Below are 55659 nucleotides of genomic sequence, written 5' to 3' on the forward strand. Positions count from 1 at the left end.
CATCCACCCGGGCACCCCGGTGCTGGAACGGTTCCGGTCGAGCAGGCTCACCTCCATGCGGTCGTTCACGATCGAGGCGTGGCTGGAGCGGCGGCCGGGCGACGAGGGCGTGATCGTGGCCCACGGCGACCAGGGCGGCGGCTACGTCCTGTACGTCGAGGACGGCGAGCTGCGGCTGACGTACAACGCCTACGGCGTGCCGGTGCGGGCGGCCGGCCCGATCCCGGCGGCGGGGCCGGTGACCGTCACGGCCCGCTTCACGGCGCTGCCGGAGGTGCGCTGGGACGTCGAGGTGCTGGTGGACGACAAGCCGGTGCTGGCCGTCGAGCGGGTCCCGCAGCTGGTCGGCATGGCGCCCTTCACCGGCATCAGCGTCGGCTTCGACTACGGCGGCCCGGTGGACTGGGAGCTGCACGAGCGCCGGGGCGTGTTCCGCTACCGGCGCGGCCTGGACCGGGTGCGGTACGTCCCGGGGGAGAAGGCGCCCTACAACCCGGAGATCATCGCGCTGGCCGAGGACCTGGCGCAGCGCGCGATCGAATGACGGGTCACAGGTGGTAGGCGTACTCGCCGAACTCCCAGTCGGTGACGTGCCGCTGGAAGCGGGCGACCTCGTCGCGCTTGTAGGCCAGGAAGGCGGCGGTGAAGTCCTTGCCGAGCAGCTCGGTGAGCTCGCCGTCGGCCTCCAGGGCGTCCAGGGCCTCGGGCAGGGTCATCGGCAGCACCGGGGCCTTGGAGGCGTCGTAGCCGTACCCGACGAGCGGCGCGGGCGGCTCCTGGGCCGCCCGCACCCCCAGCAGCGCGGCCGCCGCCGTCCCGGCGACCAGCAGGTACGGGTTGGCGCTGGCGTCGCCGAGCCGCAGCTCGAAGCGGGCGCCCGCGCCGCGCTCCGGCGGGACGCGGAGCATCGCGCTGCGGTTGTCGAGCCCCCAGTCGACGAGCCAGGGGGCCAGCGTGTCGGGGCCGAACCGCTTGTAGGAGTTGACCGTCGGGTTGGCCAGCGCCGCCAGCGCGGGGGCGTGGGCCAGCACGCCCGCGATCGCGTGCCGCGCGGTCGCCGACAGCCCGTACGGCGCGGCCGGGTCGTCGAAGGCGTTGCCGCCGTCCTCGCCCAGGCACGACAGGTGCAGGTGGAACCCCGACCCGCCCTCGTCGTTGAACGGCTTGGCCATGAACGTCGCCAGCCTGCCCTCCACCCGCGCCAGCTCCTTGACCGCGGCCTTGAACCAGAAGGCCCGGTCGGCCGCGTCGAGCGCCTCGGAGTGCCGCAGGTTGATCTCGAACTGGCCGCTGCTGAACTCGTGGTTGCCCGCCGTCACGCCGAGGCCGAGGTCGCGCAGGTGCCGCAGCGTGCGGGTGAGGTGGCCGTCGGGGTCGCCGCGGCGGCCGGCGGTGTAGACGTTGCCGGTGGCCTCGGCGTAGCGCTGCCAGCCGCCCGTGGGGGCCGGGTCGCACAGGAAGTACTCCAGCTCGGGCCCGACGACCGGGCGCAGGCCCTGCTCGGCGCACCGGGCCAGCACGGCGCGCAGCAGGTCGCGGGGCGACTCGGGGGCCGCGGCGCCGGTGGCCGGGTCGACGACGTCGCCGTGGCACCAGGCCACGCCGGGCTCCCACGGCAGCGGGGCGAGCGTGGCCAGGTCGGGAACGACGGCGATGTCGGGCAGCCCCGCGTCCAGGCCGCCGCTGATGTCGGCGGTGCCGCCGCGCGGGGTGGAGTGGTAGACGGCGCGGCAGAAGGCGAGGCCGTGACCGAGGGCGTCGGGCAGCGCCTCCAGCAGGACGTCGCGGGCGCGGTCGGTCCCGGTCAGGTCGGGGTAGGTCACGCGGACCACGTCGACGCCCCGCTCGGTCAGGCGGTCGATGTGCTGCTGCACCGGTCTCTCCTAGGGTCGTTTGACGCCAAACGTAACGGCCCCGTATTGGCTGCCGCAAGAGCTGTTGACCGATCGGCCTGGATGTTCATATTTTATTTGGAACCAAACGAGTTCCAGGAGGACCATCTTGGCCGGCGTCCGCGGCTACTTCCATCCCAAGACGGCCACGGGCCGCTCGTCCCTCGTGCCGGAGCCGCCCTGGCACTACTCCGGCGACCTGCTCACGATCGAGTACCGCACCGACCCCGACCGGGTGCGTGAGCTGCTGCCCGAGCCGCTGGAACTCGCCGCCGAGGACCCGGGCGCGGTCGCGCTCATCTGGGCCGACTGGCAGTCCTGCGCCGCCTCCCGCGAGGAGCTGCTGGACCCGGTGCGCTCGCAGTACAAGGAGGCGTTCGCCGTCGTCCGGTGCTCCTACCGGGGGCGGACCTACTCCAGGTGCGTCTACATCTGGGTGGACAAGGACTTCGCCCTCGCCAGGGGGCTGCACCAGGGCTATCCGAAGAAGCTGGGGTCGATCCACCAGACCAGGCCGCACCCGTACGGCCCCGCGCCGCGCATCGAGGCGGGCGCCCGGTTCGGCGCGACGCTGGCCGCCGCCGACCGCCGCCTGGCCCAGGCCGTGGTGACCCTGCGCGAGCCGTCGCCGCACAACGGGTTCGTCAACGGCCACCCCATGGCCCACCACCGCTGGCTGCCCGCCATCGGCAAGGGCGGCGGCCTGGCGCTCGACGAGCTGGTCGAGTCCGGCGCCGCCGCCTTCGAGGCCGGCCAGGCGTGGGCGGGCGACGCCGAGCTGGAGCTGTTCGACGCCCCCACCGAGGAGCTGTCCCGGCTGGCCGTCCGCGAGCCCATCGGCGCCTACTTCCGCCAGGTCGGCGTGGTGTGGGACGGCGGCACGCTGCTGGAATCCGGCACCTCCGGCGCGCACTAGCCCCTTGAGATTGGAAGCACCCGACATGTCCGAACAGATCACCGTCGCCGGGGTCACCGTCGACACCCGCCACTGGATCGGCGGCCGGCGCGTCGCCTCCGCGCGCACGTTCACCGACCTCTCGCCCATCGACGGCGCCGCGCTCGGCGAGATCGCCCGCGGCGGCCCCGACGAGGTGCACGCCGCCGTCACCGCCGCCCAGGACGCCTTCCCCGGTTGGGCCGCCACCCCGCGCGCCGGCCGGGCCGCCGTGCTGCGGGCCATCGCCGACGGCGTCGAGAAGCGGCTGGAGGAGCTGGCCGCCGTCGAGACCCGCGACAACGGCGCCCTGCTGCGCTCGCACCGCCGCGGCGTCATGCCGCGCGTGGCGCACAACTTCCGCTTCTTCGCCGACTGGCTGGAGGGCCTCGGCCACGACGACTTCGACACCCGCGGCCACGCCAACCACGTCTCCTGGGACCCGGCCGGCCCCTGCGCCCTGATCACGCCGTGGAACGCGCCGCTCATGCTGGCCACCTGGAAGATCGCCCCCGCGCTCGCCGCCGGGAACACGGTGGTGCTCAAGCCCGCCGAGTGGTCGCCGCTCACCGCCTCCCTGCTGGCCGACGTCGCCGCCGCGGCCGGGCTGCCGGACGGCGTGCTCAACGTCGTCCAGGGGTTCGGCGAGGAGGCCGGGCAGGCCCTGGTCGAGCACCACGGCGTGCGCCGCGTCAGTTTCACCGGCTCGGTGCCGACCGCGCGGCGCATCGCCCGCTCGGCCGCCGCCAACCTCACCCCGCTCAGCCTGGAGCTGGGCGGCAAGTCGCCGCTGCTGGTCTTCGCCGACGCCGACCTCGACCTCGCCGTTGACCTGGCCGTCGAGCAGTACGACAACGCCGGGCAGGTCTGCCTGGCCGCCACCCGGCTGCTGGTCGAGGCGCCGATCGCCGAGGAGTTCGTCCGCCGTTTCACCGAGCGGGCCACGGCCCTGGTCCAGGGCGACCCGCGCGACAAGGCCACCGACGTCGGCCCCAACATCCACCCGCGCCAGGTGGAGAAGATCGACGGGTTCGTCCGGCGGGCCCTCGCGGCCGGGGCGCGCGCCGTCATCGGCGGCGAGCGCGGCGACGGCCTGTACTACCGGCCCACCCTGCTCACCGACGTGGCCCAGGACAGCGAGATCGTCCAGGAGGAGGTCTTCGGCCCGGTGCTCACGCTGCAGACGTTCGAGACCGAGGAGGAGGCCGTCCGGCTGGCCAACGACACCCGCTTCGGCCTGGCCGCCACCGTCGCGACCGGCGACCGCGAGCGCGCCCGCCGGGTCACCGAACGGCTGGTGGCGGGCACGGTGTGGGTCAACTGCTTCTTCGTGCGCGACCTGCGCGCGCCCTTCGGCGGCTCCCGCGAGTCCGGCGTCGGCCGCGAGGGCGGCACCTGGAGCTTCGACTTCTACTGCGACCTGAAGAACACCGTCACCGCGCCGAAGGGCTGGAACGACCATGGGTGAGATCGTCGGTGCCGGCCTGCTGGCGCACGTCCCCACCATCGTGCTGCCCGAGCCCACCCGGCTGGAGCTGAACGAGGGCAAGGAGATCACCCTCGTCACCGGCCTGCGCGAGCTGCGCCGGGACGTCTTCGAGCGCGACGACTACGACACCGTCGTGGTGCTGGACTCCCACTGGGCCACCACGGTCGAGTTCGTGGTCACCGCCCAGGCGCGCCGGGCCGGGTTGTACACCTCCGAGGAGCTGCCGCGCGGCATGTGCCGGATGCCGTACGACTTCCCCGGCGACCCCGAGCTGGCCCGCAACGTGGCCTCCTTCGCGGACCGGCACGGCACCTGGATCACCCCCATCGACGACGAGTACCTGCCGATCTACTACGCCACCACCAACCTGTGGAAGTACCTCGGCGAGGGCCTGCCCGGCAAACGCTGGGTGAGCATCGGCGTCTGCCAGACCGGCGACATGGAGGACCACCTGCGGCTCGGCCGCGCGCTGGCCGACGGCGTCGCGGCCACCGACCGCCGGGTGCTGGTGATCGCCTCCGGCGCGCTGTCGCACACGTTCTGGCCGCTGCGCGAGCTGCGCGACCACGAGTCCAGCGATCCGCGGCACGTCTTCACCCCCGAGGCCCGCGCCGCCGACCTGCGGCGCATCGAATGGTTCCGGCAGGGCCGGCACGACGAGGTCCTGCGCACGATGCCGGAGTTCCGGACGTACAAGCCCGAGGCCCGCTTCCACCACTACGTCATGCTGGCCGGCGCCCTCGGCGAGGAGCGCTGCACGGCCCCCGCCCGCCAGTACGGCGAGTACGAGAACTCCGTCGGCACCGGCCAGGCCCTGCTCTGGTTCGACCGCCCGTCCGGCGGCTGGACCGCACCCCGACAGGAGAACGCCCATGCCTGAGTACCGCCGCGTCCTGCTGGACGGCGCCGTCACCGAGACCGTCCGCGACGGGGACGAGCTCGTCGCCGCGGACGGCCGCCGGATCGGCGCCGACGAGGCCGCGCACCTGCCGCCGGTCGTCCCCACGAAGATCATCGCGGTGCACCTGAACCACCGCAGCCGGGTCGAGGAGTTCCGGACCCGGCTGCCGGACGCGCCGACCTACTTCCACAAGCCCACCTCCTCGCTCAACTCCCACCGGGGCGCGGTCGTGCGGCCCGAGGGCTGCAAGTGGCTCAACTACGAGGGCGAGATCGCCATCGTCATCGGCCGGACCTGCCGCAACATCGCCCCCTCCGAGGCCGGCGCGCACATCGCGGGCTACACCGTGGCCAACGACTTCGGGCTGCACGACTTCCGCGACACCGACGCCGGCTCGATGCTGCGCGTCAAGGGCTCCGACACGCTCTGCCCGCTCGGCCCCGGCCTGGTGACCGGCTGGGACTTCCGCGGCAAACGCCTGCGCACGTACGTCAACGGCGAGGTCGTCCAGGACGGCAACACCGACGAGATGACCTGGGACATGCACTACCTGGTCGCCGACATCGCCCGGACGATCACCCTCTTCCCCGGCGACGTGCTGCTGTCGGGCACCCCGGCGGGCTCGCGGCCCGTCCGGCCGGGGGACGTCGTCGAGGTCGAGGCCGAAGGGCTCGGCCGGCTGACCAACCACGTCGTCACCGGGCCGGTGCCGATCCGCTCCGACGTCGGCGCGCAGCCGACGGAGTCGGAGGAGGTGCGCTCGACCGCCCTCGGCGGCGACTGGGAGTTCCGCGGCATCCGCCCGCCACACCGCTCGTAGCGTCGGGGGCGGCGGCCCGCCGCTGGTGAGCCGCGGGGCGCCTGTGAGCGTCCGGGGGCGGCGGCCCGTCGTCCCCCGGAACTCACAGGGGGTGGCTGAGGATGCGGCGGCCCTCGTCACGGAAGCCGCGCTTGCCGTAGTAGGCGAACAGGTGGCTCACGTCGGCGCCGTTCGGGGCGATCACGATCTCCAGGGCCGTGCAGCCCTGGGCGGCGGCCCACCGGCGGCTGTCCTCGATCAGCCGCTCCGCCTCGCCCCGCCGCCGTGCCCCCGGCGCGACGAACAGGTCCTCCAGCTCGGCGTACAGCCCCTGCTCCAGCCCGAACGTGGTCGTGGTGATGCCGAACGCGACCAGCCGCCCCTCGCCTTCGCCCTCGCTCTCGCTCACCGCGACCCGGACGCCGGGCGCGGCGATCAGCCTGGCGAGGTTGGCCTTCAGCGTCTGCGCCGGGGTGGTGAAGCCGTCCTCGGCGTAGAAGGCGACGGCGAGGTCGTGGAGTGCGGGCAGGTCCTCAGGGACGGCGGCGCGGATCATGACAGCCATGATGCCCCGACTCGCGGACGAGCGCGTCGAACAGGGCCTGCTGGGCCGGATCGCGATGGGCGGTGTCCTCGGGATGCCACTGCACGGCGGCGAACCAGCCGGGCGCGCCGTCGAGCTCAACGGCCTCCACCGTGCCGTCGGCGGCGTGCGCGGCGGGGGACAGGCCGTCGCCGAGCCGCTCGACCCGCTGGTGGTGGAAGCAGGACGCCTCCACCTTCGCCGTCCCGGCCGCGCGTTCCAGCAGGGTGCCGGGGCGCAGCGACACCGGGTGCACGACGTGCCGGTGGCCGCCCTCGGGGCCGCCCATGTCCTGCTCCAGCGTGCCGCCGAGGGCCACGTTGACGACCTGGAGGCCGCGGCAGATCGCCAGCGTGGGCAGCCCGGCGGCCAGGGCGTGGCGGGCCAGGGCCAGGTCGAAGGCGTCCTGGTCGTCGTCCACGTCGTAGACGTCCTGGTGGGTGTCGGGGGCGCCGTAGCGGTGGGGGGCCACGTCGCCGCCGCCGGGCAGGAGCAGGCCGTCGAACCTGGCCATCCGGGCCGCCGCGCCGTCCACGCCGTCGGTGGCCGCCGGGTGGATCGTGGCCGGTTCGCCGCCCGCTCGCCACACGGCCTCCACCAGGGCGCGGGCGCTCACCTCGGCGGCGTGGCGCAGGGCCGAGGCGGTGGCGGAGAAGCGGGCGGGGATCGCGATCAGCGGTCTCACAGCTGGATCCAGGTGGTCTTGAGCTCGGTGTACTTCTCCAGCGCGTGCGCCGACTTGTCGCGGCCGTTGCCCGACTGCCGCATGCCGCCGAAGGGCACGGTCAGGTCGCCCTCCTCGTAGCAGTTGACCCAGACGGTGCCCGCCCTCAGCGCGCGGGCGACGCGGTGCGCGGTGCCCAGGTCGGAGGTCCACAGGCCGGCCGCGAGGCCGTACTCGGTGTCGTTGGCCAGGCGGACGGCCTCCTCGACGTCGTCGAAGGCCAGCACGGACAGCACCGGGCCGAAGATCTCCTCCCTGGCCAGCCGGGAGCCGGGGTCCACCCGGTCGAAGACGGTGGGTTCGAGGTAGGCGCCGCCGGTGCCGGCCAGGATCCGGCCGCCGCCCGTACGCAGCCGCGCGCCCTCGGCGAGACCGGCCTCGACGTGGCCGCGCACCCGTTCCAGGTGGGCCTCGCCGACCAGGGCGCCCATCTCCGTGGCCGGGTCGAGCGGGTCGCCGACGCGCAGCGCGCGGGCGCGGGCGACCACGGCCTCCGTCACCCGGTCGGCCACCGACCGGTGGACCAGCAGGCGGGACGGCGCGGTGCACATCTCGCCCTGGTTGAAGAAGATGCCCCAGGCGGCGGTGGCCGCGGCGGCCTCCAGGTCGGGGGCGTCGGGAAGGATGATGTTGGGCGACTTGCCGCCCAGCTCCAGCCACACGCGCTTGAGGTTGGAGTCGGCCGAGTAACGCAGGAAGTGCCGCCCGACGGCGGTGGAGCCGGTGAAGGCCAGCACGTCCACGCCGGGGTGCAGGCCGAGCGCCCGCCCGGCGGTGGGGCCGTCGCCGGCGACCACGTTGAGCACGCCCGGCGGCAGCCCCGCCTCGGTGGCCAGCCGTCCCAGCTCCAGGGCCGACAGCGGCGACAGCTCCGACGGCTTGAGCACGACCGTGCACCCCGCGGCCAGGGCGGGGGCCACCTTCCACGAGGCCAGCGTGAGCGGGAAGTTCCACGGCACGACCGCGCCGACGACCCCGGCGGGCTCGCGGGTGACCAGGGCGAGGGCGTCGGCGGGCACGTGCGGGGCCTCGTCGGCCAGCTTGCCGGCCAGCTCGCCGTACCAGCGGAAGGTGGTGATCGCGGCGCGCAGCTCGATGTCGTGCGCGTCGATGATCGGCTTGCCCATCTCCAGGCTGACGAGCAGCGCCAGGTGCTCGCGCCGCTCCTCGATCAGGGACGCCAGCCGAACCAGCGCCCGCCCGCGCTCGGCGGGCGCCATCCGCGGCCACGGCCCGGAGTCGAACGCCCGCCGCGCCGCCGACACCGCGAGCCCGACCTCCGCCTCGCCGCCGTCGGCCACCTCGGCCAGCACCCGGCCGTCGCGCGGCGAGCGCGCCGTGAAGGACGCGCCGCCGGGCTCGTCGGCGCCGTCGATGTGGTGCGCGGACGGCGGCGCGACCGCCGCGGCCCGGCTCAGCCATTCCTCGTGGGTCACGACGCGCCCCGCTCCCCGGCGGCCACCGCTTGTTCGGTGGCGAACGTCTGGTCGAGCGTCGGCATGTCGCCGTTGACCGGCATCGTCGGCCCTTCTGTCGCGGACGGGTGCTTCGAAAATGTACGGTCCCAAACGATTAGTCGTCAATGGCCTGCCGCCGCGTGCGGGGAACCGGGCCCGGTGGCCCGCTCGTTGGCCGGTCGTCACTCCGAGTCCGTGGAGGATCCTTGTTACGACTCGCCTGCCTCGCGCTCGTCGCCGTCCTGGCCGCCGGCTGCACCGTCGCCGACACCGGTCCGCCGGCCGCGCCGGAGGAGACCGAAGAGGTCATCGACGACGAGCCCGACGGCGAGTCCGACGCCGCGGCGCAGGACGAGTCCGTCCGCATCGCCGTCTGCGTGGACACCGGCACGCAGGCCAGGGCCGACTACCGCCCGTGCGAGGACGAGCGCCGGGGCTACGCCTGGTACTTCTACGCCGGCGACGCCACCGTCCCCGCGGTGGGCAAGCGGGCCGACGGCGGCACCTACGAGGACCTCGGCGACGACGAGCTCACCAAGGCGTCGCCGCAGGGCGGCCCCGGCGCCGAGACCGCCATCGAGACGCCCTCGGAGTGGGTCGAGGTGTGCGTCGCGAAGCCGTCCCGGCGGCGCGTGGTCAACAACTTCTGCGAGGACCGGCAGGGCGGCTACGGCTGGTACTACATCGCCATCGACGGCCGCGTGCCGCCCGTCGGCGAGCGGGCCGACAACGGCGCCTTCAGGTTCTACGGCGGCGACAGCTACCGGGCCCGCGAGTCGGGCGGCGACGCGGCGGACGCCGCGATCGGCTACGAGGAGACCGTCGAGGAGTAGGGCCCACAGGCCGGAAGCCCGAGCTGCTCAACCGCCGCATCATCGTGCACCCGGCCGACCCGACGAAGGTCACCTACGACGACCGCGACACGCCGTTCAGCCTGACGAGCTACCAGGAGATGGACCGGGTCACGGCCGAATGGCGGCGGCCGGCCGAGCGGGCCGCCCGCGTCCGGGTGCCGCTCACCGTCACCGGGCCGGGCGGGACGAGCGTGACGGTCAAGGTGGTCGTGGACAACCCGGCGGGCCCGGTCAAGGGGTTCGTCGAGGCTGGCGGGCAGGTCGCCGTCGACGCCGCGCACCACGACCGGGCCGTGGGCGCCTGGCGGACCATCCCCGACCTCGGCCGCAGCTCAGACGGCGTGACCCCGCTCCCGGTGACCGCCCCGCGGGTCACCCCCCGGCGGGGACAGCCCGCGGCTGGAGTACACGATGACGCTGTTCACGGACGGTCAGGTCAAGGTCTCGGCGCTGCCGTCGCCGCGCAACAACGTCCTGCCGTCGGACGGGCTCAGCTACGCCGTCTCCATCGACGACCAGCCGCCCCGGACGGTGAACGTCACGGCCGTGACCGGCGCCGACGGCACGACCATGAACCGCCAGTGGGAGCGCAACACGTCCGACAACGTCAACGAGACCACGACCGTGCACACGGTCACTGCTCCGGGCAGGCCCGTGCTGAAGTTCTGGATGGCGGACCCGACCGTCGTCCTGCAGCGGCTCGTGGTGGACACCGGCGGGCGCCTGCCCGGCTACCTGGAGCCGCCGGAGAGCCGGCGGGCGTTGTAGACGACCTTCGGCGGCCGGCCGCCGAACAGCTCGCTGACCGTGACGAACCGGTAGCCGCGGGCGGACAGGCCCCTCAGCACCCGCGGGAGGGCCTTGACCGTGGTCGGGTGGATGTCGTGGAACAGGATGACGCTGCCGGGGCGGACCCGCTTGAGCGAGACGCGGGCCACCCTGGCGCTGTCGCGGTAGCGCCAGTCGAGGGTGTCCACGCTCCACAGGACCAGCGGCCGGTGCGCCTGCCGCCGCACGTCGCCGTCCGTCGCGCCGTACGGGGGACGCACCAGGCCGGGCACGACGCCCGCGGCCGACTTCACGGCCTGGTCGGTGCGGGCGAGCTGGGACCTGATCGCGGCCGGCGACAGCCGGGTCAGGTCGGGGTGGGACCAGGTGTGGTTGCCCAGCTCGTGCCCCGCCTCGACCGTGCGGCGCACCACGTCGGGGTGGAGGCCGACGTTCTGTCCGACGACGAAGAACGTGGCGTGGGCCCGGTACTTCGCCAGGTGGCGCAGCAGCGTCCCGGTGTAGGGCCCCGGGCCGTCGTCGAAGGTGAGCGCCACGCACTTGACCTTGCGGCAGTCGGGCTTGCCCGCCTCGGCGGGCTCGGCGGGTTTGGCGGGCCCCGTGGGCTCGGCGGTCTCGGTGGGCTCGGCGGACGGCCCGGTCCGGTCCGGCTTGTGGCCGGGCTTGCGGTCCTGCTTGTGGTCCGGCTTGTGGTCGGGCTTCGGCTCAGGGGAGGCCGACGGCGCCGGGTGGGTGGGGGAGGGCGTGGGGTGGGCGGGGGTGGCCCCCATGAGCGCGGTCGTGACGGCCAGTGTCGCCGCGGTCATCCCGATACCGGACAGGTACCGCTTCATGCCGCCGTTCATGACGTTCCCCCTCATGCACCGCCCCCGGTGCGTCATCCCCTGAGACCGGCCCAGAAGGACCGTTCCAGAGAGTTGGACACCAGATCGGCCCGCAAGGTTCGCAAGAGTGGTCATCGGCGGATGAAGGTTTCTCCCATGCTCATTGGGCAGAAGTGTCCGCACGTGACAGCGCAGACCGTTCAATGAAGAAGTTGACGCCTTGTCAGGCACGGGAGGCATCGAGGATGCGGAACGGCCGGACCAGTACGACGCTCGCCCTCGCGGGGCTCCTGCTCGCCGGATGCGCCTCCGGCGGCGGCGGCGCCCAGCCACCGGGCGGCCCGCCGCAGGCCGAGGGCCCGGTGGCCAAGCTCGCGATCACCCCGGCGGACGGCGCCAAGAAGGTCGCCCCCGACACCGGGATCAGCGTGCGGGTCACCGGCGGCAAGGTCACCAAGGTGACCGTCGCCGACGCCAAGGGACGCCAGGTGACCGGCTCGACGGCGGCCGACGGCACCTGGCGGCCACGGTGGCCGCTGCGCCCGGCGACGTCGTACACGGTGAGCGCGCAGGCCACCGGCACCGACGGCAAGGCCGTCACCGGGCGGTCGTCCTTCACCACGCTCAAGCCCAGGCGGGCCCTGCAGAGCGGCATGTCGCCGCTGGACGGCGAGAAGGTCGGCGTCGGGATGCCGGTCCAGCTGCTGCTGTCCCACCCGGTCACCTCCAGGCAGGCCCGCGCGGCGGTCGAGCGCTCGCTGGTGGTGGAGATGTCCGAGCCGGTCGAAGGCGCGTGGAGCTGGGTGAGCGACCGCGAGGTGCAGTTCCGGCCGCGTGAGTACTGGCCGGTGGGGGAGAAGGTCAAGGTCGTCGCCCACCTGGCCGGGCTGCGCGCGGGCGAGGACCTGTGGGGGACCAGGGACCGCAGCCTGTCCTTCACCGTCGGCCCCCGGCACGTCACCAAGGTGGACGCCGACCGCCACCGGGCCGTCGTCACCGCGGACGGCAAGGTCGTCCGGACGATCCCCGTCAGCCTGGGCAAACCCGGCGACGACAGCTACTCCGGCACCATGATCGCCCAGGAGAAGGCCGCGGAGACCGTCATGGACTCGGCCACCATCGGGGAGCCGGGCGAGTACCGGATCAAGACCAAGTGGAACGTCCGGATGACCTACAGCGGCACCTTCTTCCACGCCGCGCCCTGGTCGACGGGCGCGCAGGGCAACTCCAACGTCAGCCACGGCTGCGTCAACGCCAGCCCCGCCGACGCCCGCTGGTTCTACGACTTCACCCAGCGCGGCGACGTCATCCAGGTCACGGGCACCTCGCGCAAGCTGCGATTCGGCAACGGCCCGACCCCGTGGGCCAAGTCGTGGACGGAATGGCTCGCCGGCAGCGCCACGGGCAAACCCGTGACCGGCTAGACCGTCATCTGACGGCAGGACCTGCGCGAACATCAGAATGTCGCCTTGCCCGCGGGGGCCCGCACCACGATCATGTCGCCAATGGACGCCGACGTACCCCTGGACTACTACCTGATCTACGCCGCCGACCGTGGCCGCGGAACACTTCCCCTGGGCATCCTGGTCGAGGAGTTCGTGCTCTGCGACGACTACACCGCCGCGGGCATCGACTGCGCGGAATGGACCGCCGAGTGCGGCGAGTGGCGCGAGTCGCCCGGATCCAGCCGGGCCATCCGCGCCGACCCCGCGCTGCGCGACCGGGTGCTGCCCGTGACCCGGCGCGACGCCCGCGAGACCTACTCGATGCTCGGCGGCGGCGCGCTGCCGGAGGAGGCCGAGCTGCGGGCCTTCTTCCAGTACCGCCAGGCGCTCCCCGCCGCGGCCCCGCTCGACCTGGGCGGCTCCCCTTCGGCGCAGACCCGGCGCTACCGCATCCTGTTCGCGGGCGAGCTCGGCGAGCGCGGCCTGGCGAACGTGAGCACCGTCCTGCGCCTGGAGCCGCCGCGGGAGAACCCGCGGGCCAGGATCGCCGGCACCGCCACGGCGACCGCCGCCGGACACACCTTCACCTGGGAGCTGCGGCGCATCGGCCCCGGCATCGCCTGGTGCCTGGACGTCACCGTACGCCTGAGCGCCGGCCCGCTGGCCGCCATCGGCGCCCTGCTCCACCACCACCGGCAGGCGATCCGCGGCCAGGGCCTGATCCCGGTCACGATCGAACGCTTCGCCTGACCCCGGACAGCGGGGAAGTCGCCTGGTGCGTGGCCGGTCAGGGGAAGGGCCGGGGACGGCGTTCGCGTGGCGTGCGGCCGGTCAGGGGAAGGGCCGGAGGGAGCCGTTCGCGCGGCGTGCGGCCGGTCAGGATGACCGGCCGCCGCCGCGCCCTTACGGGCGGACCGGTGCCGTGATCACCGGCCGCCGGCGCGGCGCGGCGCGGGCGTGCTGTCGTCGAACGCGGCGAACACCTCGTCCTCCGGCGCCGATTCGAGCAGTTCGAGCAGCTCCATGGCGATGACGGAGTTGCCGAGTTCCGCCGGCCGCGCGGGTGCGAGCACGGACAGGTCGACGAGGTCCTGGTGGTGGGTGACGATCCGCGGTGCCATGGCTGCTCCTTCATCGGCTCCGGCCTGCCCGTGGCGTTCCTGGTGCGAGGCGAAGTGCTCGACAGGCAGGTCTCACATTGACGGACTTTCGCCGGCCCGCCAATGCCCTTCCGGCCCACCGCCGTGCCGAACGGGTGATCCGGCGTGCCGTAAGGCCGGGCAGCGCCTCGCTGACCAGGCCCGTCACGCCCGCCGTTCCCTCTGCGGAAATGGCATTCCCATCCGGCATGGTCCGGGGTTTTCATGTATATCCAGTAGGAAATGTTGACTTAGCGTCCGGGGTTCCGTAGCTTCGTACGCATGAGCCAGGGCCTCTACCTGACCCGGCGCCCGCACGTGGACCACGGCCACGTCGCCAGCGCGCAGTGTCGCTGATCACGCACCTCCGGCAGACCTCCCTACCCCCTGCGCAGTTCTCCCCAGAGGAACTCATCGTGATCAACATCAGACGTGCACTCCTCGCCGTGCTGCTCGCCACCGTGACCGTCGGCTGCGGCGCGGCCGAGGGCTCGGCGAAACCCGGCGAACCGGAGGTGAAGGAGCTCCGCTACCAGGGCAGCGCGGGCAACGTCACCTTCCCCGAACTGGCCGCGGAGCTCGGCTACCTCGGCGACGTCAAGCTCAAGTGGGTGGGCAACACCACCTCGGGGCCGCAGGACATCCAGTCCGCGGCCACCGGCCAGACCGACTTCGGCGGCGCCTTCGACGGCGCCGTCATCAAGCTCAAGGCGGCCAAGGCCCCGATCAAGGCGGTGATCGGCTACTACGGCTCGGACGAGAAGTCGTTCAACGGCTACTACGTCAAGGACGACAGCCCCATCAGAACCGCCCGCGACCTCATCGGCAAGAAGATCGGCGTCAACACCCTCGGCGCCCACCACGAGGCCGTCATCAAGGAGTACCTCAAGCGTCAGGGGCTGACCCCGGCCGAGATCGAGCAGGTCCAGCTCGTGGTCATCCCGCCGGTCAACACCGAGCAGGCGCTGCGGCAGGGGCAGCTCGACGTCGGCACGCTCGGCGGCGTGCTCAAGGACAAGGCGCTCGAACGCGGCGGGCTGCGTCCGCTGTTCACCGACGTCGAGCTGTTCGGGCCGTTCACGGCCGGGTCCGTCGTGCTGCGCGAGGACTTCATCGCCAGGAACCCCGGCACCGTCAGGACCTTCGTGGCCGGCTTCGCCAAGGCCATCGCCTGGGCGCAGACCCACCCGCGCGAGGAGGTCGTCGCCAAGTTCCAGCAGATCATCGCCAAGCGCGGGCGCAACGAGAGCACCGACGTCGTGAAGCTCTGGAAGAGCACCGGCATAGCGGGCAAGGGCGGCGTCATCGACAGCCGGGAGTTCCAGCGGTGGATCGACTGGCTCCAGCGCGAGGGCGAGATCCGTCCTGGCCAGGTCAAGGCCACCGACCTCTACACCAACGAGTTCAACCCCTACGCGAACGGGAGCGGCTCATGACCGCCACGATCAGCGAGACCGGCGTCCAGACCAAGATCGGCATCCGGAACGTCTCCAAGGAGTTCACGGTCAGGGACGCGGGCGAGCCGTTCACCGCCCTGTCCGGGATCGAGCTGGACGTCCGCGAAGGGGAGTTCCTCACGCTCGTCGGGCCGAGCGGCTGCGGCAAGTCCACCCTCCTCGACCTGGTCGCGGGCCTCACCGAGCCGACGTCGGGCCAGATCGTGGTCAACGGCGCGCCCGTCACCGGGCCCGGCCTCGACCGGGGGATCGTCTTCCAGCAGTACGCGCTGTTCCCCTGGCGGACCGCGCTGGCCAACGTGGCCTTCGGGCTGGAGGCCAAGGGCGTGCCCAGGGCCGAGCGTACGGAACGGGCGCGGCGGCACCTGGAACTGGTCGGACTGTCCGGCTTCGAGGACCGCTACCCGCACGAACTGTCGGGCGGCATGCGCCAGCGCGTCGCCATCGCCCGCAGCCTGGCCTTCGACCCCGACGTCCTGCTGATGGACGAGCCGTTCGCCGCGCTCGACGCGCAGACCCGCGAGTCGCTCCAGGAGGAGCTGCTGCGCATCTGGCAGCACACCCGCAAGACCGTCGTGTTCATCACGCACGGCATCGACGAGGCCGTCTACCTGGGGCAACGCGTCGCCGTGATGACCTCCAGACCGGGCCGGATCAAGGAGATCATCGAGGTGGACTTCGACTCGCGCGAGGGGGACCTGCGGGCCGACCCGCGCTTCGGCGAGTACCGGCACCACGTGTGGGGGCTGCTGCGCGACGAGGTCGCCGCGGCGCAGGTGCAGGAGCGGAAGGCGGCGATCCGGCATGACTGACGCCCGCGCCGACGAACGGACGCGTCCCGAGGGCGACGTCCACTGGTACGACATCCCCGACGACGACCCCGACCCCGCCACCCGGGACGAGCCCGCCACCCGGGACGAGCCCGCCGCTGTCCTGTCCACCGCTGTCCGGCCCACCGAGGGGGAGGACCGGAAGGCGGCGTCGGGCGGGACGAGCAGGAAGACGGCCTCGACCGGAACGAGCCGGAAGGCGGCGACGTGGCGGCGGGCGGGCGGGCCGGCGCGGCGGGCGGTGCGGAACTCGGCCGCGATCCTGCTGCTCCTGGCCGCCTGGGAGGTGCTGCCCCGCCTCGGCGTGGTGGACCCCGTGTTCGTGCCCCCGCTGTCGGAGAGCCTGGCCGCCGGCGCGGACCTGCTGCTATCGGGCCGGCTCCCGGAGCACCTGGGGGCGTCGCTGGCGCGCTCGCTGTCCGGGTTCGGGCTGGCGATCGTGCTGGCCATCCCGCTCGGGCTGCTGATCGGCTGGTACAAGCCCGTCGCCGACTTCCTCACCCCGCTGCTGGAGGTGTTCCGCAACACCTCGGCGGTCGCGCTGCTGCCGGTCTTCACGCTCATCCTCGGCATCGGCGAGACGACGAAGGTGGCGTTCGTCCTGTACGCCTGCTCCTGGCCCATCCTGCTCAACACCGTCAGCGGCGTGAAGACCGTCGAACCCCTGCTGATCAAGTCGGCCCGGTCGATGGGCCTCGGCCCGGTGCGGCTGTTCCAGAAGGTGATCCTGCCGGCCGCCGTGCCCACCATCTTCACGGGGGTGCGCCTGGCGGGCGCCTACTCGATCCTCGTGCTGCTGTTCGCCGAGATGGTCGGCGCCAAGGCCGGGCTCGGTTACCTCATCCTCGACGCCCAGTCCAGCTTCCGCATCCCCGACATGTACGCCGGCATCATCACGATCTCCGTGGTCGGCCTGCTGTTCAACCTGCTCCTGATCGGCGTCGAGCGCCGCTTCTCCACCTGGAGGACCACGTGACGAGAAAGCTCCACCTGAACGCCTTCCTCATGGGCGTCGGCCATCACGAGGCCGCCTGGCGGCACCCCCGCACCGAGCCGAGCCGCCTGACCGACGTCCGCCACTACCAGGAGCTGGCCAGGATCGCCGAGCGCGGCAAGCTCGACTCGCTCTTCCTCGCCGACGGCGTGGCGCTGCAGGGCGACGTCCGGCACAACGCGCTCGGCGGGCTGGAGCCGCTCACGCTGCTGGCCGCGCTGGCCTCGGTGACCGACCACATCGGCCTGATCGCGACCGTCTCCACGACGTACAACGAGCCCTTCCACGTGGCGCGCAAGTTCGCCTCCCTCGACCACATCAGCGGCGGCCGGGCCGGCTGGAACATCGTCACCTCCGCCAGCGAGGCCGAGGCGCTCAACTTCGGCGTCGAACGCCCCACGCACGCCGCCCGCTACGCCAGGGCGGACGAGTTCCTGGAGGTGGCAGGCAAGCTCTGGGACAGCTGGGAGGACGACGCCATCCTGGGCGACCGCACCGGCGGCCGCTACGCCGACACCGGCAAGATCCATCCCGTCGAGCACATCGGCCGCCACTTCGCCGTCCGGGGGCCGTTGAACACCTCCCGTTCCCCGCAGGGCCGTCCGTTGCTGGTGCAGGCCGGGTCGTCGGAGGACGGCAAGGAGTTCGCCGCCCGGCACGCCGAGGCCGTCTTCACCGCCCAGCAGACCCTGGAGGAGGGCCAGGAGTTCTACAGCGACCTCAAACGACGGGTGGCCGCCCACGGCAGGCAGCCCGGCGACGTGCTCGTCCTGCCCGGCATCTCGCCGATCATCGGCTCGACCGAACGGGAGGCGCTGCACCTGGAGAAGGAGCTCGAAGACCTGATCATCCCCGCCTACGGCCTGGCCCAGCTCTCCCACCTGACCGGCATCGAGCTGTCCGAGGACGACCTCGACCGGCCGCTCCCGGACGTGGCCGTCGAGACCGAGGGCGCGCAGAGCCGTCGCAAGCTCGTCATCGATCTGGCCAGGCGGGAACGCCTGACGGTCAGGCAGCTGCTCAACCGGCTGGCCGGCGGCCGCGGCCACCGCGTGGTCGCCGGGACGCCCGAGCAGATCGCCGACCAGCTCCAGGAGTGGTTCTTCACCGGGGCCGCCGACGGCTTCAACATCATGCCGCCGCTGCTCCCGTCGGGACTGTCCGACTTCGTGGACCACGTCGTGCCGGAGTTGCAGGTCAGGGGCCTGTTCCGGTACGAGTACGAGGGCCGTACCCTTCGCGACAACTACGGCCTGACCCGGCCCGTCTCCCGGTACGCCGCCGGGCTGGCGGCGGTGGTGGCCGGATGAGCGTCGTCGCGCTGGTCGGCAACCCCCGCGAGGGCTCCAGGACGCGGACCGTGGCCGTGGCGGCCGCCGAGGCCGTCGCACGGCGGCTCGGCCTGCCGGGCGCGCACGACGTGATCGACCTGTCGGCGCTCGGGCCGCACCTGCTCGCCCCCGGGCCCGCGCCCGGCGTGGAGGTGGCGCTGGAGCTGGTCGCCGAGGCGCGGGTGCTGGTGGTGGCCAGCCCCACCTACAAGGGCACGTACACCGGGCTGCTGAAGGCGTTCCTCGACCGGTTGCGGCCGGAGGCGCTGGCCGGGGTGGTGGCGTTGCCGCTGCTGGTCATGGGCGATCCGAAGCACGCGCTGGCGGTCGAGGTGCACCTGCGTCCGCTGCTGGTGGAGCTCGGCGCGACCGTGCCGACACCGGGGCTCGCGGTGCTGGAGTCGCAGGTGCCCGTGCTGGAGGAACTGCTGGGCCGCTGGACGGAGCGGCTTGCGCCGCAGGTGGCCGCGGCCCTGGCCGTCGGCCATCCGGCCACCGCCTGAGGGACGGCGGGCCGCCTGAAGCACGGCGGGCCGGCTGAAGGACCGCGGTGCCATTCGCCTGCGGGCGGGGGTGCCGCGTGGGAGCGGGCGGGCGGGGGTGCGGGGTCAACGCCAGTCGCCGGACTGGAGCGCCCCCGCCGCCTGCGGTCCCATCGTGACCAGGCCGCCGTCCACGAACACCGACGACCCGGTCATGTACGAGGCGGCCGGCGAGGCCAGGAAGGCGATGACCGCGGCGACCTCCCGGGCGTCGCCCGGCCGCGGGATCGGGTACCCCGGACGGCTCCCGGCCCGCGGCGGCCGGTCCTCCTGCCCGGTCATCGGAGTGGCGATCTCGCCGGGCGCGACCGTGTTGACCGTGATGCCGTGCGCGGCCAGCTCCAGCGCCAGCACCCGGCTGAGCAGCTTCAACCCGCCCTTGGCCGCGCAGTACGGCCCCGCCCCCACCCTCGGGTACTCCTCGTGCACGCTGGTGACGTTCACGATCCGGCCGCCGCGCCCCTCGGCGACCATCCGCCGGGCCGCCCGCTGCGCGCACAGGAACGGCCCGTCGAGGTCCACCGACAGCACCGAACGCCAGCGCTCGTAGTCCATGTCGAGCAGCGGCTCCGACGACCCGGTGCCGGCGTTGTTGACCAGCACGCCGAGCCCGCCCAGATCCCCGGCCAGCTCGTCGACGACGTGCGCGGCGCGGACCGGGTCGGTCAGGTCGTGGCGCCGCACGGCCGCCGCCTTGCCCGCGTCCCGTACCAGCGCGGCGGTCTCCCGTGCGCCGTCCTCGTCCTCGTGGTAGGTGATCCCCACGTCGAACCCGTGCTCGGCCAGCAGCACGGCGGTGGCCCTGCCGATACCGGAGTCGGCGCCCGTGACAACGGCGACCCGGTCGTAGGTGTCGGTCATGCCCTCCTCCTGCCCACCTCCGGTCCCCTGACGCGCCCGCCTCACCGCGTCAGGCCGAGCTCCGTCAGCACCGAGCGGACCTTGGCCACCATCTCGGGCTTGTCCCGCCCGAGCCGCAGATCTCGCAGGGCGAGCACGCCGCGCAGCCGGGGCGCGTCCAGCTTGAGGTGTCCCAGGACGATGTCGAGGAAGGCGGTCGCGTCCTTGTCGGCATAGGGGGCGAACGCCTGGCTCAGCAGGATGCAGTCGGCGTAGGCGCCGGCCAGCTCGGCCGGGTCGCCGCCGCGGCTGGACAGCAGCCACAGGCGGAGCAGGGCATGAGCGGGCGACATCGCGCGGTCGGGCCAGTAGCCGGCGACGGTCATCAGCGAGCGGCTCAGCTCGGCCGTGAGCGGCGCCAGGGCGTGGACGAGCAGCTCTTCCTCGTAACCGCAGATGAAGTGGAAGTGGCGGGCGGCCGCCATGAACTCCTCGTGCATCCAGGAGGACTGTCCGCGGGTCTCGTGATCCGGCCCCCTCTCGAAGGTCCAGTAGAGGTCGACCAGCGGCGGGGTGGATCCCCTGCTGCCCACCCACCTGAGGAGCAGGGTGCGTTCGCCGTCCTGCCACGACCGCTGGACCTCCACGTGGCGGACCAGGTTCGTCCAGGCGTTGTAGGCGATCTGGGACCGCCACAGACGGGCGATGCTCCGCCACCTGCTCACCACCGAGACCGGGGTGCCCGCCGTGACCGGCGGCGCAGGGAACAGCTCCTCGCCGGTGACCTCGTCACAGGCGAGGGTCAGCAGGACGAGCAGGTTGAGGCTGTAGGTGGCGAACTGCATGGGGGCGGTGCGCAGCTCGCGGACGCGGCCGGGCAGGTACGAGCCGAAGGTCAGGGAGCTGCGGAAGTACAGCGCGTCGTGGAACAGGGCCAGCAGGGTGCGCTTGAGCATGTCCCGCGAATCGCGGCTCAGCCCGCGGATCAGGTCCTGGAGGAACTCCAGCACCGATTCCCTGGATGACAGCGGGTTGTGGCAGAGCAGCGCGTGCAGGAAATCGTCGTTCGGGCGGTTGCGCCGGGCGTGCCCGGTGTCCAGTTCCGCCGCGGCCACCAGGTCCTCGACCTCGTGGGTGGTGAGCCGGGCGACGAGATACTCGCCGAAGGTGGAGTGCAGGAACTCGTAGGTCTTCCGCTGCTGGTCGTCCTGCGTCGCCTGCGATTCGTGCACGAAGAAGAAGCGCCCCACGACGAGCTGGGCGGGGTTCAACGGCGTCCGGAACTCGCCGGCCTGGCTGCTCTCCTCGGCGAGCAGGTGGAGCAGGTCTCCCTTGAGGTCCTCCTCGGTCGCCCACTGGCTGTTGCGGTTGAACATGGCGAACGCCACGACCGACAGCCGCAGCAGCTCCCGGTCCACGGAACGCTCCAGCGCCTGCTCCGACAGCGCGTCGCCGGACTTGCGGACCTCCCTGCGGGCGAACCTGACGAGGAGCCGTTCGTAGAGCTGTGCCCGGTCCAGCCTGCCCAGCTCGTGACGCAGGGGGTTGCCGTCCATGTCGTAGAGCGCGAGCATCAGCAGGAGGAGCGGCTGGGAGGCGAGTTCGCCGAGCCCGGCGACGGTGGACAGCTCCAGCGGGAAGAGGGAGTGGTCGCTGAAGTACCGGGCGTTCAACCGGTTCCACATGTCCAGCCACCGCTTGACCTGGGTCTCGTTGAACGGTTCCAGGTGGATCACCACGGTCTCCCGCGGCAGGCGGGCCCGGTCGGCCACCACGGTACGGCTCGTGACGATCACCGCGGTGGGCCTTCCCTGGGCAGCCTCGCGCTCCTGGAACGCGGCCACCTTCTCCAGGTAGTTCGTGTTGCTCACGCCCGTCGCCTGGAGCAGTTCGTCGAAGCCGTCCAGGATGACCACGCCGACGATGTTCGCGGCCCCGGCGTACAGTGCGGGCCATCGCACGCCCTCACCCGTGGCCTGCCGGATGGCGTGCTCGATCTGCGTCTGGAGGTCCTGCTCGGCGGGCGCCTCCCGGAGCGGGACGCGGACGACGGCGAACTGCTCCGGCGGCAGCCTGGCCGCCAGGATCTTGGTCAGGACGGACTTCCCCGCACCGGGCTGCCCCAGCACCAGCAGCGGGAGCTGGGTGGCGCTCGGATGCGTGAGATAGCCGAAGAGCAACGTGCGCAGGTCGCTCTCCAGAGGACGGTCCCGCCACCAGCTCCACTCGGCCGGCCGGGACGAGCCGGTCACGACCGCCCGGCGGAAGCACGGGCTGATGTACGCCTGGTCGAGCGTGGGCATGGTCATGTCGTCGGGCAGGTCGGCGCTGGAGATGACGGGCTGGTTCAACGCCGTCCGGTAGTGCTGCGAGAGCGCGTCGCGGATGCCACCGGGCACGGCTCCCGACACGACCGATTCGAGCAGCCGGCGCAGATCGCGCAGACCGGTGTCGAGCGATCCGATGACGGTACGGGTGGCCTGATGGTCGACGCGGGCCGCCCAGTACGCGATCTCGGGCACCTCGGTGCACAGGCGGTGGAACAGCTCGGCGTACTGCCGGCGCGCCGCCTGCGGCACGCCGTCGGTCAGCCAGCGTTCGGCCTGCTCGCGCTGGGCCTCGGTCATGGACTCCCACATGCGCAGCCCGCGCAGGAACGTCAGCAGCCGGGCGGACAGCAGCCGGTAGTAGTCGTCCAGAGCCTTCTCGACCTGCTCGTACGGCTGCGTCGGTCCTGGGCAGGGAAGTTGCACGTGCAGGAGGTGCTCGACCAGGTCGCCCAGCCGGTTCCCGGTCACGTCCGAGGCGCCCGCTATGATCACCTGCTCCGACCTGAGCATGCGCAGCTTCCCGGAGCCGAAGTGCTCCTCCCCCTGCCGGACGGCCTCGAAGAACGCGGTGACGACGATGACGGCGTGGGCGGCGGCGATCCGTTGGGTGCGCTGGTATCTGCCGAGGCCGGAGAAGCGGTCGTGGAGCGCCGTGCCGAGCTGTCCGCTCACGCGGGCGAGCTCTCCCTCGACGTCGAACAGGCTGACCACCAGCTCGCCCGTCGGGCCGGTCGCGCTGAGCAACAGCCCTCCGACCAGGCGGTCGAGCGCCTTGACCAGTTTCCCCTCGCCGCCCAGCACTTTCACGGCATCCGAATAGTTGAACCACCCTACGGTCACACAAGACCTACACCACAACGGAGGATGAGCCGTCTACGGTTGTGTTACTGATGTGACCATATGGTTAGACGTCGGACGAATCAATATTTGATCCGTTTATCCGGATTAAAGCGGCATGAGAATTAATGTCGATTAAGTTGTGGAATGACGTATTTGGTCCGCGTCGGCGAGGTGTCGGTTCCTCGCCGATGCGGACCCGGTCCCTAGCGGTCGCCGACCAGGGGCGGCGGCGGGGTGCTGTTGTCGAACTTCCTGCAGTCCTCCGCCTGGCGGGGCTCCTCCAGCAGCTCCCGGACGGTCAGGCCGATGGGGGAGTCGCCGAGCCTGTCAAGGTCGGACACGATGGAGAGCGCGTCGATCAGGTCGCTCTGCTGCGGTGCCATGGCCATCTCCTCTGCTGGTCGACACTCGCCGCCTCGCGAGGCGTGAGCGGCGCGGAACACCGGCTCCGAAGTTTCGCGAGAACGTTGATCTGGAAGGTACTGTCTGCGTGCCGGCATTATCGTCGCCCTATTATAGCTGTCCGGAAAACAGCTAACAGTGCTGACCGTAATGACCGGCGTGCATGAAACCTGTACGCTAATCAGCATAATGTCGGCCATCTCCATCTTGCCCCTGCCACCAGTGCGGTAATCCCTCACTGGGACTCGCGGACGGGAGGCGATAACGCGTGACGGAATCACCGGAGTCGGTGGCATGGGGGACCACGGGCCCGTATCCCGCGGTCTGGAAGGTCCCGCCGCGGAACCAGAACTTCACCGGGCGTGAAGAGCTGCTCGACAGGCTGCGCAGCGGGATCGTCGGCCAGGTCACCGCGGTGGTGGCACACGCCCCCAACCTGCCGCAGGGCCCGCGCGCCCTGCACGGCCTGGGCGGTGTCGGCAAGACCCAGATGGCCATCGAGTACGCCTACCGCTTCCGCGAGCATTACGACCTCGTCTGGTGGATCCCCGCGGACCAGCCGGGCCTCGTGCGATCGAACCTGGCGCAGCTCGCACCGCGGCTGGGCGTGCCCGGATCCACCATGACCAGCACGGAGGACGCCGCCGACGCCGTGATCGAGAGATTGCGCAGCGGGGAGCCGTACGAGCGGTGGCTGCTGATCTTCGACAACGCCGACGAGCCCGAAGACCTGCAGCCGAACATTCCCCCCGGCCCCGGGCACGTGCTCATCACCTCGCGCAACCACCGGTGGGAGGGCGTGGTCGGCACGGTCGCCGTCGACGTGTTCAGCCGCGAGGAGAGCATGCAGTTCCTCGGCAGGCGCATGCGCCGCTCGATCAGCGACGCCGACGCCGGCCGGCTCGCCGAGGCTCTCGGGGACCTTCCGCTGGCGCTGGAGCAGTCGGCCGCGCTGCAGAGCGAGACCGGCATGTCGCCGGAGGAGTACCTGCGCCTGCTCAAGGAGCGCACCGCGAGCCTGCTGAGCGAGGGCAAGCCCGCCGAGTACCCGTTGTCGATGTCCGCGGCCTGGGAGCTGTCGGTCAGCACGCTCCAGGAGCACCTGCCCGAAGCCATGGAGCTGCTGCGCTGCTGCGCCTTCTTCGGGCCCGAGCCCATTCCGCGCGGGGTGTTCCGCCCGGTCAGGGGTCCGGTGCGGCCGGTCATGGCCGAGTTGCTCGCCGACCCGCTCCGGCTGAGCAAGGCGATCAAGAGACTGGGGAAGTACGCGCTGGTCCGCATCGAGGCCGAGCCCGGCCAGGGCACGGTCACCGGCGAGCGCACGATCCAGGTGCACCGGCTCATCCAGGCGCTGCTGCGGGAGGGCCTGCCGGCCGACACCCAGGACCTGATCCGGGCGGAGGTGCACTCCCTGCTCGCCGGAGCGGCGCCCGGCGACACCGGCGACCCCGCGAACTGGCCCCGGTTCGACGCCCTGCTGGCCCATGTCGCGCCGACCAGACTGGCCGACAGCGAGCGGGAGGACGTGCGGGAGTTCGCGCTGCGGATCCTCGAATACCTGATGGCCTCCGGCAACCACAACGTCGCGCGCACGCACGTCGACAGCTTCCTGGAGCGGTGGAAGGCCGACTCCGGCCGGCAGGACATCAGCGTGTTGCGGGCGCAGCGCGTCAAGGGCGACCTGCTCCGGTTCCTGGGCCGCTACGACGAAGCGTACGACCTGGACATGGCCACGCTCGCCGCCATGCGGGAGACGGTCGGCGACGAGCATCGTGACACCCTGGTGCTGCGCAACGGCATCGGCGCCGACCTGCGCGGTCGCGGCCTGTTCGTCGAGGCGCGCGAGCACGACACCGAATCGGTGAGCGTGCACCAGGCCGTCCTCGGTCCCGACCACGCCCGTACGCTCATGGCGGTCAACAACCTGGCGCTCGACCTGGGGCTCAACAGCGACTACCGCGGCGCGCGGACACTGCTCGAAGAGGCGCTGAGGGCGGCGCAACTGGCCGAGTCGGCCGTGGCCCGGGGCACGGTCCTGAACCTGTGGGCCAGCCTGAGCCGCATGACCCGGCTCTGCGGAGACTACGCGGAGGCCTGCGACATCGGCGAGGAGGCGCTGGCCTACGGTCAGGAGCAGCTCGACGCCGACCATCCGCGCATCCTGCTCACGCAGAAGGACCTCGCCATCGCCCGGCTCCGGGTGGGCGAGGCGGCCGAGGCCCTCGAACTCGCCGCCACCGTCCACGCGCGCTACGTGCGCAACTACGGCATCGACCATCCGAGCACGCTGGGCGCCGCCCTGTGCCTGGCCAACGCGTTCCGGGTCAACGACCTGATCGACAGGGCGTTCAAGCTGGCCCAGGACGCCATGGTGCGCTATCCGAGGGTGTACGGGCCCAACCATCCGTACTATTTCGGCAGCGCCAGCAACGTGGCGGTCCTGCTGCGGGTGCGCGGCGACCTGGAGGGCGCCCGCGAGCTGAACGAACGCGTCATAGCCGGGCTGAAGGCCACGGTGGGCGGTGGGCACCACTACGCGCTGACCGCGTCCGTCAACCTCGCCAGCGACCTGGCCGCCCTCGGCGAGCTGGAGGCGGCCTGCCGGCTGGGCAGGGACACGCATCGGCAGCTCCGCCCCCTGGTGGGCGAGCAACATCCCACCACCCTGGCCTGTGCCGCCAACCTCGCCGCCGACCTGGCCAGGGCCGACTACAAGGAGGAGGCGGCCGCCCTGCGCGAGGAGACGATGCGCCACTACCGCGAGACGCGCGGCATGGAGCATCCGGATGCACGGGCGGCGGACGAAGGCCGCCATCTCGACCTGGACTTCGACCCCCCGCCCGTGTGACGGCAGGCGCCGCGTTCACTCCCCGCCGGAGGACGGGCGCGGCGTCGCCGGGGCCGTCCCGGACAGCGCGGCCAGCTCCTCGTGGAGCGCGCCCCGGATGTGCGTGATCAGCCGGTACAGATCGCGGCTGTAGACGGACGGATTGCGGAAGCCGCTGCCCTCGCGATAACGATGCGGGTAGAGGCCGCCGCCGCAGATCCCCACGATGTCGCAGGACGCGCAGGTCTCCGACATCGCGTCGCGGCCGATCTGCCGGGCGACGATGGCCGGTTCGAGCAGCGCCGTGTCGAAGGAGTCGCGCAACACGTGCAGCGCGGTGCGCGTCGCCCCCTCATAGGCGGACTTGAGCGTGTCGACCTGCTCGATGCTGCCGTCCGTCTCCACCACGACCATGGCCACGGGCGCCAGCCCGATCGACTCGCTCCTGGACGGGCTGCCGCACAACTGCCGGATGATCTCGCTGAACAGCCGGATCCGGGTCGCCCTGGGCCGGACCGAACGCCAGTGCTCGAAGACGGCGACGAGCCAGTCGCCGTAGGGCTGTGCGGTCGCCGACCAGCCGGGCGGTGGAGTCTCCCAGTTGCCGTGCGGCAGCAGGAAGTCCACCGTCGGCGGCTGGAACTCCAGCAGGGCCTTGTAGGTGATGACGGGGTCGTTGGCCAGGTCGAGCGTGCACAGCAGGCCGCTGAACAAGTGGCGATAGGCGGGGGAGGTGAGCCGGGCCAGCCCGGCGCGCACCTTGCCGTAGCTGCCCTCCCCGTCGGAGCGCCGGCGGTGGCGGTCGTGCCCGTCGGCGTCACCGTCGAGGCTGACGCCGACGTACACGTCGAGCTCGGCGAGCAGGTCCAGGAACGCCTCGCTGAGCAGGACGCCGTTGGTCTGCACCTGGACGACCGCGTCTGTCCGCTCGCCGAGCGCCGATCTCAGGGCGTTCACCGCGTATCGGACGTGTGGCATGCCGGCCAGCAGGGGCTCGCCGCCGTGCAGGGTGATGTCCACGCTCTTCAGCTGGTGAGCATCGGCGTGTTCGGCGATGCGGGCGGCCACGCGGTCGATGGTCGGCTTCGCCATGCTCCGCGGCTGGCGGCGCCAGCTCTGGTCGGCCATCTCGTACATGTAGCAGTAGTCGCAGGCGAGGTTGCAGCGGCTGTGCAGCTTGAGGATGAACTGCCGGAAGGCGGTGGGGCGCCAGCCGGACTCCAGCAGGAGCCCGACGTCGAGGTCGGCGGGCCATTCGTTGCCGCCCGGACCGGTGGGCGCTCCGCCGTCTCCGTGCACGTCGATCAGCTCCTGGGACGAATGTGCTCCTCCATCATGGTCGCAGGAATCACGCTGTCAAAATCCCTTCGCCGGTGTTTTCGACCTCACCAGGGGGCGGGGGCCGGTGGGGGGATCAGCGGAGGGCGGTCGTCGCAGGTGAGGGTGTTGGGCAGGAGCCAGGGGGCGAGCCAGCCGTCGTTGCCGCCGCCGTCCGTCAGCGCGAACTCCGAGCCGGAGGGGGTGAAGTGGAAGGTGCCGCAGTTGTTCACGGGGACCGCGCCCACGTTGCGGGCGTCCACGTTCTCGAAGGCGGCCGAGCCGGCGGCGCGGGCGCTGAGCACCGAGGTGCCGGTGCCGTCCACCCGGACGTCCTTGAAGCGCAGGTTCGTGATGGAGTAGAGGTCCTTGACGGGCCAGTCGGCGACCAGCATGACGGCGTTGTAGGTGTTGTCCAGGTAGTGGTCGCCGGTCACCCGGATGTCGGCGTCGATGTTCCGCTCCAGGGCGTAGAACCAGATGGCGCCGAGGCCGATCTTCCAGTTCAGCTCGTACGTGCCGGCCCGCACGGTGGTGTTGCCGGTGATGTCCAGGCGGCCGGCGAACGGCTCGGCGCCGAAGCGGGAGCCGACCTGCAGGGCGCTGCCCTCGCGGACGGGGTCGGCGATCAGGTTGGCCGAGACCGTGTTGTCGGCGCCGCCGTAGATGGCGATGCCGTTGGCCAGCACCGGCGTCTGGACCGTGTTGTGGTCGAAGGTGTTGCGCGCGTCCGCCGTGCGCTCCGACCACATGGCCAGGCCGTCGTCGCCGGAGTTGCGGACGAAGTTGTCCGACACGACCGTGCCGGTGACGCCGGTGTGCAGGTTGAGCCCGTCGGCGATCTGGTCGGCGATCACGTTGCCGGTGACGCGGGTGCCGCTCATCGGGCCGTCGAACCAGAGGCCGACCTTGGTGTGGTGGATGTGCAGGCCCTCGATCGTGGAGTCGCTCATCGCGCCGCCGACGCCGTTGACCTGGTCGGTGTCGACGCGCTCGCGGACGTCGCCCTCGATGGCGAACCCGGACAGGTGCACGTTGCGGCTGCCGCCGTCCGCGGCGTCCCTGCCGTAGAAGCCGACGCCGGTGTGGACGGACCCGTCGGGCGCCGGGGCGTCCAGGGTGACCTCGCGGCCCCTGATGATCGTGTACCAGCTTCCGGCGCCGGTGATCGTCACGTCGTCCACGACGATGTGCCGGTTGACCTGGTACGTGCCGGGCGGGACGTACACCTTCAGGTGGGCGCGCCGGGCGAAGGCGACGGCCCGGTCGAAGGCGGCCGACGACTCGCGGCGCCCGGACGGGTCGGCGCCGAAGGCCAGCACGTCGGCCGCGACCGGCTCGATCCGCGGCGGGGCGACGAGTTCGGAGTCGAGCAGGTCGATGACCGTCCAGGCGGCTCCGGCGCTCGCCGTCAGCCGGATCCGGTCGCCCGCCCGGTACGTGCGTCCGAGCAGCAGGCGCTGCTCGTCGTAGAAGTGGCTGGGCCGGAACGGCTTGGCGATCGCCGGGGCCGGGACGGTGGCGCTGGGCACGCAGGAGCACTCGGTGATCCACCAGTCCGGGTGCAGCAGGTCGGCGCCGGGGTCGTTGGTGAAGGGGTACTGGTTGTACAGCCAGGAGTACTGCGAGGTCAGCGTCATGGTGGCCCGGTGGCGGCCGTTGACCGCGACGTCGAGCGGCGCGGTGATGCCGCCGCCCGTGGGCGCGTCGGGGATGCTGTAGCGGACCGTGATCGCGTTGGCCGCGGCCGGCAGGGTGAACTCGACGTGCCGGCCGGGCGTCAGCCGGACCGCCCGCCGCCCGGACGCCTCGGCGGGCAGCGTGTAGGCGGTGCGGTCGGGGCCGATGACCGTGCCGTCCGTCGAGGCGTTCTCGGCCTCCTGCTCGGCGAAGCCGACGCGCGCGCCCCGGCCGGCGACCAGGGCCGGGTCGAGGGCGGCCCTGGTGACCACGGGCCCATGTGCCGCTACGGCCTGCGCGGGGACGGCGAGCGAGGCGAGGGGGAGGCCGAGGGCCGCGGCGAGCGCCGCCACGACCCTCCGGGATGTGCTCGTGCCTGACATCCGAAGCTCGATTCTCTCGGGGGGTGAGGTGACAGTAGGACCCCACGACCCCGCGGCACAAGGCTCCTGCGAAGGAGTTTCGGAGCTTTGTTGTCGAGCTGCAAGCATTTATCGGTTTCTTGCGACAGTCATGCAAGTTGCTTGCGTCAGGGGAGCCAGCTCACCCGGCCGTGCAGGGCGGCGTACCCGACGAAGGCCACCACGTCGATCAGCGTGTGCGCGATCACCAGCGGCATCGCGCGCCCCCACCGCTGGTACAGCCGTCCGAACACCAGCCCCATGACCACGTTCCCGACGAACCCCCCGAACCCCTGATACAGGTGGTACGACCCCCGCAACACCGACGACACGGCCACCGCCCGCCACGGACCCCAGCCCGCCTGGTCCAGCCGGTGCAGCAGGTAGCCGCTGACCAGCACCTCCTCCAGCACGCCGTTCTGCGCGGCGGCCAGCAGCAGCACCGGCACCCGCCACCACACCTCGGGCAACTGCCCCGGCACCACCGTCAGGTTGACGCCCAGCGCGTAGACCACCAGGTAGAAGGCCAGCCCCGTGCCGCCGATCGCGGCGGCGAGCAGCGCGCCGCGCAACGTGTCGCGACCCGGCTCGCGCAGGTCCACCCCGATCGTCCGCAACGACTCGCCCGACCGCACCAGCAGGTACGCCACCAGCGCGACCGGCGCCACCGAGATCGCGATGTCCACGAGCTGCAACGTCAGGTCCAGCCACGGCCGCCCGGGGGCCAGCGAGCCGACCAGCACGGCCTGCTGCCCCTTCAGCTCCTTGGGCGCGGTCAGCGAGCCGATCAGCCGGACCAGCGACAACACCGCGCTGGCGCCGAGCGAGACCGACAGCACGACGAGGATCTCGGCTCTGATGAGCCTGGGGCCGAGGGCCGGACCGGGTGCGAGTGACTGGGTGTGCATGGGCCGCAGAGTAGCCGCCCAGCGCTCCGATCCGGATAAAGCACCCCTTGTCGGCGGGTCCCGGAGCTCGGTGGCCGGAGCGGGCGGGACTTCCGCCGGCTCAAGCCGATGTCACACTTCCCGTCCCGGGTTCCTCTCAACGGGCATGAACGACATGATTCTCGTCACCGGCGCCACCGGGACGTTCGGACGCCCGCTGGTCGAACTGCTCACCGCCCGAGGGGCCAAGGTGCGCGCCGTCACCCGCTCGGCGGCCGGGGTGCGCCTGCCCGCCGGGGCCGAGGCCGTCGAGGGCGACCCGGCCCGCCCCGAGACCCTCGCCGGCCACCTGGACGGCGTCACCGCCGTCTTCCTGCACCCGCGCGCCATCGGCGACGGGGCGCCCGGCCTGCTCGCCCGTGCCGCCGAGCGCGGGGCGCGGCGGGCGGTGGCCCTGTCGGCGATGAACGTCGACGAGCCCCTCGACGAGCAGCCCTCCCGCTTCCGCGGCGACCGGAACAAGGAGGCCGAGGCCGCCGCCGTGCACAGCGGCCTGGAGTGGACCAGCCTGCGCGCCGCCTCCTTCGCCGGCAACGCCCTCCAGTCGTGGGCCCCGCAGATCCGGGCCGGGGACGTCGTCCGGTACGTGCACGCGGGCTTCCAGGAGGTGCCGATCGACGAGCGGGACCTGGTCGAGATCGCCGCCAGGACGCTGCTCGGCGGGTACGCCGGACGCCGGCTCGAACTGACCGGGCCCGAGTCGCTGACCCACGCCGCGATGGTGGCCGTGCTCGGCGAGGCGATCGGCCGGCCGCTGCGCTTCGAGGAGATCCCGCCGGAGGCCGCCGAGCGGCGCCTGGTCGCGGGCGGCCTGCCGGAGCCGTTCGTCCAGGCCCTGCTGGCGCGCTACGCCAGGACCACTCGGCCGCGGGCCACGCGTCCGGGTTCCGCCCGCAGGGCTGAACAGCCGACACCGACCGGAGGGTCCCGTGCCGCACTCCACCGCCTACGTCGTCACCGCGCTGGTGACGATGGCCTGCAACGCCTTCTCCGGGTTCGCCGCCATGACCCGGCTCGCCCCGGTGATGCGGTCAGCCGCGCTCGGGGACGGCCATCTCGCCGAGCAGCGACCAGTCATCCTGCGGGACGTTCGCGTTGACGATGCGCGGCGTCTCGGCCAGGTACCCGGGCAGCACCTGCTGGGCCTGCTTGAAGTGCGCCGACCCCACGTGCGCCGCCCCGGCGGCGTCGTCGCGGAAGGCCTCGACGAGGACGTACTCGGCCGGGTCGTCGAGGCTGCGCGACCAGTCGAACCACAGGCAGCCCGGCTCGGCGCGGGTGGCCTCGGTGAACTCGGCCGAGATCTCCGGCCAGCGGCCGGCGTGCTCCGGCAGGACGCGGAACTTCGCGGTGATGAAGATCATGACGGGAACTCCCCGAGGTCGGCGGCGTTACGGCACGAGACTAGCCGCACACCGCCGCCCGGCCACGGCGGGGCTCACGCGCGTCGCGTCACCTGATCACGCCGCAGGCGGTGCGGCCGCCCGCATCGCCCGTCCTGCGCGTGGCCTCGTCGGGGCCGTCAGGGGCGTAGCGGGCGGGGATGTTGGCCAGGTTGTCGGGGAGCGCGTGCACGATGACCGCGCTGCCGTCGGCGTCGGTCAGCTCGCGCAGGCCGAACCGGTCGGTGACGACCGACGCGGCGCCCGTCCCGTCCTTGCCGACCAGCAGCGGCGGCAGGTCGCCCGAGTGCCCGGCGTGGACGGTGCCGGCCAGGTCGAAGTGGCCGCCGGCGGTGAAGAAGGGGGAGACCTGGCCGGTCGCCGGATCGACGGCCTTCGGGTCGCACAGGCCCGTCGTGTGGATGTGGAAGCCGTGGAAGCCGGGCGTCAGGCCCTTGACCGAGACCGAGACGCGCACCGTCCCGAACCCCTCGCGCAGGATGCTGAGCCGCCCGACCGCGACGCCGCTCGTGTCGCGGATGACCACGGGCCGCGGGTCGCCCGGGCGTGAGGCGGTGGCGTCGGCCACCGCGCTCACGCCGATGGCGGCGACCCCGGCGGCGAGCGCGAGGCAGAGCGCCAGATGTGTCCGGCCGAACGTCCGTGCCTTGGGCATGGCGGAACCGTCCCTCGTGAGGCGGAGATGTGCGGACTCATCGAGGGTACGGTCGCGCCGCGCCGCCTGTCGTATAGCTCTTGAGTCACCCGTCGGGGTTATGGACCGGGAGCCGTGGAACCGGCCGGCACGCCGCTCAGGGCGTTCTCCCCGCGCCCTGGTCGTCGAGGGCCCGCTCCCCGAGGCCGGTCTCGCCCGGGTCCGTCTCCCCGAGGCCGGGCTCGCCCGCGTCGGGACGGTCCGCGTCCCGGTCGGGACGGGCGGGCGCGCAGGCGTCGCCGCAACCGCCGAAGCGCCCGGTGTCGATCGGCGTGAACCGCGTGGCCGGCACGCCCTTCAGCGCCGCCCTCATCGTGTCGTTCCAGATCGGCCCCGGCAGCGAGGCCCCGGCCACGATGGCGAAGTACCGGCCGCCGATCGTGGTGTTCACCAGCTTGTACCGCTGCGAGCCGCGCGGGTCGCCGATGCTGACCGCGCCCGCCAGGTCCGGGGTGAACCCGGCGAACCACGCCGTGGCGTACCCGTCGGTGGTGCCGGTCTTGCCCGCCGCCGGGCGGCCGATGCCGCCGACGCGGCTCATCGTGCCCTTGGTGAACACGCCCGACAGGATGTGCGCGGTCGCGTCGGCGACGCCCGGATCGAGAGCCTGCCGGCACGACGGCCGGTACGAGGTCGGCCGGCCGGTGGCGGCATCGGTGATCTTGGTGATGGCCATCGGCGCGCAGTACCTGCCCCGGGCGGCGATGGCGGCGTACGCGGTGGCCACCGTCACCGGGTCTGTCTCGTTGATGCCGAGCGTGAACGTCTCGTACTCCTGGAGCTTGCGGCCGTCGGCGCGGGCGATGCCGAGCGACTTGGCCGTCTCGACCGTCCGGCACAGCCCCACCCGCTGCTCCAGCGCCATGAAGAAGGTGTTCACCGAGCCCCACGTGCCGGTCCGCAGCGTCTTGAAACCGGGGGAGCCCTCGTCGTTGGTGACCGTCCAGGACGGGTCGCCGACGCCGGCGCCGGCGCAGTTCTTGAAGGCGCTGGTGGAGGGGGCGTTGTAGCCGTTGCCCACGGTGATGCCGTCGTCCACCTTCATGCCCTGCTTGAGCGCCTCGACCAGGGTGAACGTCTTGAACGTCGAGCCCGCCTGGAAGCCGATCAGCCCGCCGTGCCGCGCGTCGGCCACCGCGTTGAAGGAGATCTGCTTCTTCCTGGCCGAGGAGCCGTAGCCGCGGCTGGCGGCCATGGCCCTGATCGCGCCGGTGCCGGGCTCGACCAGCGCCTCGGCGGCCAGGGCGTCGTCGGTCGCGGCGACGTGCTTCCTGATCGCCCGGTCCGCGGCGGCCTGGGCCTTCGGGTCGAGCGTGGTGTAGATCTTCAGGCCGCCCTGCGCGAAGGCGCGTTCCCTGGCCCGCCGCGTGCCGCCGAAGGCCGGGTTGGCCAGCAGCTCGTGCCGGACGTACTCGCAGAAGTAGGGATGGTCGCTGTCGCCGCAGCCGTTGGGCAGCCGGACGTCCTTGAACCCCAGCTTCCTCGCCTTGGCCGCGGCCGCCTGCTCCGGCGTGATCCTGCCCAGCTCGGCCATCCGGTCGAGCACCACGTTCCGCCGGGCCAGCAGCAGCGCGCGGGCCTTCCTGCCGCGGCTCGGGTCGGTCGTGTTCGGGTCCTGCACGGCGCCAGCCAGCGTGGCGGCCTGGGCCAGGTCCAGCCGGGACGCCGGGACGCCGAAGAACCGCCTGGCCGCGGCCTGCACGCCGTTGGCCCCCGCGCCGAAGTAGGCGATGTTGAGGTAGCGGCGCAGGATCTCGTCCTTGCCGTACTTCTGCTCGACGCCCATCGCGTAGCGCAGCTCCTTGAGCTTGCGGGCGTAGCTGGCCTCCAGGGCCTTGTTCTTGTCCTGCTCGGTGCCGGCCGCGTTGAGCAGCACCTGCTTGACGTACTGCTGGGTGATGCTGGAACCGCCCTGGCTGAGCCGGTCGGAGCTGAGGTTCTTGACCAGGGCGCGCAGCGTGCCCTCCAGGTCGATCGCGCCGTGCTGGTAGAACCGGTCGTCCTCGATGGCGACGACCGCCGTCCGCATCACCTCGGAGATCTGGTCCAGGCGGACGATCTCGCGGTTCTGGTCGTAGAAGCGGGCGATCACGTTGCCGCGGGCGTCGTACACGGTGGAGGTCTGCGCCAGGGGCGGCTCGGCCAGCGCCACCGGCTTGAGGTTCAGCTGCTCGGTGGCGGAGACGACCAGCGTGCCGGTGCCGCCGACGGCGGGCAGCGTGATCGCGGCCGTCAGCAACCCGGCCGACATCGCCGCGACCGTGAGCCGACCGACGTTCGACAGGCGATTGGGCATGCGGGAGCACCTCCGGGCAGGAACAGGGGCAAGCCCGGACATGACAGCACAGGGCGAAAGGCGGTGTCCAAGACCGATATCGGCCATCCGGTGATATCGAGATCGATATCACACCAGCGTACGGCCACGCGCGAACACGCGTCGCGCGTGGCCGTCCGGCGGCCGGAGAGCGGCCGGAGAGCGGCCGGAGAGCGGCCGGAGAGCGGCCGGAGAGCGGTCGGGGAGCGGTCAGAGCAGGGACGGCGCGGTCGGCTGCACCTGGTTCTCGACGTGCTCCTTCAGCCGGATCAGATCCTGCCGCAGCTTGCGCGCGGGATGCGCGCCGAGCAGCCCGGCGATGGCGTGCCCGGCCGCCCCCGCGATGGGGTTGTAGCACAGGTGCACCTGGACGCGCGTCCGGCCGTCGGCCTGGGCGTCCACGCGCAGCACGCCGGTGTGGGCGATGAGCTCGCCGTCGCCGGACTTCCAGGCGATCTCCGCGCCCTCCTCGCGCTTGGTCTCGGTGGCCGTGAAGCGGATGCGCGTCCCGGCCGGGCCTCTGATCACCCAGTGGGAGCGCAGCTCGTCGGCCGACAGCCGGACCTCCTCGACGTCCGGCATGAAGCGCGGGAACAGCGAGTAGTCGCTCACCAGCGGCCACACGGCCGCCACCGGCGCCGCGATCGAGACGGCCGCGTTGACGTCGATCGCCTCGCGACCGGCGTTGACCCCGGTGAGGCGGCGCAGCGGCAGGTTCGTCGCCGCCCGCACGGCCAGCGCGGAGGCGGCGCAGCGGGTCAGCCAGGACAGCGGCCTCGGCAGCTTGCCGGTGACCGCCCAGATCGAGGCCGCCGCCCCGCCCGCGACCAGCCTGGCCGAGGGCGACCAGCGCTGCTGCAGCAGCTCCGGCACCGCCTTGCGGCGGCGGCCCTGGCCCTGCAGCCGGGGCGCGTCGGCGCCGTCCCTGTGCACGTGCCAGTTGGTCTCCACCCGCTTGACGCCCGGGATGCGGCGCACCTTCTGGCGGGCGCGCTCGTCCTCGCCCGCGAGCACGTCGCCGGAGAGCGTCACGACGCGCTCGCGCACGTCGACCTCGACGGCGTGCGGGTGGCTGATGTGACGGCCCAGTTCGGCGCGTACGCGTTCGTGCAGGACGCGGTCGTCGGCGGTGCCGCCGGTCAGGCGGTACCTGGCCGCCGCGGCCGAACCGCGGCCCCTGTTGGACAGGTCGCGGCCGAGCACGCCCAGGCCGTCGCGCACCTCGTGGGTGGCGTGCGAGCCCTTGTCCCGCACGCGGGCGCGGCGCGTCCGGCCCCGGTCCGGATCCAGCAGGTACGTCACCGCGGCCCCGGCGCAGGCGCCGAGCACGGCCGCGACGAACGGATGCGACCGTCTTCGCGACTCCGTGTGCACGATCTGGATGCGCCGCGGAGCCGGTTGCCGCGATTCCCCGTTGAAGGAGCTGATGCCCCGAAAAGCAGTCGTGCGCATGACCACAATCCCCCTCGCTCGCACTTCCCGCTGGCCGTGGCCTACCCCGCAGGTCACAGCGCTAACGGAGGGCGGTCCGGAGGCGTTGGTCGCCCGCGATACCGGGCAGAAAGCACGATAGGGGATTTAAGGGGAGTTCTGCCATGAAGAGCACGGCTCGCACCGCGACGCAGGCGTTCTGGATCGACGCCGGGCACGGCGGGACGCAGGAGCACTACGGCGAACAGCTACGCAGGTGGCGGCACGCGTTCGCGGCCACGGGCGGGGAGCCGGGCGCGAGCGGTGTCACGCTGGACCCGCTGCACTTCGCGCTGGCCGCCTGGGAGGTCGCCACCCGGCCGGTCGCCGACTCGCCGTACGTGCGCACCCACCCCCGGGTTCTGGACGCGGCCTGCCACCGGGCCGAGGACGGCCACGACCCGCTGGCCGTGGTCGAGCTCGCCGCGCCGCCGCCCGTCCCGCTGCCGGACGGCTGGTCGAGCTGGCGGCACCAGGGCGAGCAGCCGTACGCGGCCGGCGCGGAGGGCACGCCGACCGCCCTGAGCACGCTGGAGCTGCGCATCCCCCTGTCCGGCGACCGGCTGCCGACGCCCACCCGGCCGCGCGCCGAGGGCCTGCCCAACCTGGACGACGCCCAGGCGTCGCTGGAGGCGTTCGTCGCCGAGCTGAACGCGGCGGTGACCCCGTTCCTGCGCGAGCTGGAGGGCGCCGAGGGCGCCCCCAACGCCGACGGCGCCACGCTGGTCCAGTGGCTGCGCACGCAGATCGAGGCCGACAAGGCCACCGCGGAGGCGGCCGGCGCCGGGCCCTGGCGCTACCTCACGGCCGCCGGCTCGGCCACCGCCCCGGTACGCCAGGGCGCGGGCGGCGCGCGGCGGCTGGAGTTCGGCGGCGGGCGGACGGTCACCCGCGTCGGCTTCCACGACGACGACCTGCTCCACCCGGTCGAGGCGATCCACATCGCCCTGCACGACCCGGCCGACGCGATCGCCCGCTGCGGCGCCGAACTGGCGTTGCTGAACGAGCACACCCCGCCGCTGTCGGCCGGGGACACCGGGGACGCCCTCTGCCCGGTGTGCGGCGAGGCCGCCGGCTCTCCCTGCCAGACGCTGCGCCACCTGGCCTACGGCTACCGCCTGCGCCCCGGCTGGCGGCCCGAATGGAGCCCCTCCCGCTGACGGCTCCCGGCCCCGGTGTCTACATGTAGTTGCCGTCGCCCTGGGCGCGGACGCCGTCGGGGCGGGGCAGGGCGCGGCCGGCGTGCAGGCCGAGCTGCTGCTGGCGGGCGGCGGCCTGCTGGAGCTGGAGCCCGGCCTGGATGCCCTGGAAGACGCCCTCCAGCCAGCCCACGAGCTGCCCCTGCATGACCCGGATCTCCATCTCCGTCGGCGTCCCGCCGTTCGGGGTGGGCCGCAGGCGCTCCAGCTCGTCGCGCAGCTCGGGCGCGACCGCCCCGGCGACCTCCCGGATGGCCTGCTCGTAGATGCGGTGCATGCGCTCCCTGGCGCGCTCCTCCAGGTGCACCCCCTTGGCCTCCTCCAGCAGGCTGCGGGCCATCGCGCTCACGCGGAGCAGCCGGGCGGGCTCCTCGACGCTCTCGATGTCCGTCCTGACGGCATCGCGCAGGGTGTGCTCGCGCTGCTCGTCCCCCGATGCTGGATGCGGCGTCGTCGTCATGTCCTCAGTCCTCGTTCGCGCAGGTGAGCGGCTCGCTACCGCCAGCAACAGCTCTTCCCGGTGCCTCGCCGTTCACTCGTGGGAGCGGCCGGAATCCTGGGTAGGGGTCACCTTCATGAACCGGCGAGACGACGATCCCGAGGACGAGTTCTTCGCTCCGGTGCTGCGCGAGCCGCCGCCCCCGGACGAGATCAGCCGCTCAGGCGTGGTGAGCGACACCGGCGTGCCCGGCGTGCACGGCGGCGGCGAGGGGCACTGGCCGCGCAAGCCGCCGCCGTCGAACGCGCTCGGCCTGCGCCTGCTGGCCGCCGCGCTGCTGCTGCTCGCCGGGGTCGTGCTGGCGGTGCTCGCGGTGCTGGCCGGACACCTGCCGCTGGCGCTGCCGCCGGCGATCCTGGCGGTGGCCGCCGCCGCGTACCTGGTGGTGTTCGCCCGGCGGCGCGCCCGCGACGACGGCGGCCCGCCCACCTTCGGCTAGCGCGACGCCGGGGCGACCACCTGGGGTTTCGGTCCTTCTGTGGGGGTACACGCCCGCTGAGGGGAAGAGGAGCCGAGATGTCTCTCATCGACCGTGACTGTGTCCGCAGGCTGCTGGAGTCGGAGCACGCCGACGCGACGCTCGTGTTCGTCCGGGGCGACTGCGTCGTGCTGCGGGCCGCGGAGATCGACGACGCCCATCGGGGGCTGGTGATAGCCAGCCGCGAGGACGTCATGGCCCAGCTCCCCGACGGCGCTGCGACGGACGGGCAGGCCCTCGACGACCTCGCCGTGCGGCTGGACAACGTGGTGCGCGACCTCGGCGCCTGACCGCGGCGCGGCCGCATGTCCTGAATCTGCAAGCCGCCACGTCCACCTGGGGAAAGACGGTGTCGGTCCGGCCGGGATTCACTGCCGGGAACACGACACGAAAGGGGCCGTTCAGATGCCCGACAACCCCACCGGCGAGTTCTGGAAGGACCTGCGGCCGATCGAGAACTCCTTCCGGCCGGACGCGCTGCCCGAGGTGTACCTGTCCAAGGTGGCCACCGACGACGACCGGTACTACGTGCCGTTCACCGAGACCGTCGGCTCCCGGCCGCTGTGGATCAACGTCAAGGACAACAGCTGGGCCGACATCCTGCGGGCCAAGGAGGCCGGGCTGGTCAACCGGCACTACCACCCGCACGAGGTGTTCGCGTACACGATCTCCGGCAAGTGGGGCTACCTGGAACGCCCCTGGACGGCCACCGCGGGCGACTTCGTCTACGAGGCCCCGGGCGAGGGCCACACGCTGGTCGCCTACGACAGCGGCGAGCCGATGAAGACGTTCTTCATCGTCAAGGGCCCGCTGGTCTGGCTGGACGAGAACGGCGACCCCGACGGCTTCTTCGACGTGCACGACTACATCAAGATGTGCCGCGAGCACTACGAGAAGGTCGGCATCGGCGCCGACTACGTCAACTCCCTGTTCCGCTGATCGCCGCCCCGCCGCATCCCCCGAAATGAGAGCGTCATGACCGACATCGCGGCCGCGCCGGACACCAGGGCCGCCGACCGGTACGAGAACCGCCTTCTCGTCATCCTCTTCCTGTCCTTCGGCTTCGTCTTCTTCGACCGGCAGGCGCTGTCGTTCCTGGCGCCGTACATGGATCAGGACTTCGGCCTGTCCAACGCCGAGCTGGGCACGCTGTCCGGCGTGCTCGCGCTCACCTGGGCGCTGGCCGGGATGTTCGCCGGCCGCCTGTCCGACGCGCTCGGCAGGCGCAAGCCCATCCTGGTCGTGGCCGTGGTGCTGTTCTCGCTGTTCTCGGCCTCGTCCGGGCTGATGGGCGGGTTCGCCGGGCTGCTGGCCGCCCGCGCGCTGATGGGCACGGCCGAGGGCGCCGTGCTGCCGATGGCGCAGTCGCTCATGGTCGAGGCCAGCCGGGAACGCCGCAGGGGCTTCAACATGGGCCTGTTGCAGGGCTCGTCGGCCGGGCTGCTCGGCGGCATCCTCGCGCCGCTGGTCGTGGTGTGGATCGCCGAGACCTACGACTGGCGGGTCGCCTTCTACGTCACGATCGTGCCGGGCCTGGTGATGGCGCTGCTGATCGCCAAGTTCGTCCGCGAGCGGTCGCCGCGGGCGGCGGCCGAGGCGCCCGCCAAGGAGCCGCGGGTGCCGCTGGGCGAGGTGCTGAAGCTGCGCAACATCGTCGTCTGCATGCTCATCGCCTGCTGCTACCTGACCTGGTTCGTCACCATCATCACCTTCACGCCGACGTACCTGACCCAGGTGAAGGGCTTCGGGCCGGGCACGATGAGCGGCGTCATGACGTGCCTGGGCGTGGCCTGGGTGCTCTGGGGCTTCGCCACCCCGGCGATTTCCGACCGGCTGGGACGCAAGCCCGCGCTGATCGGCTTCACCGCGCTCGCGGTGTTCTGCCCGCTGGCCGTGGTCTACGTCGAGAGCCCCGTGCTGCTCGGCGCGATCATGATCGTCACCTACACCGGGCTCGGCTGCTTCACGCTGTTCATGGCCACCATCCCGGCCGAGACCGTGCCGCGCGGCGCGCTGGCCACCGCGCTCGGCGTGATCATGGGCGTGGGCGAGCTGGCGGGCGGCTTCCTGGGCCCGATGGTCGCCGGTTGGGCTTCCGACCAGTGGGGGTTGCAGGCCGCGATGTTCATCGCCGCCGGCGGCGCGCTGGTCGTGGTGGGGCTCGCCTTCGCCCTGAAGGAGACGGCCCCCGCCGTGCTGCGCAGGGCGGCCGCGTGAGGGCCGCGGTCTGGCACCGGGCCAAGGACGTGCGGGTCGAGGACGTCCCCGTGCGCGAGCCCAGCCCCGGTGAGGCGGCGATCGCGGTCGCGTACTGCGGGATCTGCGGCAGCGACCTGCACGAGTACGCCGACGGCCCGCACGCGATCCCCGTGGGCGAGCCGCATCCGGAGTCCGGCGTGCGCGCGCCGATCGTCCTCGGCCACGAGTTCTGCGGCACGGTCACCGGCCTCGGCGCGGGCGTGACCGGCCTGGCCGTGGGCGACCGGGTCGCGGTGGAGCCGCACTACCGGTGCGGGAACTGCCCGCGCTGCCTGGCGGGGGAGTACAACATCTGCCGCCATTTCGGGTTCGCCGGGCTGATGGGGCACGGCGGGTTGGCCGAACGGGCGACGGTGCCCACGTACATGCTGCACCGGCTGCCCGAGTCGGTGCCGCTGGAGCAGGCGGCGGTGTTCGAGCCCGCGGCCGTGGCCCTGCACGCGGTGCGGCGGGCCGGGATCCGCGCCGGCGACACCGTCGCGGTCCTCGGGCTCGGCCCGATCGGGCTGCTCGTGGCCCGCTTCGCGGCGCGGGCCGGCGCGGGCCGCGTGGTGGCCGCCGACCGCTCGCCCGCCCGCCTGGAGCTGGCCCGCCGCCTCGGCGTCGAGACGGCGACGGGCGACGGGCTGGCCGCGACGGTCGGCGGGGAGGGGGCGGACGTCGTCTTCGAGGCCGTCGGCTCGGAGGGCACGCTGCGCGCCTGCCTGGCCGCCACCAGACGCGGCGGCCGGGTGGTCTTCCTCGGGCTGACCGGCACGGTCTCCCTCGACGCCTTCGCCCTGGTCAACAACGAGCAGACGATCGTGACCAGCGTCGGCTACCGCGACGCCTACCCGGAGCTGATCCGCATGGTCGCCGAGGAGGGCGTGGACCTGGCCGCGATCGTCACCGCGACCATCCCGCTGGAGCACGTGGTCCGCGACGGGTTCGAGGCGCTGCTGCGCGGCGAGGACCAGGTCAAGGTGCTGGTACGACCCGCTCAGGACGGGGGGCGGCTCCGGTGACCGACGGACTCGCCCCAGGGCTGTTCGCCGGGCGGCACGCGTTGGTGACCGGCGGCACGTCCGGCATCGGCGCGGCGACCGCCGTGCTCCTCGCCGAGCTGGGCGCCGCCGTGACCGCGCTCGGCCTGCCGCCCGCCGATCCGGCCGAGCTGCCCGCGCACCCGCTGGTGCGGGTGGTGGAGCACGACGTGCTCGACCGGGGCGGCCTGGCCCGCCTGCTGTCGGCCGGCGACCCGCTCGACGCGCTGGTCAACTGCGCGGGCGTCAGCCACGACCGCGAGGAGTACGACCTGGCCCGCTGGCAGCGCGTCATCGAGGTCAACCTGACCGCCACCATGGTCGCCTGCCAGGCCGCCCGCCCGGCGCTGGCCGAGCACGGCGGCGCGATCGTGAACGTCTCCTCCATGTTCGCCTTCTCCGGCAGCAGGGACCGGCCCGCCTACAGCGCCAGCAAGGGCGGCGTCTCCCAGCTCACGAAGTCGCTGGCGGCCGAGTACGCCGCCGACGGCATCAGGGTCAACGCCGTCGCCCCCGGCTTCGTGGTCACCCCGCTGGCCCGGGGCGTGCTCGACGACCCGCCGGCCCTGGCGCAGGTGCTGGCCCGCATCCCCGGCGGGCGGCTGGGCAGGCCGCGCGAGGTCGCCTCGGTGGTGGCGTTCCTGTGCTCGCCGGCCGCGTCGTACGTCACCGGGGCGGTCGTCCCCGTGGACGGAGGCTATCTGGCTGTGTGACATCTCACCTAAGCTGTGTGTCCCCTGACCGGCACGAACGCGAGGAGGGTCGCCTTGTCCGCCGTCTCCGTGATCTCCCAGGCCACGACCGAGCACGTCGAACCCGCCGAGCGCATCCATTTCTGGGAGGACTACAACCGCAGGGCGCTGGTGGGCCTGTCGTGCACGTCGTACTCCGAGCACGGCCTGCTGGCCAGGCAGACCAACATCGAGCTGGCCGGGCTGCGGCTGGCCGAGATCGCCGGGAACGCCCACGCGATCGAGCGCAGCCCGCAGACCGTCAGGTCCACGCCGAAGGACTCGGTGTTCGCGACCCTGCTGCTCAAGGGCGAGGCGGTGTTCCTGCACGAGAACGGCTGCCTGGCCGCCACGGCGGGCGAGCTGGTCGTCTACGACACGCGCCGGCCGTACCTGTTCGGGTTCTCCTCCTCGATGCGGCAGATCCTGGTGGACGTCCCGCGCGAGCTGTTCGCGCAGGCGTGCGTGGCGGGCGGGCTGCCGGGGCCGATGGTGTTCGGCAGGGCGACGGCGCGGGAGGGCGTGCTCGTGGCCGCGCTGCGCTCGGTGATCGGCGGTCTGGCCGCCCTGCGCTCCGCCCACGACCCGGCCGAGGCCGAGCGGGCCGTGCTCGACCTGCTCAGGCAGCTCGCCGAGGAGCGCACGGGCGGGCGTCCCGGGCCGGACGCCTACCGGTCGCAGCTCATCGTCGCCGAGGACTACATCGACCGGCACCTGCACGACCCCTGCCTGGGGGCGGCGCAGGTGGCCGGGGTCATGGGCATCTCCGTGCGGCACCTGGCGCGCATCTTCGAGTCCACCGGCTGCTCGCCCGCCCGGCACATCGTGGAGCGGCGGCTGGTCCGGGCGCACGCCGAGCTGACCGGGCCGCGCGCGCTGGAGACCACGATCGCCGACGTGGCCCACCGGTGGGGCTTCTCCAGCCAGGCCCACTTCGCCCGCCTCTTCCGCGCCCGGTACGGCCTGACCCCGAGCGAGGCCCGCGCCGAGGCCACCCGGTAGCCGGGAGGCCCGTCAGGGAGCCGGCCGGCAGCCGGGAGGCCCGTCAGGGGAGCCGGCCGGTGTGCGCGAGGTCGGCCTCCATGCGCGCGGCCGTCCGCCTGAGCTCGGGCAGCACGTCGCGCAGCAGGTGGTCGCGGCTGGCCCGGCCGGCGTGCGTGGCCACGTTGACCGCCGCCACCACGCGTCCGTCCGGCCCGCGCACGGGGACGGCGATCGACCGCACGCCCTCCTCCAGCTCCTGGTCCACCAGCGCGTAGCCGTCGGCGGCGGCCTGCCGCACGGCCGCGGCCAGCTCGTCCGGCGAGGTGATCGTGTGCCGGGACAGCGGCTTCGGCTCGATGGCGGCCACCCGCGCGGCGGGCTGCCCGGCCAGCAGCACCCGGCCCATGGACGTGGCGTACGCCGGGAAGCGGGTGCCGACCGTGATGTCCACGCTCATGATGCTGACCGTGGGCACCCGGGCCACGTAGAGCACGTCGTCGCCGGACAGCACCGCGACCGACGCCGACTCGCGGACGCGCGCCACCAGGTCGGCCAGGTGCGGCTGGACCACCTCGCCGAACGTACGCCCCGACAGGTGGGCGTAGCCGAGTTCGAGCACCTTGGGCAGCAGCACGTGGCGGTCGCCCACGGCGGCGGCGTAGCCGAGGCCCTGCAGGCTCTGCACCGCGCGCCGGACGGTGGCCCGGGGCAGGCCGGTCACCCTGGCGGACTCGGCCAGCGTGCAGCCGCCGCGCGCCGACCCGAGCGAGACCAGCACGGCCAGGCCGCGGGCGAGCGACTGCAGATAGCCCATGCCCAGCTCCTCCTTGACGGCCCGCGAACCGTCCAGCCCGGCGGGCGCGCGGCGCGGCTCCCGGGGGCGGGCGGCCTGGGCCGCCAGGACGGCCTCCATGTCCGCCACCGTCGCGCGCAGGCGGGGCAGGGCGTGCTCGCGCAACCCCGCCACCGTGTGCCTGCTGGTGTGGCTGACCACGCTGACCGCGCAGACCGCCGTGCCGCCGGGGTCGCGGACGGGCAGCGCGACCGCGATCAGCCCCGGCTCGATGAGCTGGTCGTCCTCGGCCCACGGCGCGGCGGGGTCGAGCAGGGCCAGCCCGGCCGCGCACCGCCCGGCGGGCAGCAGGTCGCCCACCCGGAAGGCCACCGACATCGTCCGCCGCCGGGTGAACTGGCCGACGAAGCGCACGCCGTCGCCGTCGGGCACGGCCAGCGAGACCGACTCCTCCAGCTCGGCGGCCAGCCGCTCGGCCAGGGGCGACAGGCTCTCCTGGAGGCCGTCGCAGGCCAGGTAGGCCGCGCCCAGCTCCATCAGCGGCGGCGCGAGCAGCACGTCGCGGCCCTCGGCCCGCAGGTGGCCGAGGTGCACGAGCGTGGCCAGCACGCGGTCGACCGTGGACCTGGCCAGCCCGGTGGCGCGGACGAGGTCGGTCGCGCGCATGGGCCGCCCGGGGTCGGCGGCCAGCACGCGCAGCACGGCCAGGCCGCGCTCCAGGGTCCCGGCCGGTTCCATCGACGACTCCTCGTCCAGGTGGGGGCTTTGACAGGAACGCCCCGGTTACAGATACTCGAACTCATAATAGTGAACTAAAGTTCGCAGAGCGAACACCCTCGGGCGGGCACTCGGCGGACATCCTCGGCTGAACGGAGCGTCGTGCGGAGAGACAAGGTGGTCGCGACGGCCGCGGAGGCGCTGGCCGGCGTGCGGGACGGCGCGTCGTTCGCGGTCGGCGGCTTCGGGCTCAGCGGCATCCCCAACGTGCTGATCCAGGCCCTCTACGACACCGGCGTGACCGGCATCGGCGTCGTGTCCAACAACTGCGGCGTCGACGGCGGCGGCCTCGGCATCCTGCTGGCCGCCGGGCGCATCGCCCGCGTGACCGCCTCCTACATCGGCGACAACAAGGAGTTCGCCCGGCAGTACCTCGGCGGTGACCTGGAGGTCGAGCTGACCCCGCAGGGCAGCCTGGCCGAGCGGCTGCGGGCCGGCGGCAGCGGCATCCCCGCCTTCTACACCCCGGCCGGGGTCGGCACCCCCGTCGCCGACGGCGGCCTGCCGCTGCGCCACCACCCCGACGGCACCGTCGCCGTCGCCTCGCCGCCGAAGGAGGTGCGCGAGTTCGACGGCCGGGAGTACGTCCTGGAGCACGGCATCCGCACCGACTTCGCGCTGGTCCGGGCGGCCAGGGGCGACCGGTCCGGCAACCTGGTCTTCCACCGCGCCGCCAGGAACTTCAACCCGCTGGCCGCCATGGCCGGGCGCGTCACCGTCGCCGAGGTCGAGGAGCTGGCCGAGCACATCGACCCCGACGAGGTCCACCTGCCCGGCGTGTTCGTGCAACGCGTGCTCCCGCTCACCCCCGAGCAGGCCGCCGACAAGGGCATCGAGAGGCGTACGATTGCCCCGCCTCCGGCAGGAGGGACAGTCACCGAATGAGCTGGACCCGTGACCAGATGGTCGCGCGGGCGGCGGCCGAGCTGCGCGACGGCGACTACGTCAACCTCGGCATCGGCCTGCCCACCCGCATCCCGTCGTTCCTGCCGCCGGGCGTCGACGTGGTCCTCCACTCCGAGAACGGCATCCTCGGCGTCGGCCCCTACCCCGCGCCCGCCGACGTCGACCCCGACCTGATCAACGCGGGCAAGGAGACGGTCACCGTGCTCCCCGGCGCGTCGTTCTTCGACTCCTCGCTGTCGTTCGGCATGATCCGAGGGGGCCACATCGACGTGGCCGTGCTCGGCGCGATGCAGGTCTCGGCCCGCGGCGACCTGGCCAACTGGATGGTCCCCGGCAAGCTGGTCAAGGGCATGGGCGGGGCCATGGACCTGGTGCACGGCGCGCGCAAGGTCATCGTGATCATGGAACACAACGCCAAGGACGGCTCACCCAAGATCGTCGAGGAGTGCTCGCTGCCCCTGACGGGCCGGCGATGCGTGCACCGGATCATCACCGACCTCGGCGTCCTCGACGTCACCGAGCAGGGGCTGGCCCTGGTCGAGAGCGCGCCGGGCGTGGGCCTGGACGAGCTGCGCAACCGTACCGACGCGGAGGTCACCGCATGAAGGACGTCTACATCGTCGACGCCGTCCGCACGCCGTTCGGCCGCCACGGCGGCGCGCTGGCCAAGGTGCGCCCCGACGACCTGGCCGCGCACGTCGTCGCGGCGCTGGTCGAGCGGACCGGCCAGGAGAGCGCCGACGAGGTGGTCCTGGGCAACGCCAACGGCGCGGGCGAGGAGAACCGCAACGTCGCCCGCATGGCCGCGCTGCTGGCCGGGCTGCCGGTCACCACGCCCGGCGCCACCGTCAACCGGCTGTGCGGCTCCGGCATGGAGGCGATCATCCAGGCGTACCGGGCGATCGCGGTCGGCGACGCCTCGGCGGTGATCGCGGGCGGCGTGGAGTCGATGACCCGCGCGCCCTGGGTGCTGCCCAAGCCCGACCGCGCCTTCCCGGCGGGCGGCGGGGAACTGGTCTCCACGACGCTCGGCTGGCGGCTGGTCAACCCGAGGATGCCCGCCGAGCACACGGTCGCGCTCGGCGAGGGCGCCGAGCTGATCGCAGACAAGCACGGCATCACCCGCGAGGAGCAGGACGCGTACGCGCTGGGCAGCCACCGGAAGGCGGCCAAAGCGGCCCTTGACCGCGAGATCGTCCCGATCGCCGGCCTGACCAGGGACGAGGGCATCCGCGACGACACCTCGGCCGAGGCGCTGGCCCGGCTCAAGCCGGTGTTCAGGAGGGACGGCGGCACGGTCACGGCCGGCAACTCCTCCCCGCTGAACGACGGCGCGGCGGCGCTGCTGCTGACCGACGAGGAGGGGCTGCGCGGCCGCGAGCCGCTGGCCCGCCTCACCGCGAGCGCCGCGAGCGCGCTGGAGCCGCGCTACTTCGGGCTCGGCCCGGTCGAGGCCGTGCGCAAGGCGCTGGCCAAGGCCGGCAAGGGCTTCGGCGACCTGTCGACCGTCGAGCTGAACGAGGCGTTCGCCGCGCAGGTGCTGGGCTGCCTGGCCGAGCTGCCCGAGCTCGACCCCGCCCTGGTCAACCCCGACGGCGGCGCGATCGCGATCGGCCACCCGCTCGGCGCCTCCGGGGCCCGCGTCACCGGCGCCGTGGCCCACCGGCTGGCCGCGGCCGGCTCGGGCGTCGGGCTCGCCTCCCTCTGCATCGGCGTCGGCCAGGGGCTGGCCGTCGTACTCGAAAGGTAGCGTCCATGTCCGAACCCCTCACGCAGGCCGACATCGACCGCGAGATCGCCGCGCTGAGCGAGTCCCGCGGCGAGCGGCCCGCCGACCACCCCGCGCGCGACTACGCCCCCTACCGCAGCACCCTGCTGCGCCACCCCAAGCAGCCGCTGGTCGCGCTGAAGGACCCGGAGGCGAGCGAGCTGTCCGGCCCGGTGTTCGGCGTCACGGACGTGACCGCCCTCGACTCCGACCTGACCCGGCAGCACCTCGGCGAGCCGCTGGGCGAGCGGATCACCGTGACCGGCCGGGTGCTCGACCGCCAGGGCCGGCCCGTACGCGGTCAGCTCGTGGAGATCTGGCAGGCCAACTCCGCCGGCCGCTACCTGCACCAGCGCGACGACCACCCCGCGCCGCTCGACCCCAACTTCTCCGGCGTCGGCCGCTGCCTGACCGACGACGACGGCCGCTACCACTTCACCACGATCAAGCCCGGCCCCTACCCCTGGCGCAACCACCTCAACGCCTGGCGGCCCGCGCACATCCACTTCTCGCTGTTCGGCACGGCCTTCGCCCAGCGGCTGGTGACCCAGATGTACTTCCCCGGCGACCCGCTGTTCCCCTACGACCCGATCCTGCAGTCGGTCACCGACGACGGCGCCCGCCAGCGACTGGTCTCCACCTACGCGCACGACCTGTCCAAGCCCGAGTGGTCGCTCGGCTACCGGTGGGACATCGTGCTCGACGGGCCCGCCGCGACCTGGATGGAGGAAGGCCGATGAACCCCACCCCCTCGCAGACGGTCGGCCCGTTCTACGGCTACGCGCTGCCCTTCCCCGGCGGCGGCGACCTGGCCACCGGCGGCATCACCGTGCACGGCCGCGTCTACGACGGCGCCGGCGACCCGATCCCCGACGCGCTGCTGGAGTTCTGGCAGGCCGACCCCACGGGCGACCTGTCGGGCGCGCCCGGCTCGCTGCGCCGCGACCCGGTCAACGGCGCGGTCATCGGCCGGCACGGCGTCGACTTCACCGGGTTCGGCCGCGTCCCCACCGACGCCGACGGCCACTGGACCCTGCGCACGGTCGAGCCGGGCAACGGGTACATCAGCGTGTGCGTGTTCGCCCGCGGCCTGCTCCACCACCTGTTCACCCGCATCTACCTGCGACCCGACGCCTTCCTCGACTCGCTGCCGCCCGACCGGGCGCGCACGCTGGTCGCGGTCGAGGAGCGGGAGGGCGTCCACCGCTTCGACATCCATCTTCAGGGCGAGAAGGAGACGGTCTTCCTTGACTTCGGCTGACCCCGGCGGCGGGAACCCGGGCGCGTCCTCCGCGGGCGCCCTGGGCGACTTCGGGCTGCTCGCGCCCATGCGCGGCGGGGTCGAGGCGACCGGCGACGTGGCGGTCCTGCAGGCCATGCTCGACGCGGAGGCCGCGCTCACCCGGGTGCTGGCCGCGCTCGGGCGCGCGCCGCGGGAGGCGGCCGACGCCGTGACCGCCGCGGCCCGCGCCGAGCTGTTCGACCCGGCCGGCCTGGCCGCGCGGGCCCGTTCGGGCGGCAATCCGGTCATCCCGCTGGTGGACGACCTGCGCGCCGCCGCCGGGCCGTACGCGGAGCACGTGCACGCGGGCGCGACCAGCCAGGACATCCTCGACACCGCGCTCATGCTGGTCGCCCACCGGGCGCTCGGGCCGGTCCTGGACGACCTCGACCGGGTGGCCGCCGGGCTGGCCACGCTGGCGTGGGACCATCGCGACACCGTCATGGCCGCCCGCACGCTCACCCAGCAGGCCGTGCCCACCACGTTCGGGCTCAAGGCGGCGGGCTGGCGGAAGCTGGCCCTCGACGCCCGCGACCGCCTCCGAGTCGTCCGCGAAGCGCTTCCCGCCCAGCTCGGCGGCCCCGCCGGCACCCTCGACCGGTTCACCGCCCCTGACCCGGACGACGGAGGCGCAGGGGCGCTGGAGGTGGCCGGCCGGTTCGCCGCCGAGCTGGGGCTGGCCGCGCCCACGCTGCCCTGGCACGTGCTGCGCACCCCCGTCGCCGACCTGGCCGGAGCGCTGGCGTTCACCGCGGGCGCGCTGGGCAAGCCGGCCGCCGACGTGCTGGTGATGTCGCGGACCGAGATCGGCGAGGTGTCCGAGGGCGTCGGCGGCGGTTCGTCGTCGATGCCGCACAAGCACAACCCCGTGCGGGCCACGATGATCGCCGCGGCGGCCCGCCAGGTGCCCGCCCTGGCCGCCGTCCTGTACGCCTCGCTCGCCGCCGAGGACGAGCGCCCGCCCGGCGCCTGGCACGCCGAATGGCAGCCGCTGCGCGAGGCGCTGCGCCTGGTCGCCGGCGCCGCCCGCGACGCCGCGGAACTGGTCGCCGGCCTGCGGGTCGATCCCGGGCGCATGCGCGCCGCCCTGACCGTCGCCGGACCGCCCGGCGCCGCCGCCGCCCTGGTCAAGCGGGCGCTGGAGGAGAAGTGACGTTGTTGCAGCACCGGGTGGACGGCCCGGAACACGCCGAGCCGATCGTCCTCGGCCCGTCGGTCGGCACCTCGACCCGGGTGTGGGAGCCGCAGGTCGCCGCGCTGGCCCGCAGGTTCCGCGTGGTCCGCTTCGACCTGCCGGGACACGGCGGCTCCCCGTCGTCCGGCGTGTCCACGATCGACGGCCTGGCCGGGCTCGTCCTGGACCTGGCCGACGACCTGGGCCTGGACGCCTTCCACTACGCCGGCATCTCCATCGGCGGCGCGATCGGCGCCACCCTGGCCCTGCGCCACCCCGGACGCCTGCTGTCCCTGGCGATGATCTGCTCCTCGGCCCGCTTCGGCGAGCCGGACGGCTGGCGCGAGCGGGCCGCGCTGGTCCGTGAGCGGGGCACCGCGCCGCTGCTGGAGCCCACGGCCAAGCGCTGGTTCGCCGGGCCGGGCGACCCGGCGCTGCTCGACGACCTCGCCGCCGCCGACCCCGCCGGCTACGCCGCCTGCTGCGACGCCCTGGCCGGCTACGACCTACGCGCCGAGCTGCCCGGCATCGCCGTCCCGACGCTGGTCCTGGGCGGCCGCGACGACCCGGCCACGCCGCCCGCGCACGCCAGGGAGCTGGCCGACGGCATCCCCGGCGCGACGCTCGTGGAGGTGCCGGGAGCGGCCCACCTGGCCGGCGTCGACCAGCCCGAACGGGTCACCGCCGCGCTGCTCGCCCACCTGCCCGCCGCCCCCGGCATGCGGGTGCGCCGCGAAGTGCTCGGGGACGCCCACGTCGACCGGGCCGTCGCCCGCACCACCGCCTTCACCAGGGACTTCCAGGACCTCATCACGCGCTACGCCTGGGGGGAGATCTGGACCAGGCCCGGCCTCGACCGGCGCACCAGGAGCTGCGTCACCCTCACCGCGCTGGTCGCGCACGGGCACCTCGACGAGCTGGCCATGCACGTCCGCGCCGCCGTGCGCAACGGGCTGACGGCCGACGAGATCGGCGAGGTGCTGCTGCAGAGCGCGATCTACTGCGGGGTGCCGGCCGCCAACGCGGCGTTCGCCGTCGCCCAGCGCGTCCTTACCGAGATATCAGGGGAGTCCGCATGACCATCACCCGTGACCTGCTGATCGGCGGCAAGAACGTCCCCGCCCAGAGCGGCCGTACGACGCCCGACCTGGCCCCCTACACCGGCGAGGTGTACGCGACCGTGGCCGCCGCGGGCGTCGAGGACGTCACCTCGGCCGTGGACGCGGCGCAGGCCGCCTTCGACGGCTGGGCCGCCACCAGCCCGTTCGCCCGCCGGGCGATCTTCCTCAAGGCCGCCGACCTGCTCCAGGAGCGCGGCGAGCAGGCCGTGGCGCTGATGGCCGCCGAGGTCGGCGGCACCCGCCCGTGGGCGCTGTTCAACGTCGGGCTGGCCGCGAACATGCTGCGCGAGGCCGCCGCCGCGATCACCGCGCCGCGCGGCGAGGTGCTCACCGCGCAGGAGGAGGGCGTGCTCGGCCTGGCCGTGCGCGAGCCGCTCGGCGTGGTGGCCGCCTTCTCGCCGTGGAACGCGCCGATCATCCTCGGCGTGCGCTCGGTGGCCGCCGCCCTGGCCGCGGGCAACACCGTCGTCATGAAGCCCAGCGAGGACGCCCCCATCGCGTGCGGCCTGTTCGTCGCCGACCTGCTGCACGAGGCCGGGCTGCCCGCGGGCGTGCTCAACGTGGTCACCAACGACCCGGCCGACGCCGCCGTGGTCGCCGAGGCGCTCATCGCCGACCCCCGCGTCCGCGCGGTCAACTTCACCGGCTCCACCGAGGTCGGCCGGATCGTCGGCACCCACGCCGCCCGCCACCTCAAGCCCGCCCTGCTGGAGCTGGGCGGCAAGAACGCCATCATCGTCCTGGACGACGCCGACCTCGGCCACGCCGTCGACGCCGCCGCGTTCGGCGTCTACATGAACGCGGGCCAGATCTGCATGTCGGGCGACCGCGTGCTGGTGCACGAGTCGCTGGCCGAGGAGTTCGGCCGCCGGTTCGCCGACAAGGTGCGCGCGCTGCCCGCCGGCGACCCGTCCCGGCCGGAGACCGTGATCGGGCCGCTGGTCAGCGCGGACGCCGCCCGCCGGGTGGCCGGGCTGGTCGCCGACGCGGTCGCCGAGGGCGCGACGGTGCTGGCCGGTGGCGGCGAGCCCGACGGCGCGGTGCACCCGGCGACGGTGCTGGCCGATGTGCCCAAACATGCCCGTCTGTACTACGGCGAGGCGTTCGGCCCGGTGTGCGTGGTCGGCACCTTCGCCACCGACGACGAGGCCGTGGCCCTGGCCAACGACACCGAGCACGGCCTGACCGCCGGGATCATCACCGAGAACGGCACCCACGGCCTGCGCGTGGCCCGCCGCCTGCGGACCGGCATCGTGCACGTCAACGACCAGTCCGTGGGCGACGAGCCGCAGGCGCCGTTCGGCGGGGCCGGCTCCTCCGGCTACGGCCGGTTCGGCGGCCGGTGGGGCCTGGAGGCGTTCAGCAACACCCGCTGGATCACCCTGGCGACCGAACAGGCCCACTACCCGTTCTGACCACCCGGCCCACCCCTGGGAGGGGCGGGCCGGGCGGCCCGCCGGCGGGTCAGTGGGCGTACGCCTGGAACTCCGCCGCCCGCACCTGCTCGCGCGCCGGGCTCGCCGTGGCGCAGTCGGTCGCGGAGCCGGGGTCGGCGTCCTGCTCGCCCGCGTAGCGCGGGTTGCCGGTGCACTGGCTGCTGACCACCCGCAGCATCAGGTGGGTGGCGCTGGTCGGCGGCACCCGGAAGGAGCGCACCAGCAGGTCCGCGCCGCGCGGCCGGGGCAGCGTGGCGTCGAAGGCGTCCGCCGGGCTGGTGTAGACCTTCCTGAAGCTCGCCGGGTCGGCGCAGTTCGCGGCGCAGGCCAGCACCTCGAACGCGCGCAGCGCCGAGAACCTGTTCTGCCCGCCCGGATCGGCGGCGTCCCCGACGTCGGGCCGGAGCATCGCGCTCACCTGGACCCTGCGCACCGTGACCGGACGGTCGCCCGCCAGGTCCACGGTGACCGACCGGCCGGCCGGCGCGCCGGTGCGCGAGGCCCAGTTCGTGGCCTCGGTGTCGTCGATCAGCCGGGCCTGGTTGACGCCGTCGCCGGCGGCCGTCGCGCCCGCCGCGGCCGAGGCGAGGTTGCGCGGCAGCGGCAGCGGCAGCGGCAGCCTGGCCCCGGCCACCACCGGGAACGTCAGCCGCGCGTGCCCGAACCCGGCGCCCGCCACCACGAACCGGTACGTGCCCGGCGTCATCTCGACGGTGTCGCCCAGCGGCGTGGCCGGATCGGTGTCGGCGACCGGCACCGCGCGGCCCTCGTAGTCGCCCACGTAGAGCCGCAGGGCCGCGTCCCTGGCCTCGCCGAGCGGCTTGAGCTGGAGCGAGCCGTTGCGGCCCGCCGGGTCGACGAAGCTCGGCGTCGGGTCGGGGTCGTTCGGTCCGTTGCTGGCCGCGCCCTTGCCCAGGCCGTGCTCGGCGAACGCCCGCCACAGGATGTCCTGGTTCGCGCCGTCGAAGCGGATGGCGTCGGCGGCCAGGATCGCGTCCCGGTGGTCGACGTAGCTGACCGCGCCGGAGGCCATCAGCAGCAGGGCGTCGTACGAGAGCTGCGCCCACCGCCGGTTGCCCGGACACCGGTCCACCGCCACCTTGCCGTCGGCGCAGTCGCGCTGCCGGGCCGGCGTGCCCTTGCCGTACCGCTTGACGAACGCCTCGCGGACGTCGAACTGGGTGGCGGTCCAGATCTCGCCGTCGGCGTGCACCTGCGTGCCGACCAGGTCGTAGGCGAGGTCGCTGTAGTTCAGCGGCGACCTGGACATGTCGTAGTTGCGGATGCCGCGCGTCCGGTCGCCCGTGACGTACGGGCCGATCACGTACGGGGTCGCGCCGGAGGAGCGGAAGCCGTACTCGTCCAGGTACTCCATGGCGAACAGGTCGGAGGTGCTCTCGTTCATGGCGCCCGCCTGCGCGCCGCTCCAGCCGGCGTTCGGGCCGGCGATCATGCGGCCGGAGATGGCGTGGCTGTACTCGTGGCCGATGACCGACATGTCGTAGTCGCCGTCCACGCAGGGGGAGTAGAACGAGCCGGCGATCGGCTGCCACAGGTACATGTTGGTGATCGGGGCGAGGCCGTCGGGGCCGGTGATCTGGTTGGCGTTGTCGCGTACCGACGCCACGCGCGCGCCGGCCTGGGCGTTGCCCAGCTCGGGGTCGTTGCCGAGCCCGCCGCGGTCGCCGTTGTCCACCTGCATGTTCCAGGCGGACTCGGTGAAGCCGAGCCGGTAGGACCAGTCGTGCATGCGGTTGTGCATGGCGTTGAGGTTGGCGATGGCGGCCTCCAGGTCCGCCTCGCCCGGCTGGTCGAACGTCGCCGGGTCGCACTTGGCCCGGTGCCAGGTGTTGCGCCACGGATAGACGTAGTCGCGGTTGGGGGAGGGGGCGTTCGCGCGGGTGCCGACGGTGAAGGGGTCGCCGTTCGCGCGGTTCTCGTACGTCCGGGCGGCGTTGCCCGCGCTGGTGTGGGTCGGCGTGCCGGTGGCGTGGTCCACGTCCCAGGCGCGGCCGGTCGCCGGGTCGCCGCCGGTGGCGAGGTCGCAGCCGGGCCCGGCCGCCAGGCACCAGGTCCGCCGGGTGTCGGTGGCGGAGTAGTCGCCGGGCGGGTTGGCCGGGAAGGCCGCCCAGCGCGGGTTCTCCGGGTCGAAGTGGTCGACCAGGTTCTCGCGGGTGAGGATGCCGCCGGTGACCGCGTCCACGTGGGTGGTGTACGCCGCCGCCTCGCCCTTCCCGCTGCCGATCAGGACCACCTGGTACGCGCTGTGCACGCCGTCGGGCGCGGGCACGGCCACCTTCGTGACCTGCTTCGTCGTCGCCGTGGCCAGGTCCACGCCGCCGTCGCGGGCCGCGATCTCCAGGGCCCGCGCCTCGCTGATCGCGGCGGCCGGGGGCGCGGCCTGCCCGCGGGCGAGCGAGGAGGTCACGTGGCGCACCTTCCCCCGTACGACGCCGACCGCGACGAGCCCGTCCACCCCGGCCGGCAGCCCGCCGAACCGCTGGCGCAGGAGCACGGCGTGACCGGCGCCGAGGGGGTTGACCGCGACCTTCTCCAGCCCGGCGACCTCCTCCGCCGACAGCCCGAACAGCGGCTCGTTGGCGGCCAGGTAGGCGCGGGCGGCCCGTTCCGGATCCTCGCCCAGGCCCTCGGCGAGCGGCGCGGCGCCGGTGACGACGGCGGGGGTGCCGAGGGCGTTCCAGCGGATCTCCGCGCCGGCGGCCCGCGCGCCGAGCCCGGCGGGCGGCGGGACGCGGCCCTGCCGGTTGTCCAGGTCCGGCC

At 73.2% G+C, this 55659-nt stretch carries 52 protein-coding genes (2 of these 52 only partly in view); 32 read left to right on the forward strand and 20 right to left on the reverse strand.

The genetic code is table 11. From position 1 onward, the window contains the following. Positions 1 to 544: the end of an arylsulfatase gene (locus tag AB0C33_RS26500; protein WP_358292426.1), read on the forward strand. It extends 1721 nt beyond the left edge of the window; the window shows 544 of its 2265 coding nt (coding positions 1722–2265); its start codon lies off the left edge, out of view; the stop codon is at positions 542 to 544. 4 nt (positions 545 to 548) lie between these two features. Here the strand turns inward: AB0C33_RS26500 and AB0C33_RS26505 are convergent, their stop codons facing one another. Further along, positions 549 to 1874 carry a glutamine synthetase family protein gene (locus AB0C33_RS26505; RefSeq protein WP_358292428.1) on the reverse strand — a complete coding sequence of 442 codons (1326 nt, stop codon included), beginning with the start codon at positions 1872 to 1874 and terminating at the stop codon, positions 549 to 551. 127 nt (positions 1875 to 2001) lie between these two features. Between AB0C33_RS26505 and AB0C33_RS26510 the strand changes: the two genes are divergently transcribed. From AB0C33_RS26510 to AB0C33_RS26525, 4 genes are read left to right on the forward strand one after another with little or no spacing between them, the layout of a single operon-like run. Continuing rightward, positions 2002 to 2808 carry an acetoacetate decarboxylase family protein gene (locus AB0C33_RS26510; protein WP_358292430.1) on the forward strand — a complete coding sequence of 269 codons (807 nt, stop codon included), beginning with the start codon at positions 2002 to 2004 and terminating at the stop codon, positions 2806 to 2808. A gap of 25 nt (positions 2809 to 2833) precedes the next feature. Then, positions 2834 to 4294, forward strand: coding sequence for an aldehyde dehydrogenase (locus AB0C33_RS26515; RefSeq protein ID WP_358292433.1), 1461 nt, complete (start codon positions 2834 to 2836; stop codon positions 4292 to 4294). Continuing rightward, a complete protein-coding gene (locus tag AB0C33_RS26520; RefSeq protein WP_358292435.1) occupies positions 4287 to 5195 on the forward strand; it encodes a 3,4-dihydroxyphenylacetate 2,3-dioxygenase in 909 nt (302 codons plus the stop codon). Before AB0C33_RS26515 ends, AB0C33_RS26520 begins: the two co-directional genes overlap by 8 nt. After that, a complete protein-coding gene (locus tag AB0C33_RS26525; protein WP_358292438.1) occupies positions 5188 to 6036 on the forward strand; it encodes a fumarylacetoacetate hydrolase family protein in 849 nt (282 codons plus the stop codon). The genes AB0C33_RS26520 and AB0C33_RS26525 overlap by 8 nt, the downstream gene beginning before the upstream one ends. A gap of 82 nt (positions 6037 to 6118) precedes the next feature. Here AB0C33_RS26525 and AB0C33_RS26530 read toward each other — a convergent pair whose 3' ends face one another. Genes AB0C33_RS26530 through AB0C33_RS26540 form a run of 3 tightly spaced genes read right to left on the reverse strand, consistent with a single transcriptional unit; the run spans position 6119 to position 8758 of the window. Beyond that, on the reverse strand, positions 6119 to 6571 hold the full coding sequence (locus tag AB0C33_RS26530) for a GNAT family N-acetyltransferase (RefSeq protein ID WP_358292441.1): 453 nt from the start codon (positions 6569 to 6571) through the stop codon (positions 6119 to 6121). After that, positions 6549 to 7283, reverse strand: coding sequence for a gamma-glutamyl-gamma-aminobutyrate hydrolase family protein (locus AB0C33_RS26535; protein WP_358292443.1), 735 nt, complete (start codon positions 7281 to 7283; stop codon positions 6549 to 6551). Before AB0C33_RS26535 ends, AB0C33_RS26530 begins: the two co-directional genes overlap by 23 nt. Beyond that, complete coding sequence (locus AB0C33_RS26540; protein WP_358292444.1) at positions 7280 to 8758, reverse strand: aldehyde dehydrogenase; 1479 nt, start codon at positions 8756 to 8758, stop codon at positions 7280 to 7282. Before AB0C33_RS26540 ends, AB0C33_RS26535 begins: the two co-directional genes overlap by 4 nt. A gap of 227 nt (positions 8759 to 8985) precedes the next feature. Between AB0C33_RS26540 and AB0C33_RS26545 the strand changes: the two genes are divergently transcribed. After that, positions 8986 to 9612 (forward strand): hypothetical protein, encoded by a 627-nt coding sequence (locus AB0C33_RS26545; RefSeq protein ID WP_358292447.1) that lies wholly within the window; start codon positions 8986 to 8988, stop codon positions 9610 to 9612. A gap of 109 nt (positions 9613 to 9721) precedes the next feature. Here the strand turns inward: AB0C33_RS26545 and AB0C33_RS26550 are convergent, their stop codons facing one another. Beyond that, positions 9722 to 9868, reverse strand: a complete 147-nt coding sequence (locus tag AB0C33_RS26550) for a hypothetical protein (RefSeq protein ID WP_358292450.1) — start codon at positions 9866 to 9868, stop codon at positions 9722 to 9724. Positions 9869 to 10044: 176 nt separating this feature from the next. On the opposite strand from AB0C33_RS26550, the gene AB0C33_RS26555 reads away from it, so the two are divergent. Then, positions 10045 to 10401: a hypothetical protein gene (locus AB0C33_RS26555; RefSeq protein ID WP_358292453.1), complete on the forward strand. Its 357-nt coding sequence runs from the start codon at positions 10045 to 10047 to the stop codon at positions 10399 to 10401. On the opposite strand, the gene AB0C33_RS26560 is transcribed toward AB0C33_RS26555, so the two are convergent. Further along, positions 10365 to 11267, reverse strand: a complete 903-nt coding sequence (locus tag AB0C33_RS26560; RefSeq protein WP_358292455.1) for a polysaccharide deacetylase family protein — start codon at positions 11265 to 11267, stop codon at positions 10365 to 10367. The two genes, AB0C33_RS26555 and AB0C33_RS26560, sit on opposite strands and share 37 nt — an antisense overlap. Positions 11268 to 11491: 224 nt before the next feature. Here AB0C33_RS26560 and AB0C33_RS26565 point away from each other — a divergent pair, with 224 nt between their 5' ends. Both AB0C33_RS26565 and AB0C33_RS26570 read left to right on the forward strand, forming a co-directional pair. Continuing rightward, positions 11492 to 12670 carry an Ig-like domain-containing protein gene (locus tag AB0C33_RS26565; protein WP_358292457.1) on the forward strand — a complete coding sequence of 393 codons (1179 nt, stop codon included), beginning with the start codon at positions 11492 to 11494 and terminating at the stop codon, positions 12668 to 12670. Positions 12671 to 12751: 81 nt separating this feature from the next. Beyond that, the gene (locus AB0C33_RS26570; RefSeq protein WP_358292460.1) at positions 12752 to 13441 is read left to right on the forward strand and encodes a hypothetical protein; all 690 of its coding nucleotides are present in this window, start codon (positions 12752 to 12754) and stop codon (positions 13439 to 13441) included. Positions 13442 to 13617: 176 nt separating this feature from the next. Here AB0C33_RS26570 and AB0C33_RS26575 read toward each other — a convergent pair whose 3' ends face one another. After that, on the reverse strand, positions 13618 to 13812 hold the full coding sequence (locus AB0C33_RS26575; protein ID WP_358292463.1) for a hypothetical protein: 195 nt from the start codon (positions 13810 to 13812) through the stop codon (positions 13618 to 13620). 434 nt (positions 13813 to 14246) lie between these two features. Between AB0C33_RS26575 and AB0C33_RS26580 the strand changes: the two genes are divergently transcribed. The 5 genes from AB0C33_RS26580 to AB0C33_RS26600 are packed head-to-tail and all read left to right on the forward strand — an operon-like array spanning position 14247 to position 18945. Further along, on the forward strand, positions 14247 to 15266 hold the full coding sequence (locus tag AB0C33_RS26580) for an ABC transporter substrate-binding protein (RefSeq protein ID WP_358292465.1): 1020 nt from the start codon (positions 14247 to 14249) through the stop codon (positions 15264 to 15266). Next, positions 15263 to 16099, forward strand: a complete 837-nt coding sequence (locus tag AB0C33_RS26585; RefSeq protein WP_358292467.1) for an ABC transporter ATP-binding protein — start codon at positions 15263 to 15265, stop codon at positions 16097 to 16099. The genes AB0C33_RS26580 and AB0C33_RS26585 overlap by 4 nt, the downstream gene beginning before the upstream one ends. Then, positions 16092 to 17093: an ABC transporter permease gene (locus AB0C33_RS26590; protein WP_358292469.1), complete on the forward strand. Its 1002-nt coding sequence runs from the start codon at positions 16092 to 16094 to the stop codon at positions 17091 to 17093. Before AB0C33_RS26585 ends, AB0C33_RS26590 begins: the two co-directional genes overlap by 8 nt. Next, positions 17090 to 18421 carry an LLM class flavin-dependent oxidoreductase gene (locus tag AB0C33_RS26595; protein WP_358292471.1) on the forward strand — a complete coding sequence of 444 codons (1332 nt, stop codon included), beginning with the start codon at positions 17090 to 17092 and terminating at the stop codon, positions 18419 to 18421. The genes AB0C33_RS26590 and AB0C33_RS26595 overlap by 4 nt, the downstream gene beginning before the upstream one ends. Further along, on the forward strand, positions 18418 to 18945 hold the full coding sequence (locus AB0C33_RS26600) for an NAD(P)H-dependent oxidoreductase (RefSeq protein WP_358292473.1): 528 nt from the start codon (positions 18418 to 18420) through the stop codon (positions 18943 to 18945). The genes AB0C33_RS26595 and AB0C33_RS26600 overlap by 4 nt, the downstream gene beginning before the upstream one ends. 105 nt (positions 18946 to 19050) lie before the next feature. Here the strand turns inward: AB0C33_RS26600 and AB0C33_RS26605 are convergent, their stop codons facing one another. From AB0C33_RS26605 to AB0C33_RS26615, 3 genes are all read right to left on the reverse strand, one after another. Beyond that, positions 19051 to 19845 (reverse strand): SDR family oxidoreductase, encoded by a 795-nt coding sequence (locus AB0C33_RS26605; RefSeq protein ID WP_358292475.1) that lies wholly within the window; start codon positions 19843 to 19845, stop codon positions 19051 to 19053. Between the two features lie 41 nt (positions 19846 to 19886). Then, the gene (locus tag AB0C33_RS26610; protein ID WP_358292477.1) at positions 19887 to 22961 is read right to left on the reverse strand and encodes a hypothetical protein; all 3075 of its coding nucleotides are present in this window, start codon (positions 22959 to 22961) and stop codon (positions 19887 to 19889) included. A 236-nt stretch (positions 22962 to 23197) separates the two neighbouring features. Continuing rightward, complete coding sequence (locus AB0C33_RS26615) at positions 23198 to 23377, reverse strand: hypothetical protein (protein ID WP_358292479.1); 180 nt, start codon at positions 23375 to 23377, stop codon at positions 23198 to 23200. Positions 23378 to 23664: 287 nt separating this feature from the next. On the opposite strand from AB0C33_RS26615, the gene fxsT reads away from it, so the two are divergent. Then, the gene (gene fxsT / locus AB0C33_RS26620; RefSeq protein ID WP_358292482.1) at positions 23665 to 26244 is read left to right on the forward strand and encodes an FxSxx-COOH system tetratricopeptide repeat protein; all 2580 of its coding nucleotides are present in this window, start codon (positions 23665 to 23667) and stop codon (positions 26242 to 26244) included. 15 nt (positions 26245 to 26259) lie between these two features. Here fxsT and AB0C33_RS26625 read toward each other — a convergent pair whose 3' ends face one another. From AB0C33_RS26625 to AB0C33_RS26635, 3 genes are all read right to left on the reverse strand, one after another. After that, positions 26260 to 27522, reverse strand: a complete 1263-nt coding sequence (locus AB0C33_RS26625; RefSeq protein ID WP_358292484.1) for an FxsB family cyclophane-forming radical SAM/SPASM peptide maturase — start codon at positions 27520 to 27522, stop codon at positions 26260 to 26262. Positions 27523 to 27608: 86 nt separating this feature from the next. Continuing rightward, positions 27609 to 29573, reverse strand: a complete 1965-nt coding sequence (locus AB0C33_RS26630) for a glycosyl hydrolase family 28-related protein (protein WP_358292486.1) — start codon at positions 29571 to 29573, stop codon at positions 27609 to 27611. 176 nt (positions 29574 to 29749) lie between these two features. After that, positions 29750 to 30529, reverse strand: a complete 780-nt coding sequence (locus tag AB0C33_RS26635) for a CPBP family intramembrane glutamic endopeptidase (RefSeq protein ID WP_358292488.1) — start codon at positions 30527 to 30529, stop codon at positions 29750 to 29752. Between the two features lie 145 nt (positions 30530 to 30674). On the opposite strand from AB0C33_RS26635, the gene AB0C33_RS26640 reads away from it, so the two are divergent. After that, entirely contained in the window at positions 30675 to 31667 is a 993-nt protein-coding gene (locus tag AB0C33_RS26640) for an NAD(P)H-binding protein (protein ID WP_358292491.1), read from the forward strand. Here AB0C33_RS26640 and AB0C33_RS26645 read toward each other — a convergent pair. From AB0C33_RS26645 to AB0C33_RS26660, 4 genes are all read right to left on the reverse strand, one after another. Beyond that, the gene (locus AB0C33_RS26645) at positions 31600 to 31932 is read right to left on the reverse strand and encodes a putative quinol monooxygenase (protein ID WP_358292493.1); all 333 of its coding nucleotides are present in this window, start codon (positions 31930 to 31932) and stop codon (positions 31600 to 31602) included. The two genes, AB0C33_RS26640 and AB0C33_RS26645, sit on opposite strands and share 68 nt — an antisense overlap. Before the next feature lie 88 nt (positions 31933 to 32020). Further along, positions 32021 to 32626 carry a superoxide dismutase family protein gene (locus AB0C33_RS26650; RefSeq protein ID WP_358292496.1) on the reverse strand — a complete coding sequence of 202 codons (606 nt, stop codon included), beginning with the start codon at positions 32624 to 32626 and terminating at the stop codon, positions 32021 to 32023. Positions 32627 to 32762: 136 nt separating this feature from the next. Continuing rightward, positions 32763 to 34961, reverse strand: coding sequence for a transglycosylase domain-containing protein (locus tag AB0C33_RS26655; protein WP_358292499.1), 2199 nt, complete (start codon positions 34959 to 34961; stop codon positions 32763 to 32765). 228 nt (positions 34962 to 35189) lie between these two features. Continuing rightward, the gene (locus tag AB0C33_RS26660; RefSeq protein ID WP_358292501.1) at positions 35190 to 36353 is read right to left on the reverse strand and encodes an SRPBCC family protein; all 1164 of its coding nucleotides are present in this window, start codon (positions 36351 to 36353) and stop codon (positions 35190 to 35192) included. A 221-nt stretch (positions 36354 to 36574) separates the two neighbouring features. On the opposite strand from AB0C33_RS26660, the gene AB0C33_RS26665 reads away from it, so the two are divergent. Next, positions 36575 to 37609 (forward strand): DUF6221 family protein, encoded by a 1035-nt coding sequence (locus AB0C33_RS26665; protein ID WP_358292504.1) that lies wholly within the window; start codon positions 36575 to 36577, stop codon positions 37607 to 37609. A gap of 19 nt (positions 37610 to 37628) precedes the next feature. On the opposite strand, the gene AB0C33_RS26670 is transcribed toward AB0C33_RS26665, so the two are convergent. Continuing rightward, entirely contained in the window at positions 37629 to 38108 is a 480-nt protein-coding gene (locus AB0C33_RS26670; protein WP_358292506.1) for a proteasome activator, read from the reverse strand. Positions 38109 to 38223: 115 nt separating this feature from the next. Here AB0C33_RS26670 and AB0C33_RS26675 point away from each other — a divergent pair, with 115 nt between their 5' ends. The 7 genes from AB0C33_RS26675 to AB0C33_RS26705 all read left to right on the forward strand — a co-directional run bounded on the left by AB0C33_RS26675 (position 38224) and on the right by AB0C33_RS26705 (position 43639). After that, positions 38224 to 38586 (forward strand): hypothetical protein, encoded by a 363-nt coding sequence (locus tag AB0C33_RS26675; protein ID WP_358292508.1) that lies wholly within the window; start codon positions 38224 to 38226, stop codon positions 38584 to 38586. Positions 38587 to 38663: 77 nt separating this feature from the next. Then, complete coding sequence (locus AB0C33_RS26680) at positions 38664 to 38915, forward strand: hypothetical protein (protein ID WP_352352674.1); 252 nt, start codon at positions 38664 to 38666, stop codon at positions 38913 to 38915. Between the two features lie 115 nt (positions 38916 to 39030). Beyond that, complete coding sequence (locus AB0C33_RS26685) at positions 39031 to 39564, forward strand: 2,4'-dihydroxyacetophenone dioxygenase family protein (protein ID WP_352324601.1); 534 nt, start codon at positions 39031 to 39033, stop codon at positions 39562 to 39564. Positions 39565 to 39600: 36 nt separating this feature from the next. Next, positions 39601 to 40842 (forward strand): MFS transporter, encoded by a 1242-nt coding sequence (locus AB0C33_RS26690; RefSeq protein ID WP_358292510.1) that lies wholly within the window; start codon positions 39601 to 39603, stop codon positions 40840 to 40842. Continuing rightward, positions 40839 to 41888, forward strand: a complete 1050-nt coding sequence (locus AB0C33_RS26695) for a 2,3-butanediol dehydrogenase (protein ID WP_358292512.1) — start codon at positions 40839 to 40841, stop codon at positions 41886 to 41888. Before AB0C33_RS26690 ends, AB0C33_RS26695 begins: the two co-directional genes overlap by 4 nt. After that, positions 41885 to 42619 carry an SDR family NAD(P)-dependent oxidoreductase gene (locus AB0C33_RS26700; protein ID WP_358292514.1) on the forward strand — a complete coding sequence of 245 codons (735 nt, stop codon included), beginning with the start codon at positions 41885 to 41887 and terminating at the stop codon, positions 42617 to 42619. Before AB0C33_RS26695 ends, AB0C33_RS26700 begins: the two co-directional genes overlap by 4 nt. Positions 42620 to 42673: 54 nt before the next feature. Continuing rightward, a complete protein-coding gene (locus AB0C33_RS26705; RefSeq protein ID WP_358292517.1) occupies positions 42674 to 43639 on the forward strand; it encodes a helix-turn-helix domain-containing protein in 966 nt (321 codons plus the stop codon). 43 nt (positions 43640 to 43682) lie between these two features. On the opposite strand, the gene AB0C33_RS26710 is transcribed toward AB0C33_RS26705, so the two are convergent. Further along, positions 43683 to 45152, reverse strand: a complete 1470-nt coding sequence (locus AB0C33_RS26710; RefSeq protein WP_358292520.1) for an IclR family transcriptional regulator C-terminal domain-containing protein — start codon at positions 45150 to 45152, stop codon at positions 43683 to 43685. A gap of 141 nt (positions 45153 to 45293) precedes the next feature. On the opposite strand from AB0C33_RS26710, the gene AB0C33_RS26715 reads away from it, so the two are divergent. From AB0C33_RS26715 to AB0C33_RS26750, 8 genes are read left to right on the forward strand one after another with little or no spacing between them, the layout of a single operon-like run. Beyond that, positions 45294 to 46076, forward strand: coding sequence for a CoA transferase subunit A (locus AB0C33_RS26715; protein ID WP_358292523.1), 783 nt, complete (start codon positions 45294 to 45296; stop codon positions 46074 to 46076). Further along, the gene (locus tag AB0C33_RS26720; RefSeq protein WP_352328076.1) at positions 46073 to 46702 is read left to right on the forward strand and encodes a CoA transferase subunit B; all 630 of its coding nucleotides are present in this window, start codon (positions 46073 to 46075) and stop codon (positions 46700 to 46702) included. The genes AB0C33_RS26715 and AB0C33_RS26720 overlap by 4 nt, the downstream gene beginning before the upstream one ends. After that, a complete protein-coding gene (locus AB0C33_RS26725; RefSeq protein ID WP_352328075.1) occupies positions 46699 to 47847 on the forward strand; it encodes a thiolase family protein in 1149 nt (382 codons plus the stop codon). Before AB0C33_RS26720 ends, AB0C33_RS26725 begins: the two co-directional genes overlap by 4 nt. A gap of 5 nt (positions 47848 to 47852) precedes the next feature. Beyond that, positions 47853 to 48605: a protocatechuate 3,4-dioxygenase subunit beta gene (pcaH, locus tag AB0C33_RS26730; protein WP_352328074.1), complete on the forward strand. Its 753-nt coding sequence runs from the start codon at positions 47853 to 47855 to the stop codon at positions 48603 to 48605. Continuing rightward, the gene (gene pcaG / locus AB0C33_RS26735; RefSeq protein ID WP_358292527.1) at positions 48602 to 49126 is read left to right on the forward strand and encodes a protocatechuate 3,4-dioxygenase subunit alpha; all 525 of its coding nucleotides are present in this window, start codon (positions 48602 to 48604) and stop codon (positions 49124 to 49126) included. The genes pcaH and pcaG overlap by 4 nt, the downstream gene beginning before the upstream one ends. Then, positions 49113 to 50300, forward strand: a complete 1188-nt coding sequence (gene pcaB, locus AB0C33_RS26740) for a 3-carboxy-cis,cis-muconate cycloisomerase (protein ID WP_358292530.1) — start codon at positions 49113 to 49115, stop codon at positions 50298 to 50300. The genes pcaG and pcaB overlap by 14 nt, the downstream gene beginning before the upstream one ends. Before the next feature lie 2 nt (positions 50301 to 50302). Beyond that, complete coding sequence (gene pcaC, locus AB0C33_RS26745; protein WP_358292779.1) at positions 50303 to 51400, forward strand: 4-carboxymuconolactone decarboxylase; 1098 nt, start codon at positions 50303 to 50305, stop codon at positions 51398 to 51400. After that, positions 51397 to 52857, forward strand: coding sequence for an aldehyde dehydrogenase family protein (locus AB0C33_RS26750; protein WP_358292533.1), 1461 nt, complete (start codon positions 51397 to 51399; stop codon positions 52855 to 52857). Before pcaC ends, AB0C33_RS26750 begins: the two co-directional genes overlap by 4 nt. A 49-nt stretch (positions 52858 to 52906) precedes the next feature. On the opposite strand, the gene AB0C33_RS26755 is transcribed toward AB0C33_RS26750, so the two are convergent. After that, a protein-coding gene (locus AB0C33_RS26755) for a M36 family metallopeptidase (protein ID WP_358292536.1) crosses the window boundary here: on the reverse strand, positions 52907 to 55659 show its 3' portion. Its footprint extends 142 nt past the window's final position; only the last 2753 of its 2895 coding nucleotides appear in the window; the start codon falls outside the window, past its right edge; the stop codon is at positions 52907 to 52909.

The sequence above is a fragment of the Nonomuraea sp. NPDC048881 genome, assembly GCF_040649795.1.
GTDB lineage: Bacteria > Actinomycetota > Actinomycetes > Streptosporangiales > Streptosporangiaceae > Nonomuraea.

Bases quoted from the DNA above. Each gene is read 5' to 3' on its own strand.
- AB0C33_RS26725 (WP_352328075.1), top strand. From the start codon at position 46,699: ATGAAGGACGTCTACATCGTCGACGCCGTCCGCACGCCGTTCGGCCGC.
- AB0C33_RS26515 (WP_358292433.1), top strand. From the start codon at position 2,834: ATGTCCGAACAGATCACCGTCGCCGGGGTCACCGTCGACACCCGCCAC.
- AB0C33_RS26720 (WP_352328076.1), top strand. From the start codon at position 46,073: ATGAGCTGGACCCGTGACCAGATGGTCGCGCGGGCGGCGGCCGAGCTG.
- AB0C33_RS26650 (WP_358292496.1), bottom strand. From the start codon at position 32,626: ATGCCCAAGGCACGGACGTTCGGCCGGACACATCTGGCGCTCTGCCTC.
- AB0C33_RS26520 (WP_358292435.1), top strand. From the start codon at position 4,287: ATGGGTGAGATCGTCGGTGCCGGCCTGCTGGCGCACGTCCCCACCATC.
- AB0C33_RS26530 (WP_358292441.1), bottom strand. From the start codon at position 6,571: ATGATCCGCGCCGCCGTCCCTGAGGACCTGCCCGCACTCCACGACCTC.
- AB0C33_RS26665 (WP_358292504.1), top strand. From the start codon at position 36,575: ATGAAGAGCACGGCTCGCACCGCGACGCAGGCGTTCTGGATCGACGCC.
- AB0C33_RS26640 (WP_358292491.1), top strand. From the start codon at position 30,675: ATGAACGACATGATTCTCGTCACCGGCGCCACCGGGACGTTCGGACGC.
- AB0C33_RS26590 (WP_358292469.1), top strand. From the start codon at position 16,092: ATGACTGACGCCCGCGCCGACGAACGGACGCGTCCCGAGGGCGACGTC.
- pcaG (WP_358292527.1), top strand. From the start codon at position 48,602: ATGAACCCCACCCCCTCGCAGACGGTCGGCCCGTTCTACGGCTACGCG.
- AB0C33_RS26565 (WP_358292457.1), top strand. From the start codon at position 11,492: ATGCGGAACGGCCGGACCAGTACGACGCTCGCCCTCGCGGGGCTCCTG.
- AB0C33_RS26575 (WP_358292463.1), bottom strand. From the start codon at position 13,812: ATGGCACCGCGGATCGTCACCCACCACCAGGACCTCGTCGACCTGTCC.
- AB0C33_RS26710 (WP_358292520.1), bottom strand. From the start codon at position 45,152: ATGGAACCGGCCGGGACCCTGGAGCGCGGCCTGGCCGTGCTGCGCGTG.
- AB0C33_RS26680 (WP_352352674.1), top strand. From the start codon at position 38,664: ATGTCTCTCATCGACCGTGACTGTGTCCGCAGGCTGCTGGAGTCGGAG.
- AB0C33_RS26615 (WP_358292479.1), bottom strand. From the start codon at position 23,377: ATGGCACCGCAGCAGAGCGACCTGATCGACGCGCTCTCCATCGTGTCC.
- AB0C33_RS26560 (WP_358292455.1), bottom strand. From the start codon at position 11,267: ATGAACGGCGGCATGAAGCGGTACCTGTCCGGTATCGGGATGACCGCG.
- pcaH (WP_352328074.1), top strand. From the start codon at position 47,853: ATGTCCGAACCCCTCACGCAGGCCGACATCGACCGCGAGATCGCCGCG.
- AB0C33_RS26605 (WP_358292475.1), bottom strand. From the start codon at position 19,845: ATGACCGACACCTACGACCGGGTCGCCGTTGTCACGGGCGCCGACTCC.
- AB0C33_RS26570 (WP_358292460.1), top strand. From the start codon at position 12,752: ATGGACGCCGACGTACCCCTGGACTACTACCTGATCTACGCCGCCGAC.
- AB0C33_RS26645 (WP_358292493.1), bottom strand. From the start codon at position 31,932: ATGATCTTCATCACCGCGAAGTTCCGCGTCCTGCCGGAGCACGCCGGC.
- AB0C33_RS26585 (WP_358292467.1), top strand. From the start codon at position 15,263: ATGACCGCCACGATCAGCGAGACCGGCGTCCAGACCAAGATCGGCATC.
- AB0C33_RS26685 (WP_352324601.1), top strand. From the start codon at position 39,031: ATGCCCGACAACCCCACCGGCGAGTTCTGGAAGGACCTGCGGCCGATC.
- AB0C33_RS26655 (WP_358292499.1), bottom strand. From the start codon at position 34,961: ATGCCCAATCGCCTGTCGAACGTCGGTCGGCTCACGGTCGCGGCGATG.
- AB0C33_RS26635 (WP_358292488.1), bottom strand. From the start codon at position 30,529: ATGCACACCCAGTCACTCGCACCCGGTCCGGCCCTCGGCCCCAGGCTC.
- AB0C33_RS26600 (WP_358292473.1), top strand. From the start codon at position 18,418: ATGAGCGTCGTCGCGCTGGTCGGCAACCCCCGCGAGGGCTCCAGGACG.
- AB0C33_RS26670 (WP_358292506.1), bottom strand. From the start codon at position 38,108: ATGACGACGACGCCGCATCCAGCATCGGGGGACGAGCAGCGCGAGCAC.
- AB0C33_RS26750 (WP_358292533.1), top strand. From the start codon at position 51,397: ATGACCATCACCCGTGACCTGCTGATCGGCGGCAAGAACGTCCCCGCC.
- AB0C33_RS26525 (WP_358292438.1), top strand. From the start codon at position 5,188: ATGCCTGAGTACCGCCGCGTCCTGCTGGACGGCGCCGTCACCGAGACC.
- AB0C33_RS26555 (WP_358292453.1), top strand. From the start codon at position 10,045: ATGACGCTGTTCACGGACGGTCAGGTCAAGGTCTCGGCGCTGCCGTCG.
- AB0C33_RS26675 (WP_358292508.1), top strand. From the start codon at position 38,224: ATGAACCGGCGAGACGACGATCCCGAGGACGAGTTCTTCGCTCCGGTG.
- AB0C33_RS26690 (WP_358292510.1), top strand. From the start codon at position 39,601: ATGACCGACATCGCGGCCGCGCCGGACACCAGGGCCGCCGACCGGTAC.